The 57671-nt window shown below is 73.3% G+C and carries 50 protein-coding genes (1 of these 50 running past the window's edge); 22 read left to right on the forward strand and 28 right to left on the reverse strand.

What is annotated here, in order from left to right:
- Positions 1–69 precede the first annotated feature (69 nt).
- From ileS to ACFUJ1_RS25285, 22 genes are all read right to left on the reverse strand, one after another.
- Complete coding sequence (gene ileS, locus ACFUJ1_RS25180; protein ID WP_378649392.1) at positions 70–3201, reverse strand: isoleucine--tRNA ligase; 3132 nt, start codon at positions 3199–3201, stop codon at positions 70–72.
- A gap of 243 nt (positions 3202–3444) precedes the next feature.
- Positions 3445–3651, reverse strand: a complete 207-nt coding sequence (locus ACFUJ1_RS25185; RefSeq protein WP_233016767.1) for a hypothetical protein — start codon at positions 3649–3651, stop codon at positions 3445–3447.
- A gap of 72 nt (positions 3652–3723) precedes the next feature.
- Complete coding sequence (locus tag ACFUJ1_RS25190; protein ID WP_378649394.1) at positions 3724–4560, reverse strand: DivIVA domain-containing protein; 837 nt, start codon at positions 4558–4560, stop codon at positions 3724–3726.
- A 67-nt stretch (positions 4561–4627) separates the two neighbouring features.
- Positions 4628–4930 (reverse strand): YggT family protein, encoded by a 303-nt coding sequence (locus tag ACFUJ1_RS25195; protein ID WP_067655253.1) that lies wholly within the window; start codon positions 4928–4930, stop codon positions 4628–4630.
- A 90-nt stretch (positions 4931–5020) separates the two neighbouring features.
- Entirely contained in the window at positions 5021–5821 is an 801-nt protein-coding gene (locus tag ACFUJ1_RS25200) for a cell division protein SepF (protein ID WP_378649396.1), read from the reverse strand.
- Between the two features lie 109 nt (positions 5822–5930).
- Positions 5931–6710, reverse strand: coding sequence for a YggS family pyridoxal phosphate-dependent enzyme (locus ACFUJ1_RS25205; protein WP_378649398.1), 780 nt, complete (start codon positions 6708–6710; stop codon positions 5931–5933).
- Positions 6707–7432 carry a peptidoglycan editing factor PgeF gene (gene pgeF / locus ACFUJ1_RS25210; RefSeq protein WP_378649401.1) on the reverse strand — a complete coding sequence of 242 codons (726 nt, stop codon included), beginning with the start codon at positions 7430–7432 and terminating at the stop codon, positions 6707–6709. The genes ACFUJ1_RS25205 and pgeF overlap by 4 nt, the downstream gene beginning before the upstream one ends.
- A gap of 93 nt (positions 7433–7525) precedes the next feature.
- Entirely contained in the window at positions 7526–8743 is a 1218-nt protein-coding gene (gene ftsZ, locus ACFUJ1_RS25215) for a cell division protein FtsZ (protein WP_378649403.1), read from the reverse strand.
- A gap of 352 nt (positions 8744–9095) precedes the next feature.
- Positions 9096–9824 carry a cell division protein FtsQ/DivIB gene (locus tag ACFUJ1_RS25220; protein WP_378649405.1) on the reverse strand — a complete coding sequence of 243 codons (729 nt, stop codon included), beginning with the start codon at positions 9822–9824 and terminating at the stop codon, positions 9096–9098.
- Between the two features lie 5 nt (positions 9825–9829).
- A complete protein-coding gene (gene murC / locus ACFUJ1_RS25225) occupies positions 9830–11326 on the reverse strand; it encodes a UDP-N-acetylmuramate--L-alanine ligase (protein WP_378649407.1) in 1497 nt (498 codons plus the stop codon).
- Complete coding sequence (gene murG, locus ACFUJ1_RS25230; protein ID WP_378649576.1) at positions 11323–12429, reverse strand: undecaprenyldiphospho-muramoylpentapeptide beta-N-acetylglucosaminyltransferase; 1107 nt, start codon at positions 12427–12429, stop codon at positions 11323–11325. Before murG ends, murC begins: the two co-directional genes overlap by 4 nt.
- Positions 12430–12434: 5 nt before the next feature.
- Positions 12435–13901 (reverse strand): putative lipid II flippase FtsW, encoded by a 1467-nt coding sequence (gene ftsW, locus ACFUJ1_RS25235; RefSeq protein WP_378649409.1) that lies wholly within the window; start codon positions 13899–13901, stop codon positions 12435–12437.
- The gene (gene murD / locus ACFUJ1_RS25240) at positions 13898–15316 is read right to left on the reverse strand and encodes a UDP-N-acetylmuramoyl-L-alanine--D-glutamate ligase (RefSeq protein ID WP_378649578.1); all 1419 of its coding nucleotides are present in this window, start codon (positions 15314–15316) and stop codon (positions 13898–13900) included. The genes ftsW and murD overlap by 4 nt, the downstream gene beginning before the upstream one ends.
- Before the next feature lie 47 nt (positions 15317–15363).
- On the reverse strand, positions 15364–16440 hold the full coding sequence (gene mraY, locus ACFUJ1_RS25245) for a phospho-N-acetylmuramoyl-pentapeptide-transferase (protein WP_378649411.1): 1077 nt from the start codon (positions 16438–16440) through the stop codon (positions 15364–15366).
- The gene (gene murF, locus ACFUJ1_RS25250; RefSeq protein WP_378649413.1) at positions 16437–17957 is read right to left on the reverse strand and encodes a UDP-N-acetylmuramoyl-tripeptide--D-alanyl-D-alanine ligase; all 1521 of its coding nucleotides are present in this window, start codon (positions 17955–17957) and stop codon (positions 16437–16439) included. Before murF ends, mraY begins: the two co-directional genes overlap by 4 nt.
- Positions 17954–19732: a Mur ligase family protein gene (locus ACFUJ1_RS25255; RefSeq protein ID WP_378649415.1), complete on the reverse strand. Its 1779-nt coding sequence runs from the start codon at positions 19730–19732 to the stop codon at positions 17954–17956. Before ACFUJ1_RS25255 ends, murF begins: the two co-directional genes overlap by 4 nt.
- A gap of 210 nt (positions 19733–19942) precedes the next feature.
- The gene (locus ACFUJ1_RS25260) at positions 19943–21904 is read right to left on the reverse strand and encodes a peptidoglycan D,D-transpeptidase FtsI family protein (protein WP_378649417.1); all 1962 of its coding nucleotides are present in this window, start codon (positions 21902–21904) and stop codon (positions 19943–19945) included.
- Positions 21901–22956: a hypothetical protein gene (locus tag ACFUJ1_RS25265; protein ID WP_378649419.1), complete on the reverse strand. Its 1056-nt coding sequence runs from the start codon at positions 22954–22956 to the stop codon at positions 21901–21903. Before ACFUJ1_RS25265 ends, ACFUJ1_RS25260 begins: the two co-directional genes overlap by 4 nt.
- Positions 22953–23930, reverse strand: coding sequence for a 16S rRNA (cytosine(1402)-N(4))-methyltransferase RsmH (gene rsmH / locus ACFUJ1_RS25270; RefSeq protein ID WP_378649421.1), 978 nt, complete (start codon positions 23928–23930; stop codon positions 22953–22955). Before rsmH ends, ACFUJ1_RS25265 begins: the two co-directional genes overlap by 4 nt.
- Before the next feature lie 145 nt (positions 23931–24075).
- Positions 24076–24507, reverse strand: a complete 432-nt coding sequence (gene mraZ, locus ACFUJ1_RS25275; RefSeq protein WP_233016755.1) for a division/cell wall cluster transcriptional repressor MraZ — start codon at positions 24505–24507, stop codon at positions 24076–24078.
- Between the two features lie 438 nt (positions 24508–24945).
- On the reverse strand, positions 24946–25374 hold the full coding sequence (locus ACFUJ1_RS25280; protein ID WP_378649424.1) for a DUF3040 domain-containing protein: 429 nt from the start codon (positions 25372–25374) through the stop codon (positions 24946–24948).
- 167 nt (positions 25375–25541) lie between these two features.
- Positions 25542–25985, reverse strand: a complete 444-nt coding sequence (locus ACFUJ1_RS25285) for an SAV_6107 family HEPN domain-containing protein (RefSeq protein WP_378649580.1) — start codon at positions 25983–25985, stop codon at positions 25542–25544.
- A gap of 259 nt (positions 25986–26244) precedes the next feature.
- On the opposite strand from ACFUJ1_RS25285, the gene ACFUJ1_RS25290 reads away from it, so the two are divergent.
- From ACFUJ1_RS25290 to ACFUJ1_RS25310, 5 genes are all read left to right on the forward strand, one after another.
- Entirely contained in the window at positions 26245–26856 is a 612-nt protein-coding gene (locus ACFUJ1_RS25290) for a GNAT family N-acetyltransferase (protein ID WP_378649426.1), read from the forward strand.
- Positions 26853–28421: a phytoene desaturase family protein gene (locus ACFUJ1_RS25295; RefSeq protein WP_378649428.1), complete on the forward strand. Its 1569-nt coding sequence runs from the start codon at positions 26853–26855 to the stop codon at positions 28419–28421. The genes ACFUJ1_RS25290 and ACFUJ1_RS25295 overlap by 4 nt, the downstream gene beginning before the upstream one ends.
- Positions 28422–28476: 55 nt before the next feature.
- Positions 28477–29292: a carotenoid biosynthesis protein gene (locus ACFUJ1_RS25300; RefSeq protein WP_378649430.1), complete on the forward strand. Its 816-nt coding sequence runs from the start codon at positions 28477–28479 to the stop codon at positions 29290–29292.
- A 128-nt stretch (positions 29293–29420) separates the two neighbouring features.
- Positions 29421–30113: an LppM family (lipo)protein gene (locus ACFUJ1_RS25305; RefSeq protein WP_378649582.1), complete on the forward strand. Its 693-nt coding sequence runs from the start codon at positions 29421–29423 to the stop codon at positions 30111–30113.
- 5 nt (positions 30114–30118) lie between these two features.
- Positions 30119–31351 (forward strand): glycosyltransferase, encoded by a 1233-nt coding sequence (locus ACFUJ1_RS25310; RefSeq protein WP_378649431.1) that lies wholly within the window; start codon positions 30119–30121, stop codon positions 31349–31351.
- On the opposite strand, the gene ACFUJ1_RS25315 is transcribed toward ACFUJ1_RS25310, so the two are convergent.
- The gene (locus ACFUJ1_RS25315) at positions 31335–31985 is read right to left on the reverse strand and encodes a hypothetical protein (RefSeq protein ID WP_378649433.1); all 651 of its coding nucleotides are present in this window, start codon (positions 31983–31985) and stop codon (positions 31335–31337) included. The genes ACFUJ1_RS25310 and ACFUJ1_RS25315 overlap by 17 nt on opposite strands.
- 268 nt (positions 31986–32253) lie before the next feature.
- On the opposite strand from ACFUJ1_RS25315, the gene ACFUJ1_RS25320 reads away from it, so the two are divergent.
- From ACFUJ1_RS25320 to ACFUJ1_RS25370, 11 genes are all read left to right on the forward strand, one after another.
- The gene (locus tag ACFUJ1_RS25320; protein WP_378649435.1) at positions 32254–33207 is read left to right on the forward strand and encodes an amino acid ABC transporter permease; all 954 of its coding nucleotides are present in this window, start codon (positions 32254–32256) and stop codon (positions 33205–33207) included.
- Positions 33204–34034, forward strand: a complete 831-nt coding sequence (locus tag ACFUJ1_RS25325) for an amino acid ABC transporter ATP-binding protein (protein WP_378649437.1) — start codon at positions 33204–33206, stop codon at positions 34032–34034. Before ACFUJ1_RS25320 ends, ACFUJ1_RS25325 begins: the two co-directional genes overlap by 4 nt.
- The gene (locus tag ACFUJ1_RS25330) at positions 34031–34987 is read left to right on the forward strand and encodes an ABC transporter substrate-binding protein (protein WP_378649439.1); all 957 of its coding nucleotides are present in this window, start codon (positions 34031–34033) and stop codon (positions 34985–34987) included. Before ACFUJ1_RS25325 ends, ACFUJ1_RS25330 begins: the two co-directional genes overlap by 4 nt.
- Positions 34984–36636: an ABC transporter substrate-binding protein gene (locus ACFUJ1_RS25335; protein WP_378649441.1), complete on the forward strand. Its 1653-nt coding sequence runs from the start codon at positions 34984–34986 to the stop codon at positions 36634–36636. The genes ACFUJ1_RS25330 and ACFUJ1_RS25335 overlap by 4 nt, the downstream gene beginning before the upstream one ends.
- A gap of 2 nt (positions 36637–36638) precedes the next feature.
- Positions 36639–37625: an ABC transporter permease gene (locus tag ACFUJ1_RS25340; RefSeq protein WP_378649443.1), complete on the forward strand. Its 987-nt coding sequence runs from the start codon at positions 36639–36641 to the stop codon at positions 37623–37625.
- Between the two features lie 235 nt (positions 37626–37860).
- Positions 37861–38682, forward strand: coding sequence for an ABC transporter permease (locus ACFUJ1_RS25345; protein WP_378649584.1), 822 nt, complete (start codon positions 37861–37863; stop codon positions 38680–38682).
- Positions 38679–40373: a dipeptide ABC transporter ATP-binding protein gene (locus ACFUJ1_RS25350; protein WP_378649445.1), complete on the forward strand. Its 1695-nt coding sequence runs from the start codon at positions 38679–38681 to the stop codon at positions 40371–40373. Before ACFUJ1_RS25345 ends, ACFUJ1_RS25350 begins: the two co-directional genes overlap by 4 nt.
- Entirely contained in the window at positions 40370–41482 is a 1113-nt protein-coding gene (locus ACFUJ1_RS25355) for an LLM class flavin-dependent oxidoreductase (RefSeq protein ID WP_378649447.1), read from the forward strand. The genes ACFUJ1_RS25350 and ACFUJ1_RS25355 overlap by 4 nt, the downstream gene beginning before the upstream one ends.
- Entirely contained in the window at positions 41479–42858 is a 1380-nt protein-coding gene (locus tag ACFUJ1_RS25360) for an NtaA/DmoA family FMN-dependent monooxygenase (protein WP_378649449.1), read from the forward strand. The genes ACFUJ1_RS25355 and ACFUJ1_RS25360 overlap by 4 nt, the downstream gene beginning before the upstream one ends.
- Positions 42855–43670, forward strand: a complete 816-nt coding sequence (locus ACFUJ1_RS25365; protein ID WP_378649451.1) for a DUF1684 domain-containing protein — start codon at positions 42855–42857, stop codon at positions 43668–43670. The genes ACFUJ1_RS25360 and ACFUJ1_RS25365 overlap by 4 nt, the downstream gene beginning before the upstream one ends.
- Positions 43667–44824, forward strand: a complete 1158-nt coding sequence (locus ACFUJ1_RS25370) for an LLM class flavin-dependent oxidoreductase (RefSeq protein WP_378649453.1) — start codon at positions 43667–43669, stop codon at positions 44822–44824. Before ACFUJ1_RS25365 ends, ACFUJ1_RS25370 begins: the two co-directional genes overlap by 4 nt.
- Positions 44825–44988: 164 nt before the next feature.
- Here the strand turns inward: ACFUJ1_RS25370 and ACFUJ1_RS25375 are convergent, their stop codons facing one another.
- Positions 44989–45957 carry a methylenetetrahydrofolate reductase gene (locus tag ACFUJ1_RS25375; RefSeq protein ID WP_378649455.1) on the reverse strand — a complete coding sequence of 323 codons (969 nt, stop codon included), beginning with the start codon at positions 45955–45957 and terminating at the stop codon, positions 44989–44991.
- A 195-nt stretch (positions 45958–46152) separates the two neighbouring features.
- Here ACFUJ1_RS25375 and ACFUJ1_RS25380 point away from each other — a divergent pair, with 195 nt between their 5' ends.
- The 4 genes from ACFUJ1_RS25380 (at position 46153) to ACFUJ1_RS25395 (ending at position 51245) form a co-directional block, all read left to right on the forward strand.
- The gene (locus ACFUJ1_RS25380; RefSeq protein ID WP_378649586.1) at positions 46153–47310 is read left to right on the forward strand and encodes a polyprenyl synthetase family protein; all 1158 of its coding nucleotides are present in this window, start codon (positions 46153–46155) and stop codon (positions 47308–47310) included.
- Positions 47307–47912: a hypothetical protein gene (locus tag ACFUJ1_RS25385; RefSeq protein ID WP_378649457.1), complete on the forward strand. Its 606-nt coding sequence runs from the start codon at positions 47307–47309 to the stop codon at positions 47910–47912. Before ACFUJ1_RS25380 ends, ACFUJ1_RS25385 begins: the two co-directional genes overlap by 4 nt.
- A complete protein-coding gene (gene crtI, locus ACFUJ1_RS25390; protein ID WP_378649459.1) occupies positions 47909–49489 on the forward strand; it encodes a phytoene desaturase family protein in 1581 nt (526 codons plus the stop codon). Before ACFUJ1_RS25385 ends, crtI begins: the two co-directional genes overlap by 4 nt.
- 148 nt (positions 49490–49637) lie before the next feature.
- A complete protein-coding gene (locus ACFUJ1_RS25395; protein WP_378649461.1) occupies positions 49638–51245 on the forward strand; it encodes an alpha-(1->6)-mannopyranosyltransferase A in 1608 nt (535 codons plus the stop codon).
- Between the two features lie 129 nt (positions 51246–51374).
- On the opposite strand, the gene ACFUJ1_RS25400 is transcribed toward ACFUJ1_RS25395, so the two are convergent.
- Both ACFUJ1_RS25400 and ACFUJ1_RS25405 read right to left on the reverse strand, forming a co-directional pair.
- On the reverse strand, positions 51375–51983 hold the full coding sequence (locus tag ACFUJ1_RS25400; protein WP_378649463.1) for a hypothetical protein: 609 nt from the start codon (positions 51981–51983) through the stop codon (positions 51375–51377).
- A gap of 29 nt (positions 51984–52012) precedes the next feature.
- Complete coding sequence (locus ACFUJ1_RS25405; RefSeq protein WP_378649465.1) at positions 52013–52381, reverse strand: Rv2175c family DNA-binding protein; 369 nt, start codon at positions 52379–52381, stop codon at positions 52013–52015.
- 159 nt (positions 52382–52540) lie between these two features.
- Here ACFUJ1_RS25405 and pknB point away from each other — a divergent pair, with 159 nt between their 5' ends.
- A complete protein-coding gene (gene pknB, locus ACFUJ1_RS25410) occupies positions 52541–54460 on the forward strand; it encodes a Stk1 family PASTA domain-containing Ser/Thr kinase (protein ID WP_378649467.1) in 1920 nt (639 codons plus the stop codon).
- Here pknB and ACFUJ1_RS25415 read toward each other — a convergent pair whose 3' ends face one another.
- Positions 54461–55846: a class II 3-deoxy-7-phosphoheptulonate synthase gene (locus tag ACFUJ1_RS25415; RefSeq protein ID WP_378649469.1), complete on the reverse strand. Its 1386-nt coding sequence runs from the start codon at positions 55844–55846 to the stop codon at positions 54461–54463.
- Positions 55847–55928: 82 nt separating this feature from the next.
- Between ACFUJ1_RS25415 and ACFUJ1_RS25420 the strand changes: the two genes are divergently transcribed.
- Positions 55929–56423 (forward strand): polyadenylate-specific 3'-exoribonuclease AS, encoded by a 495-nt coding sequence (locus ACFUJ1_RS25420; protein WP_378649589.1) that lies wholly within the window; start codon positions 55929–55931, stop codon positions 56421–56423.
- A 191-nt stretch (positions 56424–56614) separates the two neighbouring features.
- Here ACFUJ1_RS25420 and ACFUJ1_RS25425 read toward each other — a convergent pair whose 3' ends face one another.
- Positions 56615–57671 carry the 3' portion of a cytochrome bc complex cytochrome b subunit gene (locus tag ACFUJ1_RS25425; RefSeq protein ID WP_378649471.1) on the reverse strand. 605 nt of this gene lie beyond the right edge of the window, so the window shows 1057 of its 1662 coding nt (coding positions 606–1662); the start codon falls outside the window, past its right edge; the stop codon is at positions 56615–56617.

Genomic DNA, 57671 nt, shown 5'->3' on the forward strand with positions numbered 1-57671 from the left:
GGAGACCGTACGGTCTCCGCCCCACCGGACAAGGGGTCCGGGGGACGTCAGTCCCCCGGGAAACCCTTGTCACACCTTGGCGACAGCCACCCGGACCCCACCGCAGACGACGGGCGCGTCATCCCCGGCCGGACCGAAATCCAGCGCGGTGGCGAGGATCTCGCCGCCGATCAACGCCGCGTGCCGCTCGGCCCACGGCCGCTGCTCGGCGGGCACGTCGAGGACGACGCTGATCCGATCGGACACCTCCAGCCCGAGCGACTTCCGCGTCTCCTGCAGATCGCGGATCAGATCCCGGGCCCACCCCTCGGCTTCCAGCTCCTCGGTGACGGTGTCGTCCAGCACGACCAGCCCGGCATTCCCCGGCAGCGCCGCCGTCGACTCCGGCGAGGCCGCGACCAGCCGCCTGCTGTACTCCTCCGGCAGCAGCGCGACATCGGCCGCGCGCACCACACCGTCCGCGTCCTCGGCCCAGTCCCCCGCCTTGACCGCCTTGATCACCGTCTGCACCTGCTTGCCGAGCCGGGGCCCGGCGACCCGCGCGTTCACGGTGAGCTCGAAGCGCCCGTGCGCGTCCACGTCGGTGGTGAGCGTCACCTTCTTGACGTTCACCTCGTCCGCGATCACGTCGGCGTAGTCCTGCAGCCGCTCGGCGTCGGCGGCCGCGATGGTCACCTCGGAGAGCGGCAGCCGCACCCGCAGCTTCTTCGCCTTGCGCAGGCTCAGCACGGTGGAGCAGACCACCCGCACCTCGTCCATGGTGGCGACCAGCTCGGCGTCGTGCGGCAGCTCGCCCGCGGCGGGCCAGTCGGTGAGGTGCACCGAGCGCCCGCCGGTGAGCCCGCGCCAGATCACCTCGGTGATCAGCGGCAGCAGCGGCGCGGCCAGCCTGGTCACCACCTCCAGCACGGTGTGCAGGGTGTCGACCGCGTCCCGGTCCTCGCTCCAGAACCGGTTCCGGCTCCGGCGCACGTACCAGTTGGTGAGCGCGTCGGCGAAGGTGCGCAGCTCGTCGCAGGCGCCCGCGATGTCGTACTCCTCCAGCGCCGCGGTGACCGCGTCACGGGTGGCCGCGAGCTTGGCCAGGATGTACCGGTCGAGCACGTGCGGCGAGTCGGTGCGCCATGTACCCGGCTCGGTGGCGTAGAGCTGCAGGAAGGTCCAGGCGTTCCAGAGCGGCCGCAGCGCGTGCGAGACCCCCTCGCGGATCCCGCGCTCGGTGACGATGAGGTTGCCGCCGCGCAGGATCGGCGAGCTCATCAGGAACCAGCGCATGGCATCCGAGCCGTCCCGATCGAACACCTCCTTGACGTCCGGGTAGTTGCCCTTGGACTTGCTCATCTTGAGCCCGTCGTCGCCGAGCACGATGCCGTGCGCCGCGACGGTCTTGAAGGCCGGGCTGTCGAAGAGCGCGGTGGCCAGCACGTGCAGCGTGTAGAACCAGCCGCGGGTCTGCCCGTTGTACTCGACGATGAAGTCGCCGGGGAAGTGGCCGTCGAACCACTCCTTGTTCTCGAACGGGTAGTGCACCTGCGCGTACGGCATGGAGCCGGACTCGAACCAGCAGTCGAGCACCTCGGGCACCCGGCGCATGGTGGACTTCCCCGTCGGGTCGTCCGGGTTCGGCCGGGTCAGCTCGTCGATCATCGGCCGGTGCAGGTCGTCCGGGCGCACGCCGAAGTCGCGCTCCAGCTCGTCCAGCGAGCCGTACACGTCGAGCCGGGGGTAGGCCGGGTCGTCCGAGCTCCAGACCGGGATCGGGCTGCCCCAGTAGCGGTTCCGGCTGATGTTCCAGTCCCGCGCGCCCTCCAGCCACTTGCCGAACTGGCCGTCCCTGATGTGCTCGGGCACCCAGGTGATCTGCTTGTTCAGCTCGACCATCCGGTCCCGGAACTTCGTCACCGCGACGAACCAGGACGGCACCGCCATGTAGATGAGCGGCTGCCCGGAGCGCCAGCTGTGCGGGTAGGAGTGCTCGATCGTCTCGTGCCGCAGCAGCTTTCCGGCGGCCCTGAGGTCCTTGATGATCACCGGGTTGGCGTCGAAGACCATCAGCCCCTCGTACGGCGGCACCATCGAGGTGAACTTGCCGCCCTGGTCCAGCGGCTGCACCAGCTCGATGCCGTTGGCGACGCAGACGTCCATGTCCTCCTCGCCGAACGCGGGCGCGAGATGCACGACGCCGGTGCCGGAATCGGTGGTCACGTAGTCCGCGGCGAGCACCCGGTGCGCGTTCGGGTGACCGGCGAAGAAGTCGAAGGCCGGGGTGTAGGCGAGGTCGACCAGCGCGGCGCCGACGTGCTCGGAGAGCACCTCCGGCTCCTCGCCCAGCTCGCGCGCGTAGTGCGAAACCCGCTCCGCGGCCAGCACGTAGCGCTTGCCGTCGGCGCCGCGCAGGTGCACGTAGGTGAGGTCGGGGTGCACCGCGATCGCCAGGTTCGACGGCAGCGTCCACGGCGTCGTCGTCCAGATGACCGCGGCGGCGCCGTCGAGTTCGCGCAGCGGGTGGTCGTCCGGCACCCGCAGCACCATGTCGACGGTGACCGCCGGATCCTGGCGCATCTTGTAGGCGTCGTCGAGCCGGGTCTCCTGGTTCGACAGCGGCGTCTGCTCGTACCAGCTGTACGGCAGCACCCGGAAGCCCTGGTAGATCAGGCCCTTGTCGTACAGCGTCTTGAACGCCCACATGACCGACTCCATGAAGTCGAGATCGAGCGTCTTGTAGTCGTTGTCGAAGTCGACCCAGCGGGCCTGACGGGTGACGTAGTCGCGCCATTCCCCGGTATAGCGCAGCACCGAGGACTTGCACGCCGCATTGAATTCGGCGAGCCCCATGGCATCGATCTGTGATTTGTCCGTGATACCGAGCTGCTTTTCCGCTTCGATTTCCGCGGGCAGCCCGTGACAGTCCCATCCGAAGCGCCGGTCGACGCGGTTTCCGCGCATCGTCCGGAAACGCGGAACGAGGTCTTTCACGTATCCGGTGAGCAAATGGCCGTAATGCGGCAGCCCGTTGGCAAACGGCGGGCCGTCGTAGAAGACGAATTCCGGTGCCGCGGAACGGTTTTCGATACTCGCCCGGAAGGTGTCGTCGGCCGCCCACGCGTCGAGCACGCGGCGCTCCAGCTCCGGGAACGCCGAGCCTGCGCCCGCGGCGAGGTCGACGCGCGGGTACGCGCTGCGGGAAGTGTCGTCCGCCATGGCGGTGTCGGGTCTCCTCCGTGCCGCCGCGCCCATCGGCGCGGTTCGCTGGCACGGGGACGACCACGGCGCGGATGCGCCGAGACCGCGGTACCACCCCGCTTGCCCTGGCCGCGCTGCGGCCGGACCTCTCGTTGCGAGCTGTGACGGGCTCACCCGTTCGGTTCTACTTGGCGCGCCGAGCGCGCCGTTCTTCCGAAGGCTCCCCGGTGATGGCCGGATCGATGCCGTACAGGTTTCAGTCTATCGGCGGCGGTCAACCCTTTTGGGAGCGGGTTCGCGATCGCCCTCTTCGGGCCGCCCGCCCGCGAGCGCACTCGCCAGCAACAGCACCGCACCGAGCACGCACACCACGATGCAGCCCCAGGCCCAGAGCACCGAGCCGGTGGTCAAGGCCGTGACGAGCAGGGCGAAGCCGATCGCCGCGAGCACCAGCGTCAATACCAGCACGGTGACCCCCAGTGGAGACTCGACAGGACGCGCTACCGCTCGGCAACTACCGAACGGACCCTGCTACAAAGTCTACTTGCCACCCTTGGCGAAGGAGGCGGGAGCGAGGCCGTTCGCACCGGTGTCGAAGCCGCCGTCGTCCACCGGGACCGCCGAGCCGCGGTTCTCCAGCTCCTCCAGCTGCGACTCCAGGTAGGACTTCAGCCGCACCCGGTACTCCCGCTCGAAGGTCTTGAGCTGCTCGATCCGGCTCTCCAGCACGCTGCGCTGCTGGGTGATGGTGGCCATGATCTCGGTGTGCTTGCGCTCGGCGTCGGCCTGCAGCGCGTCCGCCTTCTCCTTGGCCTGGCGGAGCTGATTGTCCGAACGGGTCTGCGCGTCGGAGAGCATGGAGTCGGACTTCTGCCGCGCGTCCGCGATCATCGAGTCGGAGCGGTTACGGGCGTCGGCGACGAGTCGCTCGGAGTTCGCTCGCGCATTGGAGAGCAGGTTCTCCGCCTCGCTCTTCGCGTCGCTGGTGAGCCGGTCGGCCATCTCCTGGGCCAGGCTCAGCACCTTCGCCGCCTGCAGGTTCGCGTCGACGCCCTGGCTCTCCGCAGCCGGTACCGCGGGCATCGGCGGCTGCGGGGCGGGTGGCACCGGCTGTTTGATCGGTTCTGGCGGCGGCACCTGCTGGACCGGGGGTTTCACGATGCCGGGGCCGGGGCCGCGGTTCTTCTTGGCGTCCGTCAGCTCGGCGTCCAGCTCGGCGACCCGCTGGCGCAGATCGGCGTTCTCCTCGATCAGCCGCGACAGCTCCTGCTCCACCAGATCCAGGAACGCGTCGACCTCGTCCTCGTTGTAGCCGCGCTTCCCGATCGGCGGTTTGCTGAACGCGACGTTGTGCACATCAGCTGGGGTCAGCGGCATCGAAGGATCCCTTCACGCGTCTTTTGGAGATCTGGCAGATCTGACATCTCGTTCCCGGCCCATTCTGTCACACGGGAGCTACGGGCTGCCCGAGCCTGCCCACGATGGACATCAGGATGAACACGATGAATAGCAGGACCATAATCGAGAGATCGAGCCGAATTCCCCCCAGCGACACCGGTGGTATCAAGCGCCTCAGGAGTTTCACGGGCGGATCCGTGATCGTGAAGATCACCTCGAGCACGACCACCACGAACCCGGTCGGGCGCCAGTCACGGGCGAAGCTGCGGATGAACTCCACGATCACCCGGCTGATCAGCAGCAACCAGAAGATGAACAGGACGAAGTAGAGCACCGCGAAGACCACCACGACATCACTCTGCCCGAAAATCGGCGACGCGCAAAACGACCGCGCCGGTCCGGCTCGGCCGGACCGGCGCGGTGCCCGCTGGCAACGCCGTTACTTCTGGTTGTAGAAGCCGGTTTCCGCGATCCGGCGACGCTCCTCCGCCGAGACGTCGACGTCCGCCGGTGAGAGCAGGAACACCTTGGTGGCCACCTTGTCGAACGAGCCACGCAGCGCGAACGCCAGCCCGGCGGCGAAGTCGACCAGCCGCTTGGCGTCGGCGTTGCTCAGGTCGACCAGGTCCATGATCACCGGGTTGCCCTCGCGGAAGCGCTCGCCGATGATGCGCGCCTCGCTGTAGTCCCGCGGGCGCAGCGTGGTGATCTTGGACAAGGGACCTCCGTCCTCGAAGATCCCCGGCCGCCTGGTGGCGACCGGCTCGGCGCGCATGCGCTCCTCGAGCCGGCGCTCCTCCGCCTCGGGATCGACGGCGAGCGCGCCGCGGGTGGCCCCCCGCATCATCGGCGCGCCGCCGCCCGACGCGCGGAACCGCCCCGCCGCCGCGGAGTCGATCCGGGTGGGGCGGCGCGGTGGCGGCTCGTACCGGTCGTCGGAGTACCCCTCGTCGGCGTACTCCTCGCGCCGGGGCAGCGGCGGGTAGCCGCCGGAGTAGGGCGACTTGTAGGCGGGCTCGGGGTAGTCGGAGTCGGCGGCGTAGTGCTCGTCGCCGTAGCCGTCGGAGGGGGAGCCGTAGCGGCTGTACGCGCCGTACTCCCGGTCGAATTCACGCGCGCGAGAGCGCCGGGGGCCGCGGTCGTCGATGCCGTGCGGGGCCCGGTCGTCGACATAGTCGTCCTCGTACTCGTCGAGTGGAACCATGCCGAAGTACGCCTTGAACTTGTGCAGCGTGCTCATCTGGTCGACCTTCCTTCGGCCCCGGTGGCGGCCGGGTGTTGAAGTCTTGCTCAGCACCCCTCGTCAGTCCCCAGCATATGTGTCGAATGTGACTGATGAGGTTTCTTTGCTAGCCCGAGGTTATCGGGCGTGTACCCAGGAGCGCGGTACCGACACGCACACAGGTGGAACCGTGTGCCACAGCTGATTCCAGATCGCCCGACATGCCGGCCGAGAGTTCGCTCGCGCCAGGGTGGTCGGCCCGCATCCCGTCGTGCAGGCTCGCCAGCCGCGCGAAGGCCGTGTCCGGCTCGGCGTCCAGCGGCGGAATCGCCATCAGGCCAGCGAGTTCCAGCGCCGGGGCGGCCGCGATGCGGTCGGCGAGTGCGGACAGATCGGCGGGCGCGACGCCACCCCTTCCCGGGTCGGTGTCCAGGCTCACCTGGAGCAGCACCCGCAGCGGGGCGGTGCGCTCCCCCGCGTCCAGCGCGGCGGCCGCGGCGGCGTCCAGTGCGGCGGCGAGCCGTTCGCTGTCCACCGATTGCACGGTGTGTGCCCAGCGGGCCACGGTCTTCGCCTTGTTGCGCTGCAGCCGGCCGATCATGTGCCAGGCCACCGGCTCGGCGAGCTCCGGTGTCAGCTCGGCGACCTTGGCGGTGGCCTCCTGTTCGCGGGATTCGCCGAAGGCGCGGCAGCCGAGGTCGTAGAGGACGGCGATGTCGGCGGCCGGGTGGAACTTGGTGACCGGCAGCAGCCGCACCGCGCCCGGTTCGCGGCCCGCGGCGACGCGGGCGGCCTCGATCCTGGCCGTGACGGCCGCGAGCCGGGTGGCGAGTTCCGCGGCGCGCGCGGCCCTGCCCGGCTCGCCGGCGTCCCGCGCGCGCTCGGCGGCTGCCGCGTCCCCGCTCATGCGGCCTGCATCCAGATCACGCCGGCGATGCGGCCGGTCGGTGCTCCGCGCCGGTGGCTGAAGAGCGTCTTGTCCTCGATGGTGCAGCGCGGGTCGACCGCGACCCCGGCGACCCCGGCGGCCTCGAGCTGCCTGCGGATACCGGCCCTGAGGTCGAGCGACGGGGTGCCGCGCACGGTGCTCGCCGCGCTGCCTGGCAGGTGCGCCTCGACGTCGGCGCGCATGGCGGCGGGCACCTCGTACTGCCTGCCGGAGGCGGCCGGGCCGAGGAAGGCGCCGATCCGCTCGACCTTCGCACCCACCGAGGTCATGGCGTCGAGCACTCGGGGAACGATGCCGATCCTGGCGCCGACCCGGCCCGCGTGCACGGCGGCGATCACGCCCGCCTCGTCGTCGGAGAGCAGCAGCGGGACACAGTCCGCGGTGAGCACCACCAGCGCCAGGTTCGGCACCGTCGTCACCAGCGCGTCGGTGGCGGGCACCGGCTCGGCGCGGGGGCCGTCGACGATCTCGACCGAGCGGCCGTGGATCTGCTCCATCCAGACCAGCCGCTCCGGCGCGAGGCCGATGCCGTCGGCCAGCCGCTCCCGGTTCCGCCGCACCGCCGCCGGATCGTCGCCGACGTGGTCACCGAGGTTGAAGCTGTCGTAGGGCGCGGCCGAGAATCCGCCGGTGCGCGTCGTGGTGACCCGGCGGACGGTGAGCGCGGGAGCGGAAGTCATGGCTCCGAGCTTAATCCGCGCCCGCGCGGGCGATCGGTGCGCCGGACGCGCGCGGCCCCCGGCTCCGGGGGCGGAGGCGGGGGCCGCGGGCGGTCAGTGCCGCATGAAGTCGGGCACGTCGACGTCGTCGTCGTCCGGCGGGTCGATGCGGGTGCGCGAGCTGTCCCGCAGGCTCGGCTCGGCGGCCGGGCGGAGCCGGTCCGGTTCCCGGTAGTTCGGCACCGCGCCGCGGCCACTGTCGTAGGACGGCGGGTCGACGCTGCGCGCCGGCGGATCGCTGCTGCCGCGCTGGCCGATCTCGCCTGCCCGGCCGGAGCCGATGGTGCCGCGCACCGACCCCGGGTCGAAGACCCGCTTGGTCGGGCCGCCGCTGTCGAAGCCAGCGGCGATCACCGTGACCCTGACCTCGTCGCCGAGCGAGTCGTCGATCACCGTGCCGAAGATGATGTTGGCCTCGATGTGCGCGGCCTCCTGCACCAGCGAGGCCGCCTCGTTGATCTCGAAGAGCCCGAGGTCGGAGCCGCCCGCGATCGAGAGCAGCACGCCGTGCGCGCCGTCCATCGACGCCTCCAGCAGCGGCGAGTTGATCGCCGACTCCGCCGCCTTGACCGAGCGGCCCTCGCCGCGCGCCGAGCCGATGCCCATGAGCGCGCTGCCCGCGCCGGACATGACGCTCTTGACGTCCGCGAAGTCGACGTTGATCAGGCCGGGGGTGGTGATCAGGTCGGTGATGCCCTGAACACCGTTGAGCAGCACCTCGTCCGCCGAGCGGAACGCGTCCATCAGGCTGACCGCCGCGTCGCCGAGCTGCAGCAGCCGGTCGTTCGGGATGACGATCAGGGTGTCGCAGGACTCGCGCAGCGCGGCGATACCGGTCTCGGCCTGGTTGCCGCGGCGCTTGCCCTCGAAGGAGAACGGCCGGGTGACGACACCGATCGTCAGCGCGCCGAGCTTGCGCGCGATGCTCGCCACGACCGGGGCGCCGCCGGTGCCGGTGCCGCCGCCCTCGCCCGCGGTCACGAAGACCATGTCGGCGCCCTTGAGCACCTCTTCGATCTCGTCCTTGTGGTCCTCGGCGGCCCGCCGGCCCACCTCGGGATCGGCGCCCGCACCGAGCCCGCGGGTGAGCTCGCGGCCCACGTCGAGCTTCACGTCGGCGTCGCTCATCAGCAGCGCCTGCGCGTCGGTGTTGACCGCGATGAACTCGACTCCCTTGAGTCCCTGTTCGATCATTCGGTTGACGGCGTTCACGCCGCCGCCACCGATGCCGACGACCTTGATCACAGCAAGGTAGTTGTGCGGGGGCGTCATGAGCTCTCGCCTTCCTTCGATCTCGAGCCTGTCTGGTACGGATCCCGGACGTGGGGCGGCGCTGTCCGGGCACCCGGCAAGCGGGCCGTCCCGAGGGACGGGCCGCCCCCCGGGCAAACCATAAAGCTGAACCATAGGGTTAGCGTTATGTCAAGTCTCCGACTGGTACGGAACGCTATTCGCCGTGCTCGCGATCCGCTCGCAGGCGCGCCGGTTCCGGATCCGGATTGTGTCGCGATCCCTCCCGCCGCGGCGCACCCCACACCGTAGCCCGCGCCATGCCCCCGACGCTCGGGCCGGGCAGACAGCGCAGGTCCGGAGCGCGGAGCAGGCTCCGCACCGGGCGCCCGCGTCATCGAACGGTCACCAGGTTCGGGCTGGAGACGTCGAAGATCGTGCCGTCCCGGGTGAGCAGCGGCCCGACCACGGCCGCCTTGCGGGCGGCGTCGTCGGCGCCGCCCCACAATACGGTACGGCCGTCCCGGAGGGTCAGCACGATGTCCGACGCCGTGCGCGCCTCCACCTTCGCCACCTCCACGGTGAGCGCGGGCGGCAGCGCGGTCAGCACCGTCACGGCCACTCGACGGATCGCGGGCGCCGCACCGGCCGCGGCCAGCTCCGGGACACCCGGTGGCGCCGGCTCCACCGCGTACTCGACCGATTCGGCGTCCACCAGGTGCGCGCCGCCCTGGCCGGTGAACCAGAGCACCGGCGTGCGCTCCCGCACGGTCACCCGGACGGTCCCGGGGAAGACCCGCTGCACCCTGGCGGTGCTGATCTTCGGGATGCTCGCCACCCGCGCGGCCATGGCCGTGGTGTCGATGCGCAGCATGGAGCGGCCGTCCGGCACCCCGAGCTCCGCCCGCACCTGGTCCTCCGGCACCGCGGCCGCACCGTCCACCCGGACCGTCCGCACCGCGAAGACCGGCGTGAAGTACGCGACGGCGATGGCGGTGACCAGCACCGCGACCCCGAGCGCGACCCGGACCGGCACCCCGGGCAGCCCGCGGCGGCCCGCCGGGCGCGGATCGCCCGGCCGCCGCCTGCCCGGCCGGGCGAACCGGCCGGGCCACGCGGGCACCCACCTCACCGTCCGGCGTGCGGGCGTGCCCGCAGCCCGTCGAGGATCTGCCCGCCGAGCATGGTGACGTCGCCCGCGCCCATGGTGATCACCACGTCGCCGGGCAGCGCCAGCGCGGCCACCTGCCTGCCGACCCGGGACATGTCCGGCTGGTAGTGCACCGGGACGGTGACCGACTGCGCCACCAGCGCGCCGTTCACGCCGGGCAGCGGCTTCTCCCGCGCCCCGTACACGTCGAGCACGACCACCTCGTCGGCCAGGCTGAGCGCGGTGCCGAACTCGGCGGCGAAGGCGGCGGTGCGGCTGTAGAGGTGCGGCTGGAAGACCACGATCACCCGGCCCGGCCTGGCCCGCGCGCCGTCGGCGGACTCCTGCTGCACCAGCTCGGCGGCGGCGCCGAGCACGGCGCGCACCTCGGTCGGGTGGTGCGCGTAGTCGTCGAAGACCCGGACGCCGTTCTCCCTGCCCGCGAACTGGAACCGGCGGTGCACCCCGCCGAACCCCTCCAGCCCCTGGATCAGCTCGTCCACGTCGGCGCCCGCCGCCCGGCCCGCCAGCAGCGCGGCCAGCGCGTTGGCCGCCATGTGCCTGCCGGGCACCGCGAGCCGCAGCGCGCGCGGCGTCGGCTCGTCGTCCAGCTGGAACTGGGCCAGCCCGCCGACGTCGCGCGGCTCCCAGCTCTGCAGCCTGGCCCCGACCGGGATCGGGGCGTCGGCGAGCTCGCCGGAGCCGTAGCCGAGCACCGCGATGCCGCGCTCGGCCAGCCGGGGGGCGACCCGCGCGGCCAGCGCGCGCGAGCCGGGGTCGTCCAGGCAGACCACGAGCAGCCCGCCGGGGGCGAGGCGGTCGGCGAAATCGTCGAAGACCTGGGTGTAGGCCTCCGGGGTGCCGAAGAAGTCGAGGTGGTCGGATTCCACATTGGTGACAACGGCGACGTCCGGGTCGTACTGCAGCAGCGAGCCGTCGCTCTCGTCCGCCTCGGCGACGAAGATGCCGCCGGTGCCGTGGTGCGCGTTGGTGCCCGCCTCGTTCAGCTCGCCGCCGACCGCGAAGGACGGGTCGAAGCCGCAGTGCTGCAGCGCCACGATGAGCATGGAGGTGGTCGAGGTCTTGCCGTGCGTGCCGGAGACCAACAGCGTGCGGTGCCCGCGCATGAGCGCGGCGAGCACGGCCGGGCGCAGCAGCACCGGGATCTCGCGGCGGCGCGCCTCGACCAGCTCGGGGTTGGTCTTGGGGATGGCGGCGAAGGTGGTGACGACGGCGGTCGGGCCGCCGGGCAGCAGGTCGAGCGCGTTCGCGTCGTGCCCGATCCGCACCTCGGCGCCGCGCGCCCTGAGCGCGAGCACGCCGCGGCTCTCCTTGGCGTCCGAGCCGGAGACGGCGCCGCCGCGGGAGAGCAGGATGCGCGCGATGCCGGACATCCCGGCCCCGCCGATGCCGACCATGTGCACCCGCTCGAGTTCCGCGGGTAGCGCGGAGCGCGCGGCTTCCGGCTCGGTCATCGGCCTGCCACCTCGCGGACGATGCGCGCGACCTCGTCGGCGGCGTCGCGATGGCCGGCGCCGGCCGCGGCGCGGCCCATCCCGGTCAGCCGTGCGGGGTCCTGGAGCAGCGGAATCACCTCGTCGATCACGTACTTCGGCGTCAACTCCGAATCGGGGACAATTCTGCCACCACCGGCGGCGACGACGGGGCGCGCGTTGAGCTCCTGCTCCCCGTTGCCGTGCGGCAGCGGCACGTAGAAGGCGGGCAGCCCGACCGCGGAGACCTCGGCCACCGTCATCGCGCCGGAGCGGCAGACCACCGCGTCGGCGGCGGCGTAGGCCAGGTCCATCCGGCTCAGGTACGGCACGGCCACATATCCGGGCTCGGACACGTCCAGAGTGTTCTTCGGGCCGTGCGCGTGCAGCACCGCGATGCCGGCGGCGGCGAGCTGGGCGGCCGCGCCGGAGACGCCCTCGTTCAGCGTCCGCGCGCCCTGCGACCCGCCGAAGACCAGCAGCACCGGCCCGTCCGCGGGCAGCCCGAAGTGCGCCCGCGCCTCGGCGCGCAGCGCGGCGCGGTCCAGCGAGGTGATCGAGCCGCGCACCGGGATGCCGAGCACCTCGGCGTCGAGCCCGGAGCCGGGGACCGCGGCCAGCACCCGCGTCGCCAGGCGCGCCCCGATCTTGTTGGCGATACCCGCCTTGGCATTGGCCTCGTGCACCACCACCGGCACCACCCGTCGCCTGCCGAGCACCCCGCGCCCGGCCGCCAGGTAGGCGGGGAGCGCGACGTAGCCGCCGAACCCGACGATCACGTCCGCGCCGACCTCGTCGATCACCGCGCGGGTGCGGGCCACCGACGCGCGCACCCGGCCGGGCAGCCGGAGCAGGTCGGCGGTCGGCTTGCGCGGCAGCGGCACCGGCGGGATGAGCTCGAGCTGGTAGCCGCGCTCCGGCACCAGCCGGGTCTCCAGGCCGCGCTCGGTGCCGAGTGCGGTGATCCGCACGGTCTCGTCCTGCCTGCGCAGCGCGTCGGCGACCGCGAGTGCCGGCTCGATGTGGCCGGCGGTGCCACCCCCCGCCACGATCACCGAAAGCCCGGATCGCCGCGCGGGTCGCACGTCACTCACCTGGATCTACCTCGTTCTCTCGCATGGGGCATGGGATAGCTGGGCTCCCAGGCCCTGGTCGCGCGGAGCGACCCGGTGCCACGGGATTCCCCGGAGCGCCTGCGCGGCGGCTCCGGAAGGTCGGCGGGCCTGCCGCGGCCCTTGCGGCCGCCCTCGGCGCCGCCGCGGCCGTTGGGCGGGCGGCCGGGGCCGCGGCGGTTCACCGAGCGGGCCCGCGCCTGCTCGGCCCGCACCGGCGAGTACACCTCGGGCTTGGGCAGCCGGAGCAGCCTGCTCACCCGGCCGTCCTGCCCGGCGTTCAGCGCGGAGACGGCCTCGGGTTCGTGCCTGGCGGCGTTGGCGATGATGCCGAACATGAACAGCGTGATGGCCAGCGACGACCCGCCCGCGGAGACCAGCGGCAGCTGCAGCCCGGTGACCGGGAGCAGCCCGACCACGTAGCCGATGTTGATCAGCGCCTGGCTGGTGATCCAGGTGGTCGCGGTGGCGATCAGGATCTTGAGGAAGGGGTCGGCCGAGCGGGTCGCGATCCGCAGCCCGGTGTAGACGAAGAGCGCGAAGAGCCCGAGGACCAGCATGCAGCCGAGGAAGCCGAGCTCCTCGCCGATGATGGCGAAGATGAAGTCGTTGTGCGAGTTCGGCAGGTAGCTCCACTTGGCCCGGCTCTGGCCGAGCCCGCGGCCCCAGATGCCGCCGTCGGCCAGCGAGAACATGGCCTGGCGGGCCTGGTAGCCGATGCCCTGCGGGTCGTCGCCCGGGTTGAAGAAGGCGCGCATGCGGTCGGAGCGGTACCCGGCCGAGAGCGCGAGCACGACCGCCGCCACCACGCCGGAGGCGGCGATGGTGACGAAGAGCCGGGCGGGCAGCCCGCCGAACCAGAGCAGCGCCATCAGCACGATGCCGAGCGCGATGGTGGTGGAGAGGTTGGGCTGCAGCACGACGAGCAGGCAGACCAGCAGCCCGGCCGGGACCAGCGGGACCAGCAGCTCCTTGAGCGTGGCGCGCTCGGAGCGGCGCGAGGCGAGCAGGTGCGCGCCCCAGACCACCAGGCTGACCTTGATCACCTCGGAGGGCTGGATGGAGATCGGCCCGATCACCAGCCAGCGCCGCGCGCCCTGCACCTCGGAGCCGATCCCGGGCAGCAGCACCAGCAGCAGCGCAAGCACCGAGAGCGCGAAGACCGGGAAGGACCACTGCCGCAGCCTGCGCAGCGGAATCCGGAGCGCCAGGTAGAACAGGACGAGCCCGATCCCGGCGAACATGGCCTGCTGCACGAAGAGCGAGTAGGCCGAGCCGCCGTCGGCGTACGCCTCGACGCTGGAGGCCGAGAGCACCATGACCAGCCCGAGCACGGTGAGCAGGGTGGCGATCGTGACGATCAGGTGGAACGACGCCAGCGGGCGCGCCAGCCAGGCGCCGAACCGCGTCGCCGTGCTGTCCGCCCGCCGGGTCGCCGTGGTCACGCGCGCCGCCCGATATCGCTCTCCTGCAGTGCGTTGACGGCCTCGGCGAAGCTGCGGCCGCGATGCGTGTAGTCGGCGAACATGTCCAGCGAGGCGGCGGCGGGAGCGAGCAGCACGGCGTCGCCCGAGTCGGCGAGCCCGGCGGCCAGCCGCACCGCCTCGGCCATCACCGCATCCGCCTTCATGGTTGCATCGTCTCGCGCCTGCACCTCGACCACGGGGACTTCCGGGGCGTGTCGCGCCAGCGCGGCCGCGATGATCGGCGCGTCCACCCCGATCAGCACCGCCCCGACGAGCCGCTCGGCGACCTCCTCGACCAGATCCTCGACCGCGGCGCCCTTGAGCTGCCCGCCAGCGACCCACACCACCGAGGGGTGCGCCAGGATCGACGACCGCGCGGCGTGCGGGTTGGTTGCCTTGGAGTCGTCGACGAACTCGACCCCGGCCAGCTCCCGGACGAACGCGGCCCGATGCGGCCCGACCCGGTGCTCGACCAGCCCCTCGCGCACGAACTGCGGCGCCACGTCGATCGAGCGGGTGAGCGCCGCCGCGGCCAGCGCGTCGGCCACCCCGGACGGCCCCGGCGGGCTGATGTCGCCCACCTCGGCCAGGATGGCCGCCTTGGTGAAGGCCCGGTCCAGCAGCTTGCCGTCGACCACGCCGAGCTCGCCGTCGGCGGGGACGCCGATCCGGAAGCCGACGGTGCGCCGCGCCTTCGATCTGCGGGCCAGCGAGGCGGCCACCGGGTCGTCCAGCCCGACCACGCCGACCCGCCCGACCAGCGCGCGGGCCTTGGCGGCGGCGTAGGCGTCCAGCCCGCCGTGCCAGTCGAGGTGGTCCTCGGCGACGTTCAGCACCACGCCGGCCTCCGGCCGCACCGACGGCGCCCAGTGCAGCTGGAACGAGGAGAGCTCGACGGCGAGCACCTGCGGGCCCGGGTTGCGGCGCAGCGCGTCCAGGATCGGCAGCCCGATATTGCCGCAGGCCACGCTGGGAATTCCGGCGGCGCGCAGGATGGCGTGCGTCATGTTGGTCGTGGTGGTCTTGCCGTTGGTGCCGGTGATCACCAGCCACTTGCGCACCGGCCCGTACAGCCTGGCCTGGTCCACCCACCAGGCGAACTCGACGTCGCCCCAGACGGGGATGCCCGCGGTGACCGCGTTGACCAGCACCGGCGAGTCCGGGCGCCAGCCCGGCGAGGTGATCACCAGGGCGTACCGGCTCAGATCGGCGGTCTCCAGCTCGACGCTGGTGGCCACCTCCAGCCCGAGCCCGGCCGCCTCGGCGAGCGCGGCCGCGCCCGCGTCGGTGACCACCGGGTGCGCGCCGATATCGCGCAGCGGCTCGACCAGCGAGCGGCCGGAGACGCCCCAGCCCGCGACGAGGACATCGCGGCCGCGCAGGAATTCCAGCATGGGGCCGGGTGAGCGCAGGGCGCGCGGAGAGTGCTCGACCATTCCGCTCAGCCGACCTGGGAGAGGTATTCGCTGTAGAACAGCCCGAGCCCGAAGGCCGATGCCATCGCGGCGAGCAGCCAGAACCGGATGATGACGGTGGTCTCCGCCCATTTGCTCAATTCGAAGTGGTGATGGAAGGGCGCCATCTTGAACAGCCGGTTCCGCGTGGTCCGGAAGACCACCACCTGCAGGATCACCGACATGGCCTCGGCGACGAAGAGCGCGCCGATGACGATCATGAGCAGCTCGGTGCGGGTGACGATGGAGAGCCCGGCGATCAGCCCGCCGAGCGCCAGCGAGCCGGTGTCGCCCATGAAGATCTTGGCTGGCGCCGCGTTCCACCAGAGGAAGCCGACGCAGGCCGCGCCGCCCGCGGCGCAGACCAGGGCCAGGTCCAGCGGGTCGCGGACATTGTAGCAGCCGGTCTCCGGCTTGGTCGAGCAGGCGTGGTAGTACTGCCAGAAGGTGATCACCACGTAGCCGCCGAGCACCAGGCTCATCGAGCCCGCGGCGAGCCCGTCCAGCCCGTCGGTCAGGTTGACCGCGTTGGACCAGGCCACCACCACCAGGCAGACGAACACCAGGAAGACGACGACGCCCATCGAGACGGTGGTGATGTCGCGGACGTAGGAGAGGTGCCTGCTCGCCGGGGTGAGCCCGTTCGCGCCCTTGAACTGCAGCGCGAGGATGCCGAAGAGGATCGCGGCGGAGATCTGCCCGATGTACTTGCCCGCGGCGGTCAGGCCGAGGTTGCGCTGCTTGCGCAGCTTGATCATGTCGTCGAGGAAGCCGACCAGGCCGAGCGCGGTGGCCAGCCCGAGTACCAGCAGCGCCGAGGCGGACGGGCCCTCGGCGTCGTAGCCGATGCCGATCAGGTGCGAGCCGAGGTATCCGGCCCAGATGCCGATCACGATGGCGATGCCGCCCATGGTCGGCGTCCCGCGCTTCGCCTGGTGGCTGGCCGGTCCGTCGACCCGGATCTCCTGGCCGAAGCCCCGCTTCGCGAAGATCGAGATCAGCAGCGGTGTGAGCAGGATCGATACGGTCAGCGCGATGGCCGCCGCGAACAGGATCTGTCTCATCGGGTTGCCTCCGTGCTTCCCGCAGGTGCGTCCGGCGGCACTGCCGATCCCCCTGACAAATGGTCGGCGACCTCCCAGAGGCCGACCGATTGCGACGCCTTCACCAGTACCACGTCACCCGGTTCGACCTCCGCGTCGAGCAGGGCGATCGCCGCACCGATATCGGGTACGAGGATCGATTCCTCGCCCCACGAGCCTTCCATCACCGCTCCCTGGTGCATGGCCCGGGGCGGCCTTCCGGTCCCGACCACGACCAGCCGGTCCACATCCAGCCGCACCGCGAGCCGTCCGATCGCATCGTGTTCCACCACCGACTCCGGGCCGAGCTCGCCCATCTCGCCGAGCACGGCCCAGCTGCGCCGCCGCCGGTCGTCGGTCCTGGCCATGGTGACCAGGGCCTTGAGCGCGGCCCGCACGGAGTCGGGGTTGGCGTTGTAGGAGTCGTTGACGACGGTGACGCCGGTCGCCGTCGTCCGCACGTCCATCCGGCGCGCGGAGGCAGCGGCGGCGCCGCCGAGCGCGGCGGCGACGGTATCCGGGTCGGCGCCGCACTCCAGCGCGACGGCGGCGGCGGCGAGCGCATTGCCCACCTGGTGCTCGCCGTGCACGGCCAGCCGCACCGGCACCTCCCCGTCCGGGGTATGCAGGGTGAAGGCGGCGCGCGCGTGCTCGTCCAGCCGCACCTCGGTGGCCCTGATCGCGGCGGTGCTCGCCTGCCCGACGGTGACCACCCGCGCCGCTGTGCGCGCCGCCATGGCGGCGACCTGCGGATCGTCGGCGTTCAGCACGGCGAGCCCGGTGGCGGGCAGCGCCTCCACCAGCTCGCCCTTGGTCTTCGCGATGGCCTCGCGGCTGCCGAACTCGCCGAGGTGCGCGGTGCCGACATTGAGCACCACGCCGATGGCGGGCGGGGCGATCTCGGCCAGCGCGGCGATGTGGCCGGGGCCGCGCGCGGAGAGCTCGAGGACGAGGAAGCGGGTGTCGGCGGTGGCGCGCAGCGCCGTCCAGGGGTGGCCGAGCTCGTTGTTGAACGAGCCGGGCGGGGCCACCACGCTGCCGAGCGGGCGCAGCACGGCGGCGAGCAGATCCTTGGTCGAGGTCTTGCCGGAGGAGCCGGTCACGCCGACCACGGTGAGCGTGCCAGCGGCGGTGAGCCGCTGCACGACGGCCCTGGCCAGCGCGCCGAGCGCGGCCAGCACCGCGGCGCCGGAGCCGTCGGTGTCGTGCTCGACCACCATCGCGCCCGCGGAGACCTGGCCCGGCCGCGGCTCGACCACGACGGCGGGCACGCCGACCGGGCGGGCCGCGAGCACCGCGACCGCGCCGTCCGCGACGGCGCCCGCCGCGAAGTCGTGGCCGTCCGCCCTGGCGCCGGGGAGGGCGAGGAAGAGATCACCGGTGCCGATCCTGCGCGAGTCGAACTCGACGCCGCCGGTCACCGCCGCCTCGGGGTCGGGGACGTCGTGCAGCGTGCCGCCGACGATCTCCGCGATCTCCCGCAGTGTCATCACGATCATGGAACTCTCGAGTCCTCTGTCGTCGAGCCGATCGCCGCCAGCGCGGCGGCGAGCACCTCGCGGTCGTCGAAGGGGTGCTTGACCCCGGCGATCTCCTGGCCGGTCTCGTGGCCCTTGCCCGCGATCAGCACCACGTCGCCCGCACGCGCCCAGCGCACCGCGGCGGCGACGGCGGCGGCGCGGTCGCCGACCTCGCGCACCTCGCCGCGCTCGGCCTCCGGCACGGCGAGGGCGCCCGCGCGCAGCGCGGCCCTGATGGTGGCCGGGTCCTCGCTGCGCGGGTTGTCGTCGGTGATCACCGTCAGGTCGGCGCCGCGCGCGGCGGCCTCGCCCATCAGCGGGCGCTTGCCCGCGTCCCGGTCGCCACCGGCGCCGACCACGACGGCCACCCGGCCGGAGGTCTGGGCGCGCAGCGTGGCGAGGACCGACTCCACCGCGGCGGGCTTGTGCGCGTAGTCGACGACGGCGAGGAAGTCCTGGCCGCGCGTTACCCGCTGCATGCGGCCGGGTACGTCCACCGATGCCAGCGCGGCGGCGGCCTCCGCCGGGTTCACGCCCGCGGCGGCGCACACCGCGACGGCGAGCAGTCCGTTCGCCACGTTGTAGCGGCCGGGCAGGCGCAGTCGCACCGGAATGGTGCCCTGCGGGCCCGCGGCAGTGAACTCCTGCTCGCCGCCGGCGGTCGTGGTGACGTCACCGGCGATCGTCCAGTCGGCCGCCACAGCGGCCGGATCTTCGGTCGGCCGAGCGGAGTCCGCCGCGGTGGCGACAGCATCGGCGGAGGCGGCGGGGAAGGAGGTGGGCTCGACATCGGGGGCAAGCCCGGCGGAGGCGGCAGGCCCGGCGGAAGCGGCAGGCCCGGCTGCTCGGGCGGCGTCGGAGGCGGGCGCCCCTGCCTCGGCCGGGGGCGCGGCCTCGGTGCGCACGGTGATGGGGGCGGGCAGGGCGGCGGCGAGTCGCCGGCCCCACTCCTGGTCGACGCAGACCACGGCGGTCCGCGCCGCGATCGGCGAACCCACCTCGAAGAGCCTGCGCTTGGCGGCGAAGTAGTCCTCGAAGTCGGCGTGGAAGTCCAGGTGGTCCTGGGAGAGGTTGGTGAAGGCGCCGACGTCGAAGCGCACCCCGTCCACCCGGCCGAGCGCGAGCGCGTGGCTGGACACCTCCATCACCACGGCATCCACCCCCTGCTCGACCATGGCCGCGAACATGGCGTGCAACTGCGGCGCCTCCGGCGTGGTCAGCGCGCTCGGCACCCGCCGCCCGCCGATCCGCGTCTCGATCGTGCCGATCAGCCCGGTGGCGAGCCCGGCCGCGGCCAGCCCCGCCTCGACCAGGTACGACGTGGTGGTCTTGCCGGAGGTGCCGGTGATGCCGACGATCGTCAGCCGCTCCGACGGGTGGCCGTAGATCAGCGCGGAGAGCTCGCCGAGCACCGCGCGCGGCTCCGCGCGCACCAGCACCGGCACGCCGAGGTCGCCCAGTTCGGCGGCGCCCGCCGGGTCGGTGAAGATCGCGACCGCGCCGCGCGCCACCGCGTCCGCGGCGAACCGGGCGCCGTGCGCGCGGGCGCCGGGCAGCGCCGCGAACAGGTCACCGGCCAGCACCGCGTTCGAGCGCTGCTCGATACCGGTGACGGTCACCCCCGCGGGCAGCGCCCGATCGACATCGGCGGTCGGGTCCGCCGAACGTGCTCCGGTGGCTTCCAGCAGGACGTGCAACGGCGTCGACGGCGGCTGGGCCGGCCGGAGCGTCTGCGGGCTGGACTGCGCAGCCACCTTGCTCCTTCTCTCTGGGCGGACATGTCCGATCGAACATGGCCGCGTACGAACACGACTGGGACGGGGAGTCAGGTTACCGACGCGGGCCGCGGCCCGAGCAACGCGCCTCTGGTTACCGCTCCGGCCCGGCCGCGCGCCCGCCGCGACCGGCCGCCCGCCACCGCCGAACCCGCTGGTCGTCGCAGATCACCCGGGGTTCCCACCGCTTCAGGACGCCTGCAGGACGAACGGCCCCGGCGCCGCGGGCGACGGCGGGACCGCGTCGCGCTGCAGCGCCCAGGAGGCGATGTTGTGGAAGAGCGGCGCCGCCGACTGCCCGCCGCCGCCGTCCGAGCTGCGCTGCGGATTGTCCAGCATGATCCCGACGACGTAGCGCGGGTCGTCGGCGGGCGCGATCCCGGCGAAGGTGATCCAGTAGCTGGAGCTGGAGTAGCACTTGCACTGCTGGTCGATCTGCTGCGCGGTGCCGGTCTTACCCGCGATCTGGTACCCGGTGACGGCGCCGGAGGCACCGGTCCCCATCTGCACGCCGCGCGGGTCGCGCTGCACCACCGACTGGAACATGGTGCGCAGCGTGGCCGCGGTCGCCGGGCTCACCACCCGCACCCCGTCCGGCTGCGGCTCGTCGGTGCGCGCGCCGTCCGGCCCGACGGTGGCCCTGACGATGCGCGGCGGAATCCGCACGCCGTCGTTGGCGATGGCCTGGTACATGCCGGTCATCTGCAGCGTGGTCATCGAGAGGCCCTGGCCGATCGGCAGGTTGGCGAAGGTGCCGCCGGACCACTGGTCCCGCGCGGGCACCTGCCCCGCGCTCTCGCCGGGCAGCCCGACGCCGCTGCGCCTGCCGAGCCCGAACCGGCCGACCAGGTCGGCGAAGCGGTCCTCGCCGACCCGCTGCGCCAGCATGAGCGTGCCGACGTTGGACGACTTCCCGAAGATCCCGGTGGTGGTGTACGGCGCGACGCCGTGCTCCCAGGCGTCGTTCACGGTGACCCCGGCCATCCGGATCTCGCCGGGCACCTGCAGCACCTCGTCCGGGGTCGTCAGCCCGTACTCGATGGCCGCGGCCGCGGTGATGATCTTGTTCACCGAGCCGGGCTCGAAGGGCTCGGTCACCGAGGGGTTGCTCATGTCCGCGTTCGACCAGAACTGCGGGCCGAGCGCGGGATTGAAGGTGTTGTCGTTGGCCATGGCGAGCACCTGGCCGGTGCGCGCGTCGAGCACCACCGCGGAGGCGCCCTTCGCGCCGGAGAGCTCCTTGGCCTGCTGCACCTGCTGCTGCACGTAGTACTGCAGATCCTGGTCCAGGGTCAGCTCGACGGTGTTGCCGTTCACCGCGGGCTGCCGGTCGCGCCAGCTGCCCGGGATCACCGCGCCGTCCGAGCCGCGGTCGTAGGTGTGCGAGCCGTCGGTGCCCGCCAGCAGCGAGTCCATCGAGGACTCCAGCCCGATCTGGCCGTGGCCGTCCCACCCGGTGGCGCCGAGCAGGTTGGCGGCGAGCGCCCCGCCCGGGTATTCGCGCAGGTCCTGCCGCTCGGTGCCGACCTCGGGGAACTTCAGCTTGAGCTCGGCGGCGATCCGCGGGTCGACGCCGCGCGCCAGGTAGACGAAGGTCTCGTCGCCGCGCAGCTTGGCCAGCAGCTCCTTCTCCGATGGGCCGGCGGGGCCGAGCTTGGCGTTGACCGTGTCCGCGATCTCAAGCAGCCGCTTGTCCGGCTCCGGGGCGGTGTCGTCCTTCGCGCGTGCGGCGGCGAGCTCCTGGCGCACCCGGACCGGCTGGAAGGTGAGCGCCTTCGCGGTCACGGTGAAGGCGAGCGGCTTTCCGTTGCGGTCCACGATCGGGCCGCGGGTGGCGGGCTCGATCTGCCTGGTGGTGCGCTGGCTCGCGGCCTGCGCGGAGAGGCCGGGCGCGGCGATGCTCTGCACCCAGAGCAGCTGCAGCGCGACCACGGCGAGCGCCACCAGCATGGCGATCCGGCCCGCGCCGAGCCGCAGCCGGGAGGAGCGGTCGGCGCCGAGCCGGGTGGCGCCGCTGGTGGCGTCGCGCGGGGCGCCGGTGGGGCGGGCGGCGGCGGAGCCGGACGGGCGGGAGGCGGCCGAGCCGGGGCGGCGCTGCGGGCCGGACGGGGTCCGGGCCCGCGGCGCGCGGCCGCCCCTGTTCTCCCTCATCGCTCGTCCGCATCGGGGCGGGTGAGGCCGGTGGCGCCGGGGGCGGGGACCACGGTGCCCGGAGCGGCGATGTCGCCGGTGCCGGGGCCGGCGGGGTCGCCGGAGCCGGGCGCGGCAGCATCGCCAGAGCCGGGCGGGGCAGCATCGCCGGGCGCGGCGGGGGTACCGGGGCCGGGCGCGGTGGCGTCGCCCGCAGCGGGCGTACCGGAGCCGGGCGCGGCGGCGCCACCCACGCCGGGGGACGGGAAGTTCGCCGGGTCCGGCACAGTGCCGGGGGCCGCAGGCGTGCTCGCGCCGGGAGCCGTCCCCCCGGGAGCCGTCCCCCCGGGAGCCGTCGCGCCGGGAGCCGTCGCGCCGGGGGCGATGGCGCCGGTTCCGTTCGCGCCCTCGGGGACCGGGCCGCCGGTGGCGGGGTCGATCGGGATGCCGAGCGTGCCGACCCCCGCGCCGGGCGCGGCACCCGGCTGCGCCGCGGTGGGCGCGGGAGCGGGGGCGGGCGCCGAACCGGGGAGCGGCAGCGCGGTCACCGGAACCACCCGCTCACCGCGGTTGTTGTTCAGCGGCGGCACCGAAGCACCCTGCGCGGCCGTCGGCTCACCGACCACGGTGACCGTCCCGTCCGGCGCGAGCACCAGCCGGGCCGGATCGATCGCCGGGATCATGCCGAGTTCCCGTGCGCGATTGGCGAGTTCGGGCGCCGAGTCCGCCGCCTCCACCTCGCGCAGCAGCGCGGCCCGCTCGTCGAGCAGCTTCTGGTTCGCCGCGCGCAGATCGCTGAGCTGGTAGCTGTCCTCCGCGGCGCGGGTGGTGAGCAGCAGCGTGCAGGCGAGCCCGCAGCCGAGCAGCACGAGGATGACGATCACGAACGGAATCCGCCCGGTCGCCGCCGCGCTGCGCACCGCCGAGGCGGCGGGCAGCAGCCCGAGCTGCTCCGCCCGCAGCCGCCTGCGCGTGTACGCCCGCTGCGCCGCACCGGATTTCACCCGCTCGGCCGCCTGCACCCGGCGGGCGAGCCGCCCCGGCGCCTCCGCCGCCCGCGCCCGCACACTCATGAGATGGGCCCCTCCTCGATCCGCTGCACCGCGCGCAGCCGCACCGGGGCGGCGCGCGGGTTCTCCTCGATCTCCGCGTCGGTTGCCTTCTCCGCGCCGCGGGTGAGCAGCCGGAAGGTCGGGCCCATGCCGGGCAACTCCATCGGGAGCCCGGCCGGGGTGCGGGAGACCGTGTGCTTCGCCAGTTCCTGTTTGACCACGCGGTCTTCCAGCGACTGGTAGGCGAGCACGACGAGCCGCCCGCCGACCCGGAGCGCGTCGAGCGCGGCGGGCAGCGCGGCCCGCAGCGAGTCGAGTTCGGCGTTCACCTCCACCCGCAGCGCCTGGAAGGTGCGCTTGGCCGGGTGCCCGCCGGTGCGGCGGGTGGCGGCGGGGATGGTGGCGTAGAGCAGTTCGACGAGTTCGGCGCTGGTCCGGAACGGCCGCTGCTGCCTGCGGCGCAGCACCTCGGAGGCGATCTTGCCCGCGAAGCGCTCCTCGCCGTAGGTCTTCAGCACCCGGGCCAGGTCGCCGTGGCTGTAGGTATTGAGCACGTCGGCGGCGGTGGGGCCGGTGGTCGGGTCCATCCGCATGTCGAGCGGCGCGTCGACGGAGTAGGCGAAACCGCGCTCGGCCAGATCCAGCTGCATGGACGACACGCCGAGGTCCATCAGGATTCCGGAGACACCGCCGCCGCCGACCCCGGCGCGCTCCAGCGCGTCCGGGATGCCGTCGTAGCGGGTGTGCACCAGGGTGACCCGGTCGGCGTAGGGCGCGAGCCGGGCGCCCGCGAGTTCCAGCGCGGTGGTGTCCCGGTCCAGCCCGACCAGCCGGAGCTCCGGGTACGCGCGCAGGAAGTGCTCGGCGTGCCCGCCGAGGCCGAGGGTGGCGTCCAGGTAGACGGCGCCGGGAGCGTCGAGCGCGGGACCGAGGAGGGAGTCACACCGCCGGAGCAGAACCGGCACGTGCCGGGGGCCTGGCTGTGCGTCGTGCACCTCGACCTCCTGGATTCCGGCTGAGAAGCGCTGTCGGCGGCGAATGCGCCGTGGTCTCTGACCGAGGCGCGGCACCTGGCGTCGGGGAAGTACGTCAGGGTCCACGTCCGGGCAGAGGCCGCGGCGCACTCGCCTGCTCCGGGGGCTAGAAGATCGTGCCCAGCGACTCGTTGCTCCCTTGCGCGTAGTCCTCCTCGTGATCGGCGAGGTAGGACTCCCACGCCTGCTTGTCCCAGATCTCCAGGAATTCGATCGACCCGTTCACCACGCAGTCCCTGCTGAGGTTCGCGTAGCGCCGATGATCGACCGAGAGGGTGATGCGACCCTGGGCATCCGGACGCTGCTCGTCGGTGCCCGCCGCCAGTGCGCGCACGAAGGCGCGTGCCTGCGGATCGGTGCGGGACGCCGCCGCGGCGCGCTGCGCGAGTTCCGCGAACGCCTCCCGCGGATAGACGGCAAGGCTGTGGTCCTGACCCTTCGTGACCATCAACCCTCCCGCCAGATCGTCTCGAAATTTCGCGGGCAACGTGAGTCGCCCCTTGTCGTCCAGCCGCGGGGTGTAGGTACCGAAGAACACTTCGACACCTCCCTACCGAAGCAACCGGACGGCCTCCTGTAGTGCGCGCTCCACATTACCCCACTTTCCCCCACTTTCAATCGAAACCGGAGGTGATCTGGCTCCCCGGAAAACGGTTCGCGCAGGTCACTCCAGCTATCACCGGAGTGGGGGGTGCAATACGTGTTCCACCCGGCCCGGCGATTCCTTTCGGCTATGGCCGGGAAACGCTCAGCAAACGCCCTGGTGCGAGGGTTGCGAAGATCGCCGGGCGAGCCGGTGGGGACGGGTGGGGCGGCCCGTGGGGCGGAGTGGGAGACGGCGCGCGGGGCAGGTCGGCGGCGCTCCGGATCAGGCGGCAAATGTCGGCGCGCCGCGGACACGCCGATGACGGCGGCGCCGGACCCCGGGGGGTGCGGCGCCGCCGTCATCGTTCGATGTGCGCGGAGGGGCGGAGCGTCAGTCCTGTTCGAAGCGCTTGCGGAAGCGGTCCTCCATGCGCTCGGAGAAGCCGCCGCCGGAGCGGCGCTGCTGCCGATTGCCGCGGGGCTGGGAGCCTCCACCGGCGGCACCGCCGCCCGCTTCCGTTCCCTCGGCGCGCGCTGCCGCCCGGGAGCCCCCGACCAGCAGCAGGACACCCGCGGCGAACATGACGATGAAACCGACCAGGCTGATGACGGGGAAACCGCCCGGCCGGACCGGAATGGCGATGCCGGCGATCAGCAGGACGAGCCCGAGCACGAAGAGCGCTCCGGCCTGCAGTCTCCGGCGGCTCGTCGTCGTCCGGAGGCGCCCGCCGCGGACGGACGACGCGAATTTCGGATCCTCAGCATAGAGCGCGCTCTCGATCTGTTCGAGCATGCGCTGCTCGTGCTCGGAGAGTGGCACGGTACCTCCCCCGGCACTAGGGCGTGGCGGTCACCTACCCAGGCGGTGCGTAGGCGACAGATAGCCGACCTTGGCGGCTGTCCGCTTCCCATGATACGAGTTCGATCAGGGGCGTACCACCTACTCGGCCATAACCACAGGGTGTCGGCCACAACTACCGCGGCGGGTCAGGCCGACATTCCCCCGGTCCAGCCCGGAGCGGGGCGCAGCCGGGCCGCGCTGGCCAGCAGATCTTCGACATCGTGCAGGAAGGCGCCGACCCGGGAATGGAACTCGACCGCCTCCTGCCTGCCGATCTCGCGGTCCAGCCCGGCCTCCAGCGCGGCCCGCAGCTCGGAGTGCGCGCTGAAGTAATCGGCCCACATGACGAACTCGGGGGCGGCGCGCTGCAGCAGCACCCAGGCATTGCGGGAGCGGGCCCGCGGCGCGGTGTCGGCCCCGGTGTAGGCGAGCACCGCGCCCGCGCCGCGCAGCGCGGCCAGATAGGCGGTGCGGAAGCACTCCCTCGGGTCCGGCTCGCCCGCCGCGGCCATGAGCAGGCCGTCGGCCTTCCGCAGCAGGCTGCCCGCCCGGCCGCGCCGCGCGGACGAATCACCGGTTGGCGGCCCCATCCCGCCCCGGCCGCTGGCCGAAGCACCCATGCCGGAGGCGGTTCGATTGCCGTCGGACATCAGCGGTCCCTCCACAGTCGCGCACCTGGACTATCGTGCTGACAGGGGCTGAGCAGCAGCCCGGACGGACAGCAGATCGAACAGGCATTCGAACGATTCCATTGACACCGACTATAGAGCGAGCCACCGACATGTCGACCGGATCCGCGAACCCGCGGGCAGGCGCACGTCCGCCGGCCGCCCCCGACCGACGGAAGACATGAGCGCCGCCACCACCGATCACCTGCCAGCGCCAACCATCGTCGACCTCTCGGTCCCGGCCCTGCGCGCCCGGCTGCCCGACGCACTCGGCGTCTACGTCGCGGCCATGGCCTACCCGCGCGGCACCGAGAACCACCGCGCCCCCATGTGGACCGAGCACACCACCCGGCCGGGCTGGCGCGCCGTCGCCGCGGTGCAGCCGGACGAGTACGGCCGGGTCGATCTCGGCTCCGCGCCGATCCTCGCCGTCGCCTACGGCTACCGGGGCGCGCCGCACCAGTGGTGGCACCAGCAGGTGCACGCCGGGATGCGGCGCTGCGGCTGGACCGAGCCCGCCACCAGGGACCTGCTCACCGACTACTTCGAGCTCACCGAGCTGCACGTGCACCCGGCCGCGCAGGGGCGCGGGCTGGGCGCGACGCTGCTCGCCCGGCTGCTGCAGGACCGGCCGGAGCGCTCGGTGCTGCTCTCCACCCCCGAGGTCGCGGCCGAGGACAACCGCGCCTGGCGGCTCTACCGGCGCACCGGCTTCTCCGATGTGATCAGGCACTTCGTCTTCGCCGGCGACAACCGGCCGTTCGCGGTGCTCGGCCGCTCGCTGCCGCTGTGAGCGCCACCTGCGACGTCGCCGTCGTCGGCTCCGGCCACAATGCCCTCGTCGCCGCCTGCTACCTGGCCCGCGCCGGGGAGCGGGTGGTGGTGCTGGAGCGCGACGAGGTGATCGGCGGTGCCGTCTCCACGGTGCAGCGGTTCCCCGGGTACGCGGTGGACCGCGGCTCGTCGGCGCACCTGATGGTGCGGCACACCGGGATCGTCGAGGAGCTCGAGCTGGACCGGTTCGGGCTGCGCTACGTCGACTGCGACCCGTGGGCCTTCGTGCCCGGCGAGCCGCCGCTGATCTTCGCCCGCGACCTGGAGCGCACCTGCGCGAGCATCGAGGCGGCCTGCGGCGCGCGCGACGCCGACGCCTACCGCCGCTTCGTCGGGGTGTGGGGGCCGCGCAGCGCCAGGGTCATGCGGGCCTTCGGCGTGCCGCCGACCGGCGGCAAGCTGGCCCGCGCCTTCTGGGGGCTCAGCGCGCCGGACGGCGGCGCCGCGCTGTCGAGGGAGTTCCTGCAATCCGGTGACGCGCTGCTGGACGCGACCTTCGAGAGCGAGCGGCTGCGCGCCGCGCTGGCCTGGTTCGGGGCGCAGTCAGGGCCGCCCATGTCGGAGCCGGGCACCGCGCCGATGATCGGCTTCGCCGCGCTCATGCACACGCTGCCGCCGGGGCGCGCGGTCGGCGGCAGCGGGGCGCTCACCGTCGCGCTCGCCGCCCGGCTGCGCGCCGACGGCGGCGAGGTGCGCACCGGTGACGCGGTCGCCGCGCTGCGCAGGGACGGCGACGGCTGGGAGCTGCGCACCGAGTCCGGGCAGGTGCTGCGGGCGGGCACGGTGGTCGCCGGGGCGCACGTGCTGGAGACGCTGGAGCTGCTCGGCGCGGGCGGGTTCGACGCCGCGCCGCTGGCCGACTGGCGGCGGCGCATCCGGGTCGGGCCAGGCATCGGCATGGTGGTCCGGCTCGGGACCACCGCGCTGCCCCGCTACCCCGGCGCGGAGCAGGCCGACTCGGCGACCGGGCTGCAGCTGCTCGTCCGCGACCGGCGCGCGCTCTGGGGCGCGCACGGTGCCGCGCTGGCCGGGCAGCTGCCGCCGCGGCCGGTGGTGCTCGCCATGAGCTTCAGCGCGCTCGACCCGACCATCGCGCCCCCGGAGCGGCACCAGCTCTCGCTCTGGGCGCAGTGGCACCCGTACCGGCTCGCCGACGGCGACTGGGATTCGGCGGGCGAGCGCGAGGCGGATCGGATCATCGCCGAGCTCGACGGGTTCGCCCCCGGGTTCGCCGAGACCATCGAGCACCGCTACACCCAGACCCCGCTCGACCTGGAGCGCGAGCTGGGGTTGCGCGGCGGGAACGTCATGCACGTGGAGATGTCGCTGGACCAGATGATGATGTGGCGGCCGCTGCCCGAGCTGGCGAAGGGCACCGTGCCCGGCGCGCCGGGGCTGTATCTCACCGGCGCCTCCACGCACCCGGGCGGCGGGGTCTCCGGTGCCGCCGGGCGGCGGACCGCGCAGGCGGTGCTCGGCCGGGGCGGGCCGCTGCGCCGGTTGGCGCGGGGCAAGCGGCGGTGAGGTCGGCGCACACGGGACGTTCGACGCGGAGTCACGCCGGGGTGCGGGGCGCGGCGTGAACCTGCGTTCGGCGCAGGGCGCCCCGGTCGCGGCGGTGCTCGCGCTCCTGCTGGTGCTGGCCCAGATCGCCTACCCGCTCACCGACGGCACCGCGCGCGACCGGGTCACCACGCTGGTCGTCGTGCTGCTCGCCTGCACCGCGCTGGCGCACGCGGTGGCCGCGCTCGGCGTGGCCTACGCGCTGCGCACGCTGGCGATCCTCTCCGGGATCGGGCTGCTCTCCGAGCTGATCGGCACCGCCACCGGCTACCCGTTCGGCTGCTACGGCTACGCCGTCGGCAAGCTGACGCCCGCGCTGGCCGACGTGCCGCTCGCCGTCCCGCTGGCCTGGACCGGCGGCATCTACCCGGTCTGGGTGGTGGCCGGGCTGCTCTGCCGGACCCCGCTCGCCCGCATCCCGCTCACCGCCGCGGGCGCCGTCGGCTGGGACCTCTTCCTCGACCCGCAGATGGTCGGCGACGGCCAGTGGAGCTGGTGCGTCACCGACGCCGGGCTGCCGGGGCTGCCCGCCATCCCGCTCACCAACTACCTCGGCTGGTTCCTGGTGGCGCTGCTCATGGGCGCGCTCATGACCGCGTCCGAGCGCCGCGCCCGACGCGACCGGGACGCCGCGGGCGCCGGGCCGGCGGTGCCGGTGGCGGTCTTCCTCTGGACCTGGCTCGGCTCGGCCCTCGCGCACCTGGCGTTTCTCGGGCTGCCGTGGTCCGCGGGGTACGGGTTGATCGGCATGGGTGTGCTCGGCGTTCCGCTGCTGGTCCACGGGGTGCGGGCATTCGCGCGCGATCGGGCCGCCCGTCGCTTCGCGTCCTGAGCGGCGCGCCTGGCACGATGTGAGCCGTGCAACCGAGTCCCCGCTCCGTCGTGCCCGTCGCTCCGGCCCGCCCGGAGCCTCCGCACGGGTTCCGCGCCGTCCTCCGCTCCCGGGTCGCCCGGACCCGGGTGATCGGCGCCCTGCTGCTGGCCACCCTGCTGGTCCCGGCGCTGGCAGGCTGCCTGCGCGCGCAGGTCTCGATGGGCGTCTCCTCCAACGACCGGGTCTCCGGCCGGATCGTGGCCGCGGTCGTCCCGGTCGAGCCGGGCGACAAGGGCCCGCAGCTCACCACGCCGGAAACGCTCGCGGGCAAGCTCCGGGTCGAGGCGTACACCCAGGACGGGTACGTCGGCAGCCAGGTGTTCTTCGACGATCTCTCGTTCGGCGAGGTGCAGCAGCTCTCCGGGCTCTCCGAGCAGACCCAGGGCATGTTCCAGCTGCAGTTCACCCGGACCGGCGACCTGGTCAGCCTGCTCGGCCGGGTCGACCTCAAGACGCTGCCGCCGCACGGCTCCGACGTGCAGTTCACCGTCGCCTTTCCGGCCAGGGTCGCCAAGACCAACGGCAATCGCGAGGGCGACGACGTGGTCTCCTGGAAGCTCCCCGCCGGTGACGTCTCCACGCTGCGCGCCGAGGTGAGCTACGCCGACCCGAACACCCGCTCGTTCGCCGGCTGGGCCGGGATCATGGGCGGCATCACGCTGGCCGTCGCCGCCATGGTGGCCGCGGTGGCGTACCTGGATCGCAATCCGCCGGTTCCCGGGGCGCCGAAGGGGTTCACCCCCGGCCGCTGGTGGAGTTCGGTGCGCGGGAACCGCTGAGCGGAATGAGCTTTCGCGCTGCCGCGCGGGCGTGGCGCGGCGCACCGGGTATCGCACGGCCGGGCGGCGCCGTGCGCCGCGCTCTTCCGCGTGTCCGCGCGGTCACCGTGGTGCGGGCGGGCTCGGCGCTGGCCGGGCTGAGCGCGGTGCTCGCCGGGTACAACCTGCTGACCGTGCGCAGGCTCCCGCCGCCGGGCGCGGCCGTGCTGGAGCCGGTGACGGTGTGCGTCCCGGCCCGCGACGAGGTCACCCTGCTCCCCCGGCTCGTCACCGACCTGCGCGCGCAGACCGGCGTGCCCCGCCTGCGGGTGCTGATCCTGGACGACGCCTCCACCGACGGCACCGAGGAGGCGGCCCGCCGCGCGGCGCAGGGCGATCCGCGGATCACCGTGCTGCGCTCCGACCGCGAACCCCCGCCCGGCTGGACCGGCAAGGCCGCCGCCTGCGCCCGCCTCGCCGAACTCGCCGACTCCCCCGTGCTCGTCTTCCTGGACGCCGACGTGCGGCTCGCCCCCGGCGCCGTCGCCGCCGCGGTGACCGCGCTGCGCGCCGACGGCCTCGGCCTGCTCTCCCCGTGGCCGCACCAGCTGGCCGGCTCCTGCTACGAGGCGCTGCTGCAGCCGCTGCTGGTCTGGTCGTGGGCGTCGACGCTGCCGGTCCGGCTCTCCGAGCGCGGCCTGCGCACCTCGACCGCGCTCGGCTGCGGCCAGTTCCTGGTCATGGACACCGCCGCCTACCGGGCCGCGGGCGGCCACGAGGTGGTCGCCGCCAGCGCCACCGAGGACATCGACCTGGCCCGCGCCGTCCGCCGGGCCGGTCACCGCACCGCCGTCGCCGCCGCGGGCCCGCACGCCCGCACCCGCATGTACCGCGATGCCGCCGCCCTGGACGCGGGCTACACCCGCTGGCTCTGGTCCGCCTACGGCGGCTCCCGCACCGCCGCCGTCGCCGTCGCCGCCGTCACCACCCTCACCTACACCCTCCCCCCGCTCGCCGCCCTCCTCGGCCGCGGCCGCACCCGCCGCGCGGGCATCGCCGGCTACGCCGCCGCCGTCACCGCCCGCCTCCTCGCCCGTGCCATCGACACCGGCCGCCGCCCCACCGCACCCGACACCCTCTCCGCCCTCGCGCACCCCGTGGCCGTCACCGCCTACACGCGACTCTCGATCCGCTCGCACCGCGCCAAGGCCCGCAACACCCTGCGCTGGAAGGACCGCACCCTCACGGAACGTTCGTGATCCCGACCGTGGGGAGGAAGAAGCAGGAGGTGTCGCCGTTGCGGACCGAGCCGAAGACGGCGGCGAGGACGGTGCCGCGGCCGGTGTCGACGGGGACCGCGCGGACGCCGCCCACCGGGATCGCACTGGTCAGGAAGTCACGGACGGCGGCTTCGGCGATGGCGCGCAGTTCGGGTGGGAGGCCGGCGGGGAGCAGTCCGGCCGCGACGTCGCCGAGCGAGCCCATGGCGGCGCTGCCGCCGCGGCCGGTCGAGGTGTTGAACCAGAGCACCTGCATGCCGGAGCCGTCGGCGATGCCCGCGGGCAGGAAGGTGAACATGACCTGGCCCGCGCGCACCGCGGCCTGATCGAGCCCGGGGACGGGGAGCAGCGCGCCGGGCCACGGGCCGGGCACCGCGCCCGCCACCGCGGGCACCAGGCCGAGCGGCGCGCCGTCGGCGCAGAACGGCGCCGCGGTGGGGTACAGGAACGGCTGGACGCCGAGCGCACCGAGCGTCTCGACGATCGAGCGGTAGGCGGCGAGCGGGTCGCCCGGGACGGGCGCGGCACCGGCCGGCCCCTGGGTCCCGGCCAGCGCGAGGGTGAGCGCGGCGACAGCGGCACCGCGGGCGAGCAAACGGGTCGGCAGGCGCATGGCGGGACTCCTCATCGTCGGTGAGGCCCCGGACGGTACCCGGCTATCGAAAAGAACTGCGACAACCGCGCCGAGCAAACGATTAGCAATCGGGAGGCGGGCGCACGTCTCCCCTCGGCCCCCACATTCTCCGCAGCCCCGAAGCAAAGTCAAAGGACTCCGTTCACGCTGATTTCTACCCTTGGCCGCCCCCGCCACCGGCTCGCATGATGACTCGGCTCGAGCTACCGCCGGGACCGATGGAGGAACGACACATGAGGACCCCGCGATGAGTGCGTCCGTCGCCGCGGCGCCACCGGGGCAGCAGGCCGACCCGAAGCTGCCCGCCGTCGCCAGGCAGTACCACCCGTGGCGCTGGGTGGTCGCGATCGCCGCGCTGGTGGTGGTGGCGCAGTTCGCGCACGGCCTGGTCACCAACCCGGGCTGGGACTGGCCGACCTTCGCGCAGTACTTCGCCGCCGACTCGGTGCTCGCCGCGCTGAAACTCACCATCGAGCTCACGCTCTGGGGCACCGTGCTCGGCTTCCTGCTCGGCACCCTGGTCGCCATCGGGCGGCTCTCGAACAACCCGGTGCTGCAGGTGATCGCGTGGACCTACGTCTGGGCCTTCCGCTCGATCCCGCTGATCGTGCAGCTGCTCTTCTGGTTCAACATCGCCTACCTCTACAAGCGCCTCTCGGTGGGCATCCCGTTCGGCCCCGCCTTCCTCGACTTCGAGGTCAACGGCGTGATCAGCGGCTTCACCGCCGCGGTGATCGGGCTGGCGCTGCACCAGGCCGCCTACGGCGCCGAGATCATCAGGGCGGGCTACCTCGCGGTGGACCCCGGGCAGCTGGAAGCCTCGGCGGCGCTCGGCATCCCGCGCTGGCGGCAGTTCTGGACGGTGCTCGCGCCGCAGGCCATGCGCTCGATCCTGCCGAACGCGACCAACGAGGTGATCAGCCTGTTCAAGGGCACCTCGATCGTCTCGGTGATGGCGATCGCCGAGCTCTTCTACCAGGTCCAGGTGATCTTCGGCCGGAACGGCCGGGTGGTACCGCTGCTCATGGTTGCCACCGTCTGGTACGTGGTGCTCACCACGGTGCTCTCGGTGGTCCAGTACTACCTGGAGCGGCACTACGCCAAGGGGGCCACCCGCGAGCTGCCGCCGACCCCGCTGCAGCGGGTGCGCGCGGTGCTGCGCGAGGCCACCACCAACGTCCCGCACGGGGCCACCCGATGACCGCCGCGGTCGAACTGCGCGGCGTACGCAAGAGTTTCGGCGCCACCCCGGTGCTGCGCGGGATCGATCTCACCGTGCGCCCCGGCGAGGTCGTCGCGGTGATCGGGCCGTCCGGCTCGGGCAAGTCGACGCTGCTGCGGGTGCTCAACCACCTGGAGCCGCTGGACGCGGGCACCGTGCACGTGGCGGGCGAGCTCATCGGCTACAAGCTGCGCGGCGGCAAGCTGCACGCGCTGCCGGACCGCGAGGTGCGAAAGCAGCGCTCCCGGATCGGCTTCGTCTTCCAGCAGTTCAACCTCTTCGGCCACCTCACCGTGCTGGACAACGTCACGCTCGCGCCGCGCACCGCGCAGCACCGGCCGCGCGCCGAGGTGGAGGCCGAGGCGCGGAAGCTGCTGGAGCGGGTCGGGATCGGCGGCTTCGCCGACGCCTACCCGCGCCGGCTCTCCGGCGGCCAGCAGCAGCGGGTGGCGATCGCCCGCGCGCTGGCGCTGCGGCCGCCGGTGATCCTCTTCGACGAGCCGACCTCCGCGCTCGACCCCGAGCTGGTCGGCGAGGTGCTCGCGGTGATCCGCGACCTCGCGCACGGCGGCACCGCGCTGGTCATCGTGACGCACGAGATCGCCTTCGCCCGCGAGATCGCCGACACCGTTGTCTTCCTGGACGACGGCGTCGTGGTCGAGCAGGGCCCGCCCGCGCAGGTCCTCGACGCCCCCGAACACCCCCGCACCCGGGCTTTCCTCGCCCGCTTCCGGGCCGCCGACCGGCAGCCCCAGCCCGACGAGCGCCCGGAGCCGGGCGCCCCGATCCGAACAGGTACCCGATGAAGCTCACCGCCCTCGCCGGCGTCGTCGCCGCCGTGACCCTGCTGGTCACCGGCTGCGGCAGCCCGGAGCAGGACGACCAGGTAACGACCGCCGACGGCGTCGTCTTCGATCTCTCGCCCGCCCAGGAGGGCCGGGTCCGGGTGCCGAAGGTGGACGAGATCGCGGCGCTGGTGCCGCAGGCGATCCGCGACCGCGGCACGCTGGTGGTCACCGGCTCGTCGGGCACCGCTCCGCCGCTGCGCTTCTACGCCACCGACGACAAGACCGTTGTCGGCTCCGAGGTCGACTTCGCGCAGCTGGTCGCGGACACGCTCGGGCTGAAGCTGGAGATCCAGGTCGCGGACTGGTCGAACAACTTCGTCCGGGTCGACTCGGGTGAGGTGGACGTCTTCATCAGCAACGTCACCGTCACCGAGGAGCGCAAGGAGAAGTACGACTTCGCCACCTACCGGCAGGACAACGTCGCGCTGGAGGTGCCGGCCGACGGCGGCCTGGAGTACAAGGACCGGACCAGCCTGGCGGGCAAGCGGATCGGCGTCGGCACCGGCACCAACCAGGAGCAGCTGCTGGTGAAGTGGAACGAGCAGAACCGGGCGGAGGGGCTGGCCCCCATCGATATCGCCTACTTCCAGCAGACCAGCGACTACTACCTGGCGCTCGCCTCCGGCAGGCTGGACGGCTACATCGGCCCGAACCCGACCGCGATCTACCACTCCGCCACCACGAAGGAGTCGAAGATCGTCGCCACCTTCTCCGGCGCGGGCGAGCAGCTGCAGGGCGAGATCGCGGTGCTGACCCGCAAGGACAACGGCCTGATCGGCGCGGTGCACAAGGCGCTGCAGCACGTGATCGCGGACGGCAGCTACCGCAAGGTGATCGACCGCTGGTCGCTGCAGACCGAGGCACTGCCCGACTCGCGGATCAACCCGCCCGGCCTGCCGAAGAAGAAATGAACCGTCGAGACAACCGGAGCAGCACTGTGATTCGTTACCGCCGTCCCCTCGCCGCGCTCGCCGCCACCGCCGCGGCCACCGCCGTGCTGGCCGGCTGCGGCGGCGACACCGGCGGTTCCGGCGGCGACGCCGGGCCGCCGCAGCCGGGCGGGACCCTGCGCTACGGCCTGTCCCAGGCCCCCACCTGCGCGGACCCGGCCCAGGCGGGCAGCAACCAGACGATCTACGTGACCAGGCAGGTCGTCGACTCGCTGACCGACCAGGACCCGAAGACCGGCGAGCTGAAGCCGTGGCTGGCACAGCGCTGGGAGATCTCCCCCGACGCCACCACCTTCACCTTCACGCTGGCCGACAACGCGACCTTCAGCGACGGCAGCCCGGTCACCGCGGACTCGGTCAAGCGCACCCTCGACGCCGTCGGCAAGCTCGGCGGGGCGAAGGCGCCGCTGGCCGCCAGCTACCTGACCGGCTACACCGGGACCACCGTCGTCGACCCGCGGACCGCGCGGATCGCCTTCGACCGGCCCAATGCCCAGTTCCTGCAGGCCTCGTCGACCTCGCAGCTCGGCATCCTCTCGGACGCCACCAACGCGGCATCGGCCGAGGAGCGCTGCCAGGGCGAGAAGATCATCGGCAGCGGGCCGTTCAGCTACGCCTCCTACACCCAGAACGTCTCCGCGACGCTGGTCAAGCGGGCCGGATACGCCTGGGGCTCGGCGGTGTTCGGGCACGAGGGCGAGGCCTACCTGGACCGGATCGAGTTCACCGTGGTCCCGGAGTCCGGGGTACGCACCGGCAGCCTCTCCTCCGACCAGCTGGACGCGGTGAGCGACGCGCTGCCGCAGGACGCCCCGCAGATCGAGGCCACCGGCGGCAGCGTGCTCACCACCGCCAACCCGGGCATCGTGTTCGGGCTGCAGCCCAACGTGACCCGCGGCCCGCTGCGCGACCCCGCGGTGCGCACCGCGCTGCTGACCGCGATCGATCGGCAGGAGCTGATCGACACCGTGCTCGGCCCGCAGTTCGCCCCGGCGACCAGCGTGCTCGGCGCGAAAACCCCCGGCTACCAGGATCTCTCCGCCCGGTTGAAGTTCGACCAGGCGGCGACGAAGGCCGCGCTGGACAAGGCGGGCTGGGTGCCGGGCGCGGACGGGATCCGGGCCAAGGACGGCGAGCGGCTCAGCTTCGGCGTCACCTTCAGCCAGGTCTTCGCGGGCAACCAGGCGATCCTGGAGCTGGTGCAGCAGCAGCTGCGCCAGGTCGGCGTGGACCTGCGGCTGGAGCTGGTCTCGGCGGGCGAGTACACGGCGCGGCAGAACTCCGGCGACTTCGACTCGATCTACTACAACTCGACCAGGGCCGACGGCGACATCCTGCGCGCCACCTTCGGGCTGGAGGGCCGCAACCTGAACCGCAGGGCCGCCGTGCCCGCGCTGGACCAGACCCTCGACGCCCAGCTGCGCACGGTCGACACCACCGCCCGCGCCGAGCTCATCCGCACCGCACAGGGGCAGGTGTTCGACGCCGGGCTGTGGATTCCCACGGTCGAGCTGTCGCAGGCGATCGGGGCCGGGCCGGACACCAACGACCTGAAGTTCGAGGCGTCGGCGCGGCTGCAGTTCTTCGACACCTGGCTGAGCGGGCGCTGACCGTGATCCGCTATCTGGGCATGCGGCTGCTGCAGGCGGTGTGGGTGCTGTGGGCGACGTTCACGGTCTCCTTCGTCGTGCTCTACCTGCTGCCCGCCGACCCGGTGGCGATCGCGGCCGACGGCGGCGCGGCCAACACCCCGGTCGACGCCGCCGCCATCGCGGAGCTGCGCGCCCGCTACGGCCTGGACAAGCCGCTCTGGCAGCAGTACCTGGACGCGCTCTGGAACGCGCTGCACGGCGACTTCGGCCGCTCGGTGGCGACCGGCCAGCCGGTCACGCGCGCCATCGTGGAGGTACTGCCATCCACGCTGGCGCTGGCCTCCTTCGCGCTGCTGCTCGCGCTGGCGGGCGGGATCGCCGTTGCGGTCGCGGCGAGCACGACCCGGCTGCCGCGGCTGCGCACCGCGCTGCTCGCGCTGCCGCCGATCGCGGTGGCGGTGCCGACCTTCTGGACCGGGCTGCTCCTGCTGCAGGTCTTCTCGTTCCGGCTGCACTTGGCACCCGCCTTCGGCGGCTCCGGGCTGCGCGGCACCATCCTGCCCGCGATCACCCTGGCGCTGCCGATCGGCGCGGTGATCGCGCAGGTGCTCGCGGCCGGGTTCGCCACCACGTGGCGGCAACCGTTCACCGCGGTCGCGCTGGCCAAGGGCGCCTCCAGGAGCCGGGTGCAGTGGCGGCACGTCACCCGGCCCGCCGCGGTGCCCGCGCTCACCATCGCCGGGGTGCTGGTCGGCACCATGCTGGCCGGCTCGGTGGTGGTGGAGACGGTCTTCGCCCGGCCGGGGCTCGGCCGGCTCACCCAGACCTCGGTGCTGGCCCAGGACATCCCGGTGGTGCAGGGGATCGTGCTGGTCACCGCGCTGGTCTTCGTCGTCGTGAACCTGGCCGTCGACCTGCTCTACCCGCTGCTCGACCCGCGGATCGCGACGGTCGGCGAGCGGGAGCGGGCGGGCGACGCGCTCGAGGAGGTGGCTGCCCGTGGTTGAGCTGCTCAAGCAGGGCGGGGGCGGGGGTACCGGCCCGGCGGCAGGGGCAAGCGGTGCGGGGCCCGGCCGGGCGGGGGGCTCGGCAGCCGCCGGAGCGGATGGTTCGGCCGCAGGGGCGGATGGTTCGACCGCCGCCGGAGCGGGCGATTCGGCCGCGGAGCGCGCCGACGGCGCAGCGGCGAGGCTGCCCGGCGCCGGTCGGCGCGGCGACGCCTCGACCCCCGCACGCGGACACCTGGCGCGGCGGGCCGCTCGCGCGCTGCGCGGGCGGATTCCGCTGGTGCTCTCGGTGCTGGTACTGCTGATCGTCGTCGGCTGGGCGGTCGTCCCCTCGTTCTTCGCGAGCGGCGACCCGCTGACCGGCGTCCCGAGGGAGAAGTTCAGCGCGCCGAGCGCGGCACACTGGTTCGGCACCGACAACCTGGGCCGCGACCTCTACACCCGGATGGTGCACGGCGCCGCCGCCTCGCTCTCCGCGACGCTGCTCGCGGTGGGGATCGCGCTGGTCGCGGGCACCCTGCTCGGGCTGATCGCGGGCGCGGCGGGCGGCATCGTGGACGCAGCCGTCATGCGGGTGGTCGACGTGCTGCTCTCCATCCCGCAGCTACTGCTGGCGCTGGCCCTGGTCACCGCGCTCGGCTTCGGGACGCGGAACGTGGCGATCGCCGTCGGCATCTCGCTGGTCGCCAACTTCGCCAGGGTGATGCGCTCGGAGGTGCTGCGGGTGCGGCACGCCGACTACGTGGAGGCGGCGCACGCCTCCGGGGTGCGCTGGTACACCAACCTGGCCAGGCACGTGCTGCCGAACTCCTACCAGCCGGTGCTCGCGCTGGCCACGGTGGAGTTCGGGATGGCGGTGCTCGCCGTCTCGGCGCTGAGCTTCCTCGGGTACGGCGCCGAGCCGCCGGACCCGGAGTGGGGCTCGCTCATCTCCGAGGGCCGCAACTTCCTCGCCACCGCCTGGTGGATGACCACCATCCCCGGGCTGGTGATCGTGGCGGTCGTGCTCGCCGCGCAGCAGGCCGGGCGCGCCCTGAGCAGGCAGGACACCCCATGACCGCCGTCGCCGAACCCGTCCGCACCGCGCTGCTGCGCGTCACCGACCTCCGCGTCCGCTACCGCACCGGCGACGGGCCGGTGACCGCGCTGGACGGCATCTCGCTGGAGATCAACCCCGGCGAGGTGGTCGCGCTGGTCGGCGAGTCCGGCTCGGGCAAGTCGACGCTGGCGCAGGCGGTGATCGGGCTGCTCCCGGAGAGCGCCGAGATCGACGGCGGCGCCGTCGAGTTCGACGGCGAGCCGGTCGACCACACCTCCGAACGGGCCCTGAACGAACTGCGCGGCGCGCGCATCGGTTTCGTGCCGCAGGATCCAGGGCTCTCGCTGAACCCGGTGCAGCGCATCGGCGTCCAGGTGGCCGAGGCGCTGCTGGTGCACGGCAGGGCGACCCGCCGCGACGCCCCCGCGCGCGCGGTCGAGCTGCTCGGCGAGGCCGGGCTGGACCGCCCGGCGGACCGGGCGAAGCAGTACCCGCACCAGCTCTCCGGCGGCCAGCGGCAGCGAGTGCTGATCGCGACCGCGCTGGCCTGCTCCCCCGACCTGGTGATCGCCGACGAGCCGACCAGCGCGCTGGACGCCACCGTCGCACGCCGGGTGCTGGACCGGCTCACCGAGCGCACCGCGGCCCGCGGCGCGGCCGTGCTGCTCATCACCCACGACCTGGCCACGGCCGCCGAGCGCGCGGACCGCCTGGTCGTGCTGCGGAACGGCGCCGTGGTCGAGGAGGGGCCGACCGCGCGGCTGCTCACCGCGCCGGAGCACCCGTACACCCGGGAGCTGCTCGACTCCTCCCCCGGGCTGGCCGCGGCGGGTCCCGGCCGCGCGGAGCGGGCGCGCGCGGAGCTCCCGCTGCTGCGGATCACCGAGCTGCGCAAGCGATTCCGGCTCGGCGGCGCCGCACTGACCGCGGTGGACGGGGTCTCGCTGGAGCTGGACCGCGGCGAGACGCTGGCGCTGGTCGGCGAGTCCGGCTCGGGCAAGTCGACCACCGCGCGGCTGGCGCTGCGGCTCACCGACCCGGACGCGGGCAGCGTCGAATTCGACGGGCAGCCGCTCACCGCGCTGCGCGGCCGGAAATTACGCGAGCTGCGCAGGCGTTTCCAGATCGTGTACCAAAATCCGTACGGCTCGCTCGACCCGAGGCAGCGGGTGGCCGACATCGTGGCCGAGCCGCTGCGCGCGTACCGCACCGGCGATCGGGCGGCGCGCACCGCGCGGGTCGGTGAGCTGCTGGAGCAGGTCGGGCTGGGCTCCGGCTTCGCCCGCCGGCGCCCGGCCGAGCTCTCCGGCGGGCAGCGGCAGCGGGTCGCCATCGCGCGCGCCCTCGCGCTGCACCCGGAGCTGCTCGTGCTCGACGAGCCGGTCTCCGCGCTGGACGCCTCGGTGCAGGCGCAGATCCTGGCGCTGCTGGACGAGCTGCAGCAGCGGCTCGGCCTCGCCTACCTCTTCATCTCGCACGACCTCGCGGTGGTGCGCCGGATCAGCGACCGGGTGGCGGTGCTGCGGAACGGCCGGATCGTCGAGACCGGCCGCACCGCGGACATCTTCGCCGCCCCGGAGCACGAGTACACCCGCGAGCTGCTGGCCGCGGTGCCGCGGCCGCGACAGGGGCTGTCCGCCGGGCCCGGATCGAACCGGGGGACGGCAGGTCACGCAGGGCTCCCGAGCCCGGAAAAGGAGACACTGTGAGCATTCCCTTCCTGCTGGGAGTGGAGGCCTCCGGTACCGGTATCCACCCGGCGTCCTGGCGCCGCCCCGACTCGCGCGCCGAGGAGCTCTTCACCGGCGGCTACTGGGCCGACGCGGTGGCCGCGCTGGAGGGGGCAGGCGTCGACCTGCTCTTCCTTCCCGACTCCTTCGCCCTGCAGCAGGGCGGCCCCGGCGTCACCCGCGGCAGGCTGGACGCGGTCGCCATCGCCGCGCGGGTCGCCGCCCGCACGGCCCGGATCGGGCTGCTCCCGCAGGCCGCGGTGACGCACACCGAGCCGTTCCACGTGTCCAAGTCCATCCAGGCGCTCGACTACGCGAGCCTCGGCCGGGCCGGCTGGGAGGTCGCCGTCTCGCCCGGCGCCGAGCAGGCCGCCGCCTTCGGCCGCAAACCGGAGCAGGACGACCCCGCGCTCTGGCACGAGGCGGACGAGGCGATCGAGGTCACGGTCCGGCTCTGGGACAGCTGGGAGGACGACGCGGAGATCCGCGATATCCCCACCGGCCGCTTCATCGACCGGGAGAAGCTGCACTACATCGACTTCGCCGGTGACAACTTCTCCGTCAAGGGGCCTTCCATCACCCCGCGCTCGCCGCAGGGTCAGCCCGTCGTCGCGGTCAGGGCGGGCACCGCGGGCGACCCGGCCACCGCGGTCGCGGTACGCCGCGCCGACCTGATCCGGGTGGCCGCCGCCGAGCCGGGGGCGCTGGCGGCGCGGCGGGATCAGCTGCGGGCCGCCGTCGCCGCCGCGGGCCGCGACCCCGAGCAGGTGTTCGTCCTCGCCGACCTCGACATCCACCTGGGCGCGACCGTCGAGGCGGCCGAGGCCGAGGTGGCCGAGCTGAACGGCTGGTTCCCCGCCGAGACCGGCACCGCCCACATCGGCACCACCGACACCCTGCGCGCCACCCTGGTCGCGCTCGCGGGCGCGGTCGACGGCATCGTGCTGCGCCCGCTCGCCCTCCCCGCCGCGCTGCCCGCGCTCGGCAGGCTCGGCCACACCCCACCGGATTCCGGCAGCACCCTGCGCGACCGCCTCGGACTGGAACGCCCGGCGAGCCGCTACGCACTCGGAGGAGCACCCCTATGACCAGCAGGAAGAAGCAGGTGCACCTGGCGGCGCACTTCCCCGGCGTCAACAACACCACGGTCTGGAGCGACCCGGAGTCCGGCAGCCAGGTCGACTTCGCCTCCTTCCGGCACCTGGCGGAGACCGCCGAGCGCGGCCTCTTCGACTTCTTCTTCCTCGCCGAGGGGCTGCGGCTGCGCGAGCACCTCGGCAAGATCCACGACCTGGACGTGGTCGGCCGCCCGGACACCTTCACCGTGCTGGACGCGCTGGCGGGCGTCACCGAGAAGCTCGGGCTGGCAGGCACCATCAACAGCACCTTCAACGAGCCGTTCGAGCTGGCCAAGCAGTTCGCCTCGCTGGACCACCTCTCCGGCGGCCGGGCCGCCTGGAACATCGTGACCTCGTCGGACGCCTTCACCGGAGAGAACTTCCGGCGCGGCGGCTACCTGGACTACGAGCAGCGCTACGAGCGCGCCGCCGAGGTGATCGACGCCGCCCGCGCGCTCTGGGACGCCTGGCCCGCGGACGCGCTGGTGGTCGACCGGGAAGCGGGCGTCTTCGCCCGCGACGTGCCGGAGACCGCGTTCCACGGCGAGCACGTCGACTTCACCGGCCGGTTCGTGCTCCCGCCGAGCCCGCAGGGGCACCCGGTGCTGCTGCAGGCGGGCGACTCGGACGGCGGCCGCGAGTTCGGCGCCCGCTCGGCGGATGCCATCTTCACCGGGCACGGCACGCTGGAGGCGGGCCGGGCTTTCTACGCGAACGTCAAGGACCGGCTCGCCAAGTACGGCCGCGACCGCGACGAACTCAAGATCCTGCCCGCCGCCACCTTCGTGCTCGGCGACACCGAGGCCGAGGCGCACGAGCGCGCGGCGCAGATCCGGTTGCAGCAGGTGAGCCCGCAGACCGCGATCTCCTTCCTGGAGCAGATCTGGGGCCGCGACCTCTCCGGCTACGACCCGGAGGGGCCGCTGCCCGAGCTCGAGCCCTCCGGCGACGTCACCATCACCCGCGGCAGGGTGCGGCACCGCAAGGACCCGCTCGCCGTCGCCGCCGAGTGGCGGGCCAAGGCCGAGGCGGAGAAGCTCAGCATCCGGCAGCTGGTCATCGAGGTCACCTCGCGGCAGCAGTTCGTCGGCACCCCGGCGGGCGTCGCCGAGCAGATCGACACCTACGTGCAGACCGACGCCTCGGACGGCTTCATCCTCGTCCCGCACCTGACCCCGCACGGCCTCGACGAATTCGTCGACCGGGTGGTGCCCGAGCTGCAGGAGCGCGGCAGCTTCCGCACCGAGTACACCGGCAGCACCCTGCGCGAGCACCTCGGGCTCGCCCATCCGGCCGAGCGATCTTCTGTTTCCGAACACCGCAGCGAAGGAGTCCGCGCGTCATGACCGCCGTCACCACCGATTCGGCCACCCACTTCGCCCGCGAGTGGGAGCGCTGGCACCACGCGCGCGTCGACCGCCTGCGCGATCCGCTCGGCTTTCTGAGCCTGACCGCGCTGCACTGGCTCACCGACGCCCCCGAACGCATCGACGGCATCCCCGGCACCTGGTGGGTGACCGACGACAAGGTCTTCATCACCGCCCGCCCCGGCGACCGGCTGGATCACGAGGGCACCCGGGTCGCGGGCGTGCACATCGTGCGCCCGGCCGAGGGCGCGCCAGGGATCACCGTTCGCCACGACGACCGGGTGCTGGAGGTCATCCGGCGCACCGGGCAGTACGCGGTCCGGGTGCACGACCCGGCCTCGCCCGCGCTGGTCACCTTCCGTGACATCCCGTCCTACCCGCCCGCCGCCGAGTGGGTGCTGGCGGGCCGGTTCACCCGGTTCGCCGAGCCGGAGACGGTCACCACCGGCGCGGTGGTCGCCGGGCTGGAGCACAGGCACAGCGCCGTCGGCACCGTCGAGTTCGAGCTGAACGGGGTCACCGAGCAGCTGGTCGCCTTCGGCGCCGGTGACGACCTGCGGGTGCTCTTCACCGACGCCACCAGCGGCATCACCAGCTACCCCGGCGCGCGGGCGTTGAGCATCGCGGCCCCGGCGGCGGACGGCTCGGTGGTGCTCGACTTCAACCGGGCCACCAACCTGCCCTGCGCGTTCACCGCCTACGCGACCTGCCCGGTCGCCCCGGAGCGGAACCGGCTGCGGGTGGCGATCGAAGCGGGCGAGCAGGATCCGCGGACGGAGCAGAACTCATGAGTGTCCCGCTTTCCATCCTGGATCTCGCGCCGATCAGCGCGGGGAGCAGCGCGGCGCAGGCGCTGCGCGACACCGTCGACCTCGCGCGACAGGCCGAGCAGTGGGGGTACCACCGGTACTGGCTGGCCGAGCACCACTTCGTGCGGGTGGCGAGCTCGTCGTCGGTGACGCTGCTCGGGCTGGTCGCCGCTGCCACCGAGCGGATCCGGGTCGGCACCGCCGCGGTGCAGGTCGGGCACCACACCTCGGCCTCGGTGGTGGAGGCGTTCGGCACCATCGACGCGCTGTACCCGGACCGGCTCGATCTCGGCATCGGGCGCTCCGGGCACCGGAAGGCGCAGTTCGGCTCGGAGGCGGGCAAGCCGTCCAAGCCGCCGGTGCCGCGCGGCACCGAGGTGCGCGACGGCATCGTGGTGCCGCCGCCGTTCGACCCGGGGCGGATCACCGACCGCTCGCGCTTCGTCGCCGCGCTGCAGGCGCTGCAGCTGCCCGGCGCGCAGCCGCTGGACTTCCCGGAGCAGGTCGAGCAGATCCGCGGGCTGCTGGACGGTAGCTTCGTCACCGGCGACGGGGTCGAGTTGCACGCCGTGCCCGGCGAGGGTGCGCAGGTGAAGCTGTGGATCTTCGGCAGCTCGGCCGGGGAGAGCGCGGAGCTGGCCGGGCGGCTCGGACTGCCCTTCGCGGCGGCCTACCACGTCGCGCCGGGCACCGCGCTGGACGCCATCGCCGCCTACCGGGCCGCCTTCCGGCCGTCGGCGGTGCTGGCCGAGCCGTACGCGGTGATCTCCGCCGACGTGCTGGTCGGGCCGGACGCGGAGACGGCGGAGTACCGGGCCCGCGGGTACGGGCACTGGGTGCACAGCATCCGGACCGGCGCGGGCGCCGCCGACTACCTCGCCCCGGATTCGGTGCCCGAGCTCACCGAGGAGCAGGAGCGGCTGGTCGAGGACCGGCTCGCCACCCGCTTCGTCGGCACCCCCGACGACGTCGCCGCCCGCCTCGCCGCCCTGCGCCGCGTCAGCAACGCCAACGAGGTCCTCGCCACCACGATCGCCTTCGACCACCGGCACCGCCTGGAGTCGCACCGCCTGCTCGCCGAGGCATGGGCCGCCCGCGACGAACAACTCGACACCGCGCACTCCGGCGCGGCCTGACCAGCGCCGCCGCTCGCCACCATCCGGCTCGCGGCGGCACGGGGCACCCGTTCGGCGCCGCCGGGCCACTACGTCCGCCGGCCTGGAACGGGCCAACCCGCGACGACCTCGTGCGCGCGCCCCTGTCGGCCCGACCCGGCTCCCTCGGCGGGAGCCGGACATCCCTACGCCGGGACCGGCGCGGCCGTCACGCCGTACCCGAGGTTCGTCAGCACCTCGGTCGTCGCCTTGGCGAAGTTCAGCGTGATGAAGTGCAGGCAGGGCGCACCCTCGTCGATCAACCGCTGCGCCATCTCGGTGGCGATCTCGATCCCGGCGGCCCGGACGGCGGCCCGATCCTCCTCCGGGCCGTCCCCGGCCGCGGCGGTCAGCCGGTCGACGACGGCAGCGGGCAGCGGCCGCCCGCACAGCTCCTCGGCCCGGCGCACGGTGCGCAGCGAGGTGATCGGCATGAGCTCAGGGATGATCGGCTTCGCACCCTGCTCGGGGTCGAGCGCCACCAGCCGGTCGCGCAGCCGCAGGTAGTGCTCGACGTCGAAGAACATCTGCGTGATCGAGTACTCGGCCCCGGCCCGCAGCTTGGCGGCCAGGTGCCTGGTGTCGTGGTCCAGATCCGGCGACCGGTGGTGCCCCTCCGGGAACGACGCCACCCCGACGTGGAAATCGCCGAGGTCGCGCACGATCCGGACCAGCTCCTCGGCGTACTCGACGCCGTCCGGGTGCCGCACCCAGTCGCCGAGCGGGTCACCGGGCGGATCGCCGCGCAGCACGAGCACATTGCAGATTCCGGCGTCAGCGTACGAGCCGACCAGCGCGCGCAGCTCGGCGACGCTGTGCGAGACCGCGGTCAGGTGTGCCACCGGGAGCAACGTGGTCTCCCCCGCCAGCTGCCCGGTGACCCGGACCGTGCGATCCCGCGTGGTACCGCCCGCCCCGTAGGTCATGGAGACGAAGGCCGGGTGCATCCGCTCGAACTCGCGCACCGTGCGCCACAGCCGCGCCTCCGCCGCCGCGTCCCGCGGCGGGTTGAACTCCACCGAGAACGGGACGAGCCGCTGCCCGTGCGTCCGCAGGCTCCGCACCACCGACGGCGTGCCCGAAGCGCGCCGTCCCCCCAGATCGTCCACAGTCACCGGCCCAGTGTAGAGGCCGCGCCGCGCCCGCCGGGGCGCCCGGCCACCGCGGTGTGCGGCGCGCGAACGGGAGCGCGTATCCTACGGCAGACGGCTGTGCATCGATTGAGCCGTGCTGTCATGCCCCGAGCATCTCCTGTGCGGGCACGTCGTCGTGCCCGCACGGGCCCCGAGAACCGATCCCGGGAGGTTCCCCTGTCCGCCGGACCAGGCACCCCGTCGCCCGCCGCCACCGGGCGCACCGCCGCGGCGACGGCCACCCTCGCGCCCGATCCGCGGCGGGCACTTCGCGCCTTCGTCACCGCCGTCGAGGGCGCGCTGGTCGAGTTCTTCGAGACCAGGAAGGCACTGGTCGAGCCGCTCGGCCCGCCCTTCGTGGAATCCGCCGACGTGCTGCGCGAGTTCGTGCTGCGCGGCGGCAAGCGGACGCGGCCCTCGTTCGCCTGGACCGGCTGGCTCGGGGCAGGCGGCGACCCGGACGGCCCCGACGCCGCCCGGGTGCTTCGTGCCTGCGCGGCGCTGGAGCTGGTGCAGGCCTGCGCGCTGATCCACGACGACATCATCGATTCGTCGCGGACCAGGCGCCGGTTCCCCACCGTGCACGTCGATTTCGAACAGCGGCACCGGGAGCGCGCGCTCACCGGCGACGCGGCGCACTTCGGCGTCTCGGTGGCGATCCTGGTCGGCGATCTCGCGCTGGCCTGGGCCGACGACATGGTGAACGGGGCCGGGCTCGACCCGGCCGCGCTGGCCAGGTTCGCCACGGTGTGGGCGCGCATGCGCACCGAGGTGCTCGGCGGGCAGCTGCTCGACATCCAGGGCGAGGCGGGCGGCGACGAATCGGTCGCGGCGGCGCTGCGCATCTGCGAGTTCAAGACCGCGGCCTACACCATCGAACGTCCGCTGCACCTCGGTGCGGCGCTGGCCGACGCCGACCCCGAGCTGGTCGCGGCGTACCGGACGTTCGGCAAGGACGTCGGCGTCGCCTTCCAGCTGCGCGACGACCTGCTCGGGGTGTTCGGCGACCCCGAGGTCACCGGCAAGCCGTCCGGTGACGATCTGCGCGAGGGCAAGCGCACCGTGTTGCTGGCCGAGGCGCTGCGCCGCGCCGACGCCACCGACCCGGCCGCCGCCCGACTGCTGCGCTCCCGGATCGGCACCGACCTCGGTGCCGGCGAGGTGGCGCAACTGCGGGAGCTGCTCGTCGACCTGGGTGCGGTCGACGACGTGGAGACCCGCATCACCGACCTCACCGAGCGCGGCCTCGCCGCGCTCGAATCCAGCTCGGCCGAGCCCGTCGCGAAAGCGCAGTTGCGCGCGATGGCGCTGGCCGCCACCAGGAGAGCCCTATGAGAGCCTTCGTCGCCCCGCAGGACCGAGTGATCGTCGTCGGCAGCTGCCCGCCCGCACCGCGGGGCAGCCGCAGGCCCGGCCCGACGCCGGGCGAGCGCCGGGTCGTGCTCGGCGCCGGGTTGCCCGCGCCGCGCACCATCCCGACCGGCCGCCGCAGGCGCACCGTGATCGTCCCCGCCGGCTTCCCCGCCGCGGAGTTCGAGCCGGAGGCCGGGTTCGAGCCCGGCCCGGACCGGGACCGCACGGACGACACCGGCCGTGAGCCGGCCGCCGGCCGCGAGACCGCCACGCAGGGCGAGGCCGACGACACGCGCGAGCGCGGCACCGCGCTCGAGCCGGACGCCGCGGCCGTACCCGGCACCGAGCACACCGCCGGGGCGGAGGCCGAACTCGAGACCGGCGCGGAGTACGACGCCGCCGACCTCGTCCGGGAGGACGACGAGCCGCGCCCGCTGATCGCCCGGCAGCGGCGCGTCACCCAGCGCCGCCCCGAGCCGGAGCCCGACGAGTTCGAGATCGAGTACCGCGCCCTGCAGATCGCCCGCGACCGCGAGGCCGAGGACCGCACCCTGGCGGGAATCGCCGAACTGCTCGACGCATGAGCCGCGGGCCGGCGCCCGCCACCGTCCCCGGTCACCCCGAACGGGTGGTCGTGGTCGGCGCGGGCCTGGCCGGTCTCGCCGCCGCGCTGTACCTGACCGGCGCCGGCCACCGGGTCACCGTGCTGGAGCGCGCCGACCATCCCGGCGGCCGGGTCGGCCGCTACCGGGGCCCGGACTACGAGATCGACTCGGGCGCCACCGTGCTCACCCTCCCCGAGCTGGTCACCGAGGCACTCGCCGCGGTCGGCGCCACCCCGGAGCACACCGACCCCCCGCTCCTGCTGCGCCCGCTCACCCCCAGCTACCACGCCCGCTTCGCCGACGGCGCCGACCTGCGCGTCTTCGCCGACCCCGACGCCATGGCCGCGGAGGTCGACCGCTTCGCCGGCCCGGAGGCGGCGCGCGGCTACCGCGCCCTGCGCGCCTGGCTGGCCCGGATCTACCGGGCCGAGTACGGCGAGTTCATGGACACCAACTTCGACTCCGCGCTGGACATGGTCCGCTACCCGGCCAAGCGCGCCGCGCTGCTGCGGCTGCTCCGGCTCGGCGGCTTCGGCAGGCTCGGCCCCGCGGTGGCCGGGTTCGTCCGCGACCCGCGGATCGCCAGGGTCTTCACCTTCCAGGCGCTGTACGCGGGCACCGCGCCCGCGCAGGCGCTCGCCGTCTACGGCGCCATCCCGCACATGGACACCTCGCTCGGCGTCTTCTACCCCGAGGGCGGCATGCGCGCCATCGCCGCCTCGATGGCGGGTGCCTTCACCGCGGCGGGCGGTGCCATGCGGCTCGGCGCCGAGGCGGCGGGCGTCACGTACCGCGGCCGCCGCGCCACCGCGGTCCGGCTGGCCGACGGCAGCGCGGTGGAGTGCGACGCCGTCGTGCTCACCGCCGACCTCGGCGAGCTCGGCCGCTTCGGGCTGCGCCGCAGGCCGGGGCTGCGCGCCTCGCCGTCGGCGGTGGTCGCGCACGGCACCGTGCCCGCCGCGGTCGCCGCGCGCTGGCCGATCCAGGCGCACCACACCATCGACTTCGGCGACGCCTGGGAGCGCACCTTCGCCGAGATCACCGCGGGCCGCGGCCGGGGCAGGCTGATGAGCGACCCCTCGCTGCTGCTCACCCGCCCCGCGCTCACCGACCCCGCGCTGCTGATCCAGCGCCCGGACGGCCCCGCCGAGCCCTTCTCGCTGCTCGCCCCGTGCCCGAATCTCACCGCGGCCCCGCTGGATTGGGACCGGCTCGGCCCGGCGTACCTGCGCGAGCTGCTCGCGCTGCTGGAGACCCGCGGCTACACCGGCATCTCCCGCCACTTCGCCGTCGACCACCTCGACACCCCGGCGACCTGGCTGGCCCGCGGCATGCTGGCCGGGAGCCCGTTCTCCGCGGCGCACCTCTTCCGGCAGACCGGGCCGTTCCGCCCGCGGAACCTGCCGCGCCGGTACGACAACGTCGTGCTGGCGGGCTGCGGCACCACGCCCGGCGTCGGGGTACCCACCGCGCTGCTCTCCGGAAAGCTCGCGGCGCAACGGATCACCGGGGCCGCGGCGCCCGCCCGGCTCGATCACCGCGCACCGGCGGGTTAGTGTTCTCCGGACGGCTCGTAGACTGGGCAGCCGTACCGGCCGGCCCACCGGTGAAGCCGGCGCAGACCTATTCGCTCCGCGGTTGCGACCGCCGACCACGACGGGGGGATCCGCTCCGGATGGCTTCCCCCGACACGTCCCGAGACCGATGACCGAAACGCTTTCCACCGTGACCACCGCCGCAGACGCCGCGCAGCAGCGCGGGCGGGTGCGGGTGGCCGCCGACTTCCTGCGCAGCCCCGAGGGGCACGCCGCGCTGCTCGGGCTGGCAGGCGCGGTCCTGATCACCTTCGGCGGGTTCGGCGCCGGGAGCGTGCGCAAGCGGGATCCGCTGCTGGAGGCCGCGCACCTCTCCTGGCTGCGCTTCGGCCACGGCTACGCGCTGTCGACCATCCTGATCTGGATCGGCGTGCTGCTCATGATCACCGGCTGGGTGCGGCTGGGCCGGGCCACGCTCGGCACCGGCGGCGTCCGCTCCACGGTGACGCTGAACGAGCTGCGCGCGATCGTCGGGATCTGGATCTTCCCGCTGCTCTTCGCGGTGCCCATGTTCAGCCGGGACGCCTACTCGTACCTGGCGCAGGGCGCGCTGCTGCGCGACGGCTTCGACCCGTACCAGGTCGGCCCGGTCGCCAACCCCGGCGTGCTGCTGGACAACGTGAGCCCGGTCTGGACGACGACCACCGCCCCGTACGGCCCGATCTTCCTGCTCCTCGGCCGCGCGATCACCATGCTGACCGGGGAGAACGTGGTCGCGGGCACCATCGCGCTCCGGCTGGTGATGCTGCCCGGCCTCGCGTTGATGATGTGGGCGGTGCCCTACCTGACCAAGCACCTCGGCGGCAAGCCGACCGTCGCGCTCTGGCTGGCGGTGCTGAACCCGCTGGTGCTGATCCACCTGATCGGCGGCGTGCACAACGAGATGCTCATGGTCGGGCTGCTCTGCGCCGCCATCGCGCTGGTCCTGGAGCGGCACCACGTCGCCGGGATCGTGGTGGTGGCGATCGGCGTCGCCATCAAGGCCACCGCAGGCGTCGCGCTGCCCTTCCTGGTCTGGATCTGGATGATCCACGAACGCGAGCGGCGCGCAGCGCAGCGGGCCGCTGGTGACGACTCCGAGAGCGCCGAGCTGCCGCACCCCACGCTCATGTTCGCCAAGATCGCCGGGCTCGGGCTCGGCGTCTTCGCCGTCGTCTTCGTCGCCGCCTCCGCGCTGGCCGGGGTCGGCATCGGCTGGCTCACCGCGCTCTCCGGGTCGAAGAAGATCATCAACTGGCTCTCGCTGCCGACCGTCATGGCGCACGCGCTCACCTGGGTCTCCCCGCTGCGGATCGGCCAGGTGCTCGACATCACCCGGCTGCTCTGCATGCTGGCGCTGCTCGCGGTGCTGGTCTGGACCTGGTGGCGGTTCAAGGACAGCGAGCGCGAGGCGGTCGCCGGGATCATGATCGCCTTCGTCGCGATCGTCATCCTCTCCCCCGCCGCGCTCCCCTGGTACTACTCCTGGCCCCTGGCGCTCGCGGCGGGCTTCGCACTCTCACTCGGCACCCTCCAGGTGCTGGTCGGACTCTGCACCTGGCTCATGCTGGTCTTCCAACCGGACGGCTCAATCGGGCTCTACAACTTCTGGCACGTCGCGCTCGCCATCTTCGCCGCCGTCGTCGCCGCGCTCTCCCTGAGCACCGTCGACCCGCTCCGCCTGCGTTCCACCCGCTCCCCCGTCACCACCCCCACCGTCGTCCCGGCCCGCACCTGAGTGGGTCTTTGCTCGAACGGCAAAGCTCTTCTACAGTGGTGCTACAGCCTCCCCCCGCGGGGTGCGAGGAAGTGAGGCCGGGACCCCCGCCGGACGACGGGACCCGGCCTTCGCGCTGTCCGGACCCGCTTACCGGACGACGATGGTGATCTCCTCGACCACGGCGGCCATCCGGTCGCGGGCCGTGCCGTCCCGGCCGGACCGCGCCGCCCCGACCGCGCCCGCCACGGCATCCGGAATCCACAGCATCGGCTCCACCGATGGCAGCCCGAACTCCACCCGGACCCCCTTCAGGCTTCCCCGGCCGCGCAACCCGGCCACCATCGCCAGATCTTTCGCGTTCAGCGACGGCGTCCTGGACTCCAGCGTGATGGACGACGTCCCCATGTTCTCCAATTCGAAGAACAGCCGCTCCATGCACACGCGACGCGCCCGCTCCTGCCTGCGCGCGACATAGCCCTGCCCGACTACCACAAGCGCGGTCAGGTCGAGGCCCGCCACCGCATCGGCGATCCGCCTCCGCAGGCCGTCGTCCTCGTCCCGCCAGTGCAGGCGCGATTTTCCCTTCGGCACCAGGGCGCGCAGCCGATCGCGCATCGGTTCACAACTCGCCGGGTCGGTGACCGCCGCGGCCAGCAGATAGAGGCCGACACCCGTGGCACCGGCCTGCATCGATTCGTCGACCCAGGCCCGGAGCGTGAAGCCGCTCGCTCCGAGCCGGGCATCGGATTCCCCCACCTTCGTCCCTCCCCCGGGAACCTATCCGCTCAGAAAGGGTCCGCGGCGGCCCGGCGGACGACCTCACGCGCCAGATCCCCGTGCAGGGCATCGACCGGCTTCCCGGGCAGCGTCGGATCGTCGGTGAAGACCCACTCCAGGATCTCCTCATCGGTGTACTTGCTGTCCCGCATGACGGTGATCACCCCGGGAAGCATCTTGACGACGGCGCCGTCCGCGTCGAGAAACCGCGCGGGCACTCCGGCGATGCCGTCCCGGCGGACGGCGAGCAACTGGTGGTCGCGCAGCATCTGGTGCACCCGGGTGACCAGGATGCCGAGCTGTTCGGCGACATCGGGCAGGTTCAGCAGCTCGACGTCGGCCGGAAGCACATCCGGACTGCAGGGAAAGGAACTCACGGGCAACTACGGTAGACGGTCGGTTCCCGCACGTCGTGATCCACCCGGCGCGGTCGCGCCGATACCATCGACAGCGGCCGCACCGGGCGGCCGCATCGCCCGCCGCGCGGCACGCGAGGGGTGGACGTTCGGAATCCGGAGGAACACGTGATCGGCCAGATGCTCGAAGGGCGTTATCGCATCGATGCGCCGATCGCCCGGGGCGGGATGTCGACGGTCTTCCGCGGCGTCGACACCCGGCTGGACCGCCCGGTCGCGATCAAGGTGATGGATCCGCGCTTCGCCTCCGATCCGCAGTTCCTCGCCCGCTTCGAGTTCGAGGCGCGCTCGGTGGCCAAGCTCAAGCACCCCTCGCTGGTCGCGGTGTACGACCAGGGCGTCGACGGCGAGCACCCGTTCCTGATCATGGAGCTGGTCGAGGGCGGCACGCTGCGCGAGCTGCTCCGCGAGCGCGGCCCGATGCCGCCGCACGCGGTGCGCGCGGTGGCCGAGCCCGCGCTGGGCGCGGTCGGCGTCGCGCACCGGGCCGGGCTGGTGCACCGCGACATCAAGCCGGAGAACGTGCTCATCTCGGACGCGGGCGAGGTGAAGATCGCCGACTTCGGCCTGGTCCGCGCGGTCGCCGCGGCGACGACCACCTCGGCGAGCGTCATCCTCGGCACCGCCGCCTACCTCTCCCCCGAGCAGGTCACCAGCGGCACCGCGGACGCCCGCTCGGATGTCTACGCCTTCGGCATCCTGATCTTCGAGCTGCTCACCGGCCGGGTGCCGTTCACCGGCGACACCTCGCTGTCGATCGCCTACCAGCGGATCGAGAACGACGTGCCGCCGCCCAGCGCCTTCATCGAGGGCGTCCCCCGCGAGTTCGACACGCTGGTCGCCCGCGCCACCGCCCGCGAGCCGAGCCACCGCTTCACCGACGCCGCCGAGATGGCCGCCGAGCTGCGCGGGATCGCGGCGTCGCTGGCGCTGCCCGCCTACCGGGTGCCTGCCCCGCGGGAATCCGCCGAGCACACCAGCTCCAGCAGGCGCGTGGCCGAGACGCCCCCGCCACCGCCGCCCCGGCAGCCGCAGCACACCAGGGTGCAGACCGCGGCGCGGCCGGTCGACCACGGCACCGCCGTGCATTACGAGCCGGGTTTGCCGCAGCCGCAGCGCTACGACCCCTATGAGCAGCAGCACCCCTACGCGGCCGATCCGCACCGCCGGAAGCACACGGTGTGGCTGTGGGTCGCGCTGGTCGCGGTGCTGACCCTGCTGGTCGGCGTCGGCGGCTGGTGGTTCGGCGCAGGCCGCTACGAGTCGGTGCCCGCCATTGCCGGGATGCCGACCGAGCGCGCGGTGGCCGCGCTCACCGAGGCCGGGTTCGAGACCGAGATCAGGCAGAAGGCGTCGGATACCGTCCCGGTGGGCGGGGTGGTCGGCAGCGACCCGTCGGCGGGCGCGAAGGTGACCAAGGGCTCGACCATCGGCGTGCTGGTCTCCAGCGGCAGGCCGCGGGTGCCGGAGGCGAGCGCGGGGGCCGACATCGCCGCGGTCAACCGCGCCATCCGCGATGCCGGGCTCACCCCGGTGGACGCGGGCGAGGCCGGGAGCAGCGCGCCGAAGGGCACGCTGGCCAGGGTGGAGCCCGCGCCCGGCACCGTGCTGCCGACCGGCGGGCAGGTCAAAGTCTTCAAGAGCCGCGGCTCGACGCCGGTCAAGGTGCCGGACGTGAGCGGCCGCGGCACCGAGGAGGCGGCGAGCATCCTGCAGGCGGCCGGGCTGGAGATCGCGGAGACCAGGGAGCAGTACGACCGCGGCACCGAGGGCGGCAAGGCCATCGGCACCGACCCGCAGCCGGGCACCCAGCTGCAGTCCGGCGACACGGTGGTGCTGCTGGTCTCCAACGCGGTGCGGATTCCGCTGGTGGTCGGTCAGAGCGTCGGCAACGCCCGCGCCGAGCTGCAGCAGCTCGGGCTGCAGGTGCAGGTGCGGCAGCTGACCCCGTCGGACGGGTCGGTGGTGATCGGGCAGACGCCGGGAGTCGGCGCGAACGTGGAGGCGGGCTCTGTGATCGCGCTCACGGCGCTGCCGTAGCTACCGCAGCATCTCGGCGACCAGGAAGGCCAGCTCCAGCGACTGCTGGGTGTTGAGCCGCGGGTCGCAGGCGGTCTCGTAGCGCCCGGAGAGATCCAGGTCGGAGATCTCCTGGGCGCCGCCGAGGCACTCGGTGACGTCCTCGCCGGTGAGTTCGATGTGCAGCCCGCCGGGGTGCGTGCCGAGCCCGCGGTGCACCTCGAAGAAGCCCTGCACCTCGTCGACGATCCGGTCGAAGTGCCTGGTCTTGAAGCCGGTGGAGGCCTCGTGGGTGTTGCCGTGCATGGGGTCGCACTGCCAGATCACCTGGTGTCCGGTGGCCTGCACCTTCTCCACGATGGGCGGCAGGATGTCGCGCACCCGGTTGTTGCCCATGCGGGAGACGATGGTGAGCCTGCCGGGCTCGTTGTTCGGGTCCAGCCGCTCGACGTACTCGATCGCCAGCTCCGGCGTCGTGCTCGGGCCGATCTTGATGCCGATCGGGTTCGCCAGCAGCTCGGCGAGCGCGATGTGCGCGCCGTCCAGCTGCCTGGTGCGCTCGCCGATCCACAGGAAGTGCGCGGAGAGGTCGTAGAGCACCGGCTCGCCCGCCGCGTTCTCCGCCAGCCGCAGCAGCGCGCGCTCGTAGTCGAGGACCAGCGCCTCGTGGCTGGCGTAGATCCTGGCCTGCTGCAGGCTCGGGTCGTTCACCCGGCAGGCGGTCATGAAGCGCAGCCCGCGGTCGATCTCCTCGGCCAGCGCCTCGTACCTGGCGCCCGCGGGCGACTGCGCGACGAAGTCGCGGTTCCAGTCGTGCACCCGGTGCAGGTCGGCCATGCCCGCGCCGGTGAGCGCGCGCACCAGGTTCATCGCGGCGCTGGCGTTGGCGTAGGCGCGGACCAGCCGGGAGGGGTCGTGCACGCGCAGCGCCGGATCGGCGACCAGCGAGTTCACCATGTCGCCGCGGTACGACGTCAGGCCGAGCGCGTCGGTGTCCGACGAGCGCGGCTTGGCGTACTGCCCGGCGATCCTGGCCACCTTCACCACCGGCAGGCTGGCGCCGTAGGTGAGCACGACGGCCATCTGCAGCAGGGTGCGGATATTGCCGCGGATGTGCGGCTCGGTGTTGTCGGCGAAGGTCTCCGCGCAGTCGCCGCCCTGCATCAGGAAGGCCTCGCCGCGGGCCACCTCGGCGAGCCGCTCGCGCAGCTCGTCCACCTCGGCGGGCAGGCAGATGGGCGGCACGCTCTCCAGCACGGTGCGCATGGTGGCGGCCTGCTCCGGATCCCAGGACGGCTGCTGCAGCGCGGGTCGCGCGAGCGCCGCGTCCAGGCGGCTGCGCAGCTCGGTGGGGAGCGGCGGCAGTTCCGGCAAGCGGTCGATCGGTACGTCGACGGTCCAATTCACCAGTTCAGAATACGTACCGCGGCACCGCATAGGGTGAACGGGCGGTGCCGATCCCCGGCGCCCACCGAGCCGAGGAGCCACGCTGCGCTACTTCTACGACTGCGAGTTCATCGAGGACGGCGTCACCATCGACCTGGTCTCGATCGGCGTCGTGTGCGAGGACGGCCGCGAATACTACGCCGTCTCCACCGAATTCGACGAGAGCAGGGCCGGGCCGTGGGTGCGCAAGCACGTGCTGCCGCAGCTGCCGCCGCCGCACTCGCCGCTGCGCCGCTCCCGCGAGCGCATCCGGAACGACCTGGAGGCGTTCTTCCTGCCCCGCCCGACCGTGCAGCCGGAGCTCTGGGCCTGGGTCGCCGCCTACGACCACGTGGCGCTCTGCCAGCTGTGGGGCTCGATGGTCGAGCTGCCGACCGCGCTCCCGCGCTACACCAACGAGCTGCGCCAGCACTGGGACGCGCACGGCCACCCCGAGCTGCCCCCGGTCCCGGCCGACGCGCACGACGCGCTCGCCGACGCCAGGCACAACCTGGCCAAGTTCGACGCCATCGAGGCCTTCCGGCGGCGCAGCCGCTGAACCTGGCGCCGTCGCGCGGCCCGCCGGCCGGGCACTGCTGCGCGGCCGCCGGCTGAGCACCTGCTGCGCGGGCCGCCGATCGGAGCCCGGTCGCGCAGCCGCCGGTCAGGCACGGCAGCAGGCCCCCACACACGGAACGGGCCCCGGATCCGCAAGGATCCGGGGCCCGTTCCGATCGGGAAGACTTGGGCTCAGTGGTGCCCGTTGCTTCCGTTGTGGCCGTTGCTTCCGTTGCGCTCGGCCTCCTCCTGCACCCGCTGCAGCACGGCGAGCTGCTTGCGCTCCTCCGTGTGCTCGTGCTGGAAGTTCTCGAGGCTCTCCTGCGCCGGGTCGGCCCGGAAGAAGGAGCCGGTGCCGGGCTGGCCTGCCGAGCCGAGCTGGTTCATCCGCTTGGGCACCACGGCGCCCTGGTACTCCAGCGGAAGCGGGTGGCCGTGCGAGTCCACCGGGCCGAGCGGCTGGTGCACCTCGATGTACTCGCCGTGCGGCAGCCGCTTGATCACGCCGGTCTCGATGCCGTGCTCCAGCACCGCCCGGTCGCTGCGCTGCAGGCCGATGCAGAACCGGTACGCCAGGAAGTAGGCGATCGGCGGGGCGACCAGCAGGCCGATCCGGCCGATCCAGGTGGTCGCGTTGAGCGAGATGTCGAACTTCAGCGCGATGATGTCGTTGACGCAGGAGAGCGTCAGCACCACGTAGAAGGTGATCGCCATCGCGCCGATCGCGGTCCGGACCGGGACGTCGCGCGGCCGCTGCAGCAGGTTGTGGTGCGCCTGGGTGTCGCCGGTGAGCTTGCGCTCGATCCACGGGTAGGCGACGAGCAGGGTGAAGACCAGCCCCATGATGATCGCGACCCAGAAGGCGGCCGGGATCGTGTAGCGGCCCAGGTAGAGCTCCCAGGCAGGCATCAGCCTGGCCATGCCGTCGGTCCACATCATGTAGAAGTCGGGCTGCGAACCCGCCGAGACCTGCGACGGGTTGTACGGGCCGAGGTTCCAGATCGGGTTGATCTGCAGCACGCCGCCCATGATCGCCACGATGCCGAGGGTGAAGGCGAAGAAGGCGCCCTGGTCGGCGGCGAAGACCGGCACGATGCGGGCGCCGACCACGTTGTTCTCGGTGCGGCCGGGGCCGGGGAACTGGGTGTGCTTCTGGTACCAGACCAGCGCGACGTGCGCGGCGATCAGGGCCAGGATGATGCCGGGCAGCAGCAGCACGTGCGCGATGTAGAGCCGCGGGATGATGATG

The organism is Nocardia sp. NPDC057227 (assembly GCF_042669725.1).
GTDB lineage: Bacteria > Actinomycetota > Actinomycetes > Mycobacteriales > Mycobacteriaceae > Nocardia > Nocardia asteroides_A.

Coding starts and splice junctions, on each gene's coding strand:
- ACFUJ1_RS25320 (WP_378649435.1), top strand. CDS start 32,254: ATGAGTGCGTCCGTCGCCGCGGCGCCACCGGGGCAGCAGGCCGACCCG.
- ACFUJ1_RS25365 (WP_378649451.1), top strand. CDS start 42,855: ATGACCGCCGTCACCACCGATTCGGCCACCCACTTCGCCCGCGAGTGG.
- ACFUJ1_RS25370 (WP_378649453.1), top strand. CDS start 43,667: ATGAGTGTCCCGCTTTCCATCCTGGATCTCGCGCCGATCAGCGCGGGG.
- ACFUJ1_RS25330 (WP_378649439.1), top strand. CDS start 34,031: ATGAAGCTCACCGCCCTCGCCGGCGTCGTCGCCGCCGTGACCCTGCTG.
- murF (WP_378649413.1), bottom strand. CDS start 17,957: ATGATCGTGATGACACTGCGGGAGATCGCGGAGATCGTCGGCGGCACG.
- ACFUJ1_RS25315 (WP_378649433.1), bottom strand. CDS start 31,985: ATGCGCCTGCCGACCCGTTTGCTCGCCCGCGGTGCCGCTGTCGCCGCG.
- ACFUJ1_RS25310 (WP_378649431.1), top strand. CDS start 30,119: ATGAGCTTTCGCGCTGCCGCGCGGGCGTGGCGCGGCGCACCGGGTATC.
- ACFUJ1_RS25335 (WP_378649441.1), top strand. CDS start 34,984: ATGAACCGTCGAGACAACCGGAGCAGCACTGTGATTCGTTACCGCCGT.
- ACFUJ1_RS25325 (WP_378649437.1), top strand. CDS start 33,204: ATGACCGCCGCGGTCGAACTGCGCGGCGTACGCAAGAGTTTCGGCGCC.
- ACFUJ1_RS25385 (WP_378649457.1), top strand. CDS start 47,307: ATGAGAGCCTTCGTCGCCCCGCAGGACCGAGTGATCGTCGTCGGCAGC.
- ACFUJ1_RS25360 (WP_378649449.1), top strand. CDS start 41,479: ATGACCAGCAGGAAGAAGCAGGTGCACCTGGCGGCGCACTTCCCCGGC.
- pgeF (WP_378649401.1), bottom strand. CDS start 7,432: ATGACTTCCGCTCCCGCGCTCACCGTCCGCCGGGTCACCACGACGCGC.
- ACFUJ1_RS25260 (WP_378649417.1), bottom strand. CDS start 21,904: ATGAGGGAGAACAGGGGCGGCCGCGCGCCGCGGGCCCGGACCCCGTCC.
- ACFUJ1_RS25350 (WP_378649445.1), top strand. CDS start 38,679: ATGACCGCCGTCGCCGAACCCGTCCGCACCGCGCTGCTGCGCGTCACC.
- ftsZ (WP_378649403.1), bottom strand. CDS start 8,743: ATGACGCCCCCGCACAACTACCTTGCTGTGATCAAGGTCGTCGGCATC.
- ACFUJ1_RS25190 (WP_378649394.1), bottom strand. CDS start 4,560: ATGCCGCTGACCCCAGCTGATGTGCACAACGTCGCGTTCAGCAAACCG.
- crtI (WP_378649459.1), top strand. CDS start 47,909: ATGAGCCGCGGGCCGGCGCCCGCCACCGTCCCCGGTCACCCCGAACGG.
- ACFUJ1_RS25200 (WP_378649396.1), bottom strand. CDS start 5,821: ATGAGCACGCTGCACAAGTTCAAGGCGTACTTCGGCATGGTTCCACTC.
- ACFUJ1_RS25285 (WP_378649580.1), bottom strand. CDS start 25,985: ATGGGGCCGCCAACCGGTGATTCGTCCGCGCGGCGCGGCCGGGCGGGC.
- ACFUJ1_RS25265 (WP_378649419.1), bottom strand. CDS start 22,956: ATGAGTGTGCGGGCGCGGGCGGCGGAGGCGCCGGGGCGGCTCGCCCGC.
- murC (WP_378649407.1), bottom strand. CDS start 11,326: ATGACCGAGCCGGAAGCCGCGCGCTCCGCGCTACCCGCGGAACTCGAG.
- pknB (WP_378649467.1), top strand. CDS start 52,541: ATGCTCGAAGGGCGTTATCGCATCGATGCGCCGATCGCCCGGGGCGGG.
- ACFUJ1_RS25290 (WP_378649426.1), top strand. CDS start 26,245: ATGAGCGCCGCCACCACCGATCACCTGCCAGCGCCAACCATCGTCGAC.
- murD (WP_378649578.1), bottom strand. CDS start 15,316: ATGCTGGAATTCCTGCGCGGCCGCGATGTCCTCGTCGCGGGCTGGGGC.
- mraY (WP_378649411.1), bottom strand. CDS start 16,440: ATGAGACAGATCCTGTTCGCGGCGGCCATCGCGCTGACCGTATCGATC.
- ACFUJ1_RS25395 (WP_378649461.1), top strand. CDS start 49,638: ATGACCGAAACGCTTTCCACCGTGACCACCGCCGCAGACGCCGCGCAG.
- ileS (WP_378649392.1), bottom strand. CDS start 3,201: ATGGCGGACGACACTTCCCGCAGCGCGTACCCGCGCGTCGACCTCGCC.
- ACFUJ1_RS25205 (WP_378649398.1), bottom strand. CDS start 6,710: ATGAGCGGGGACGCGGCAGCCGCCGAGCGCGCGCGGGACGCCGGCGAG.